This is a genomic window from Vibrio cortegadensis (assembly GCF_024347395.1).
GTDB classification, from domain to species: domain Bacteria; phylum Pseudomonadota; class Gammaproteobacteria; order Enterobacterales; family Vibrionaceae; genus Vibrio; species Vibrio cortegadensis.
In genome coordinates this window covers 2,644,997-2,702,667 of sequence record NZ_AP025472.1, presented here as the reverse complement: position 1 = coordinate 2,702,667, position 57,671 = coordinate 2,644,997, and the positions used below count along the sequence as shown (strand labels likewise).

Here is a 57,671-nt window from a genome sequence, read left to right as displayed (position 1 = left end):
TCTGCACGCAGTGGAGAGAAGTTTTCTAATCCTTTATGGATCTGGGCTGGACGAAGGTTACAAAACAGTTGGAAATGCTTACGTAAAGGCAGTAGAGCACCACGTTCCGGTTGATCGTTTGGTGGAAGGTGCTCCCACTTAGGACCACCAACAGAACCAAATAATACGGCATCAGATTCTTCACAGCCTTTCACAGTACTTTCAGGAAGTGGACAGCCGTGGTTATCAATCGCAATACCGCCAACATCATGTTGTTCGCGAGAGAATGAAATCGCGTGTTTTTTCTCAATGGCATCCAGTACTTTATGCGCTTGTTCCATCACCTCTGGGCCAATACCATCGCCCGGTAAAATGGCAATCTTGTATGTTTTATTCGTCATGTTAATCCTTTAATCTTTTTATTTAACTTGGTCAGTCAGGGGAGAGTTTACTTCCTCTGACTTAAAATTATTGTCTGCTTCTTCTAAACTGCGGCAATCTTCTTTTGTTTCATTTCAGCAATTTGATCGGCTCGGTGAATGCTATTGATTACATGCAGTAGTGCTTGGCCAGACGCTTCGATAATATCGGTCGCTAAGCCAGTACCGTGATATTTACGACCTTTATAGTTAGCAATGATATCGGCTTGGCCTAAACCATCCTCACCCTCACCTTTCGCGGTTAGGTGGAACTTGTCCAATACGATTTCGTAACCCGTTAATTTGTAAATACACTGGTAAAGAGCATCAACGGGACCATTTCCGACAGCGGCTTCGCATTTTTCTTCATCACCACATAATAACTTGATGCTGGTGGTCGCCATTACACTGCCTGATTGCACACTTAGATAGTTCAGCTTATAGAAATCATCTTCATCACGAAGGTTAGCGAAATGCATCAATGCTTCTAAATCATAATCAAAGACTTGGCCTTTACGGTCGGCCAGTTTCACGAAATCAGCGTAAAGCGTATCGAGGTTATACTCTTCTTCTTTGTAACCCATCCCATCCATGTGGCTCTTAACAGCTGCACGGCCAGAACGACTGGTTAGGTTCAACGCTTGGTTTTTCAGACCAATCGACTCTGGAGTCATGATCTCATAAGTATTTTTATTCTTAAGCATGCCATCTTGGTGGATACCAGAAGAGTGGCTAAAAGCGTTCGCCCCAACAATGGCTTTATTGCTTTGAATGGGCATATTGCACAGTTGACTGACTAGCTTGCTGGTGCGGTGGATTTCATCATTTTTAAGTCCTGTGCGAACCCCTAAAAACTCTGAACGGGTTTGAAGGATCATTGCAATCTCTTCTAATGAACAGTTACCCGCACGCTCGCCAATACCATTGATGGTGCCTTCTACTTGGCGAGCCCCGGCTTGAACCGCCGCAATAGAGTTAGCAACCGACATGCCTAAATCATCATGGCAGTGAACCGAAATGATGGCTTTATCGATGTTCGGTACGCGGTTGAATAGCTGCTGGATAATGCCACCAAACTCATTAGGAACCGTGTAGCCAACCGTATCTGGAATGTTGATGGTGTTAGCGCCAGCATTAATCGCCGCTTCAACCATGCGGCAAAGGTTATCGATCGGTGTACGACCAGCATCTTCGCAAGAAAATTCCACATCATCCGTATAGTTACGAGCGTGTTTCACCGCCTTGACGCCCATTTCGACAACGTCATCATAGCTACGACGAAGCTTATCTTGAACATGAACCGTCGAGGTTGAAATAAAGGTGTGAATACGGAACGCTTCTGCCACTTTTAACGCTTCGGCAGCTGCATCAATATCTTTGGCGACAGCACGAGACAAACCACAAATACGGCTGTTTTTGATATTTCTTGCGATAGTTTGGACGGATTCAAAATCGCCAGGTGAAGACACTGGGAAACCGGCTTCGATTACATCGACACCCAGTCGTTCAAGCGCATAGGCAATTTGCAGTTTTTCTTTCACTGTCAAACTGGCGGAGAGTGCTTGTTCGCCATCACGTAATGTGGTGTCGAAAATGATGACTTGATCGTTCATGAGTGCTTCCTTCTTCCGATGTAGACCGTTTACTTCCATAGAATAATTTTAAGGTAATCGTTGGTTTTATATGCGTAGCACGCTTAAATTTTTACCGTTATAAAAAAACCCGCATCAAGTGCGGGTTTCTAGAAATTGTGTACATATTCGCCGTTCACAACCTACCCGCGTGCATTGCTCACGATCAGGAGGAGGTTCAGTAGAAGTGGCGAAGTTAACATCATTACACAAGTATCCTTAAAATTTGTTAACCACATATTTACCGTAAATTTCATTAAGCGTCAAACAAGAAAATCTATTATCCTCCTCACACTTAGAATGGAATCTTTGCAATTAACTCTTGTGGGTGCTTTATTTGGTGTTTTATGCTGATTATTCCAATATCTTCCTGCTGATGATGTCACGTGATTTTATATATGCAGGTTAATATTTTATATGTAGAGTTGGTTTATTGTTAACAAGAGAAAGAAAGGAAAATAGACGATAGGCGTGTTGAGTTAATGACCACTAAATTAACATTTACGTTTCTACGAGCTTGGTTCGATTAATTAATCATTTGATTGATTAGTGTTGAATTAATCTCCTGCTTATTTGATTCATTTCTACCTATAATTAATCGCATGATTAATTGAGTAGAGAAGGGCGGCCGTGACAACGAGAAAAGCAGGGAGACCTCAGCAAGATGTGGATGTTAGAGCGCTGTTGATTCAGCATGCTCGTGATCTGTTTGTGGTTCAGCCTTATGACAAGGTATCAACTCGCCTCATTGCAGAACGCGCGGGCGTCAACATCGCAATGATCCGGTATTATTTTGGTAATAAGGCGGGGTTGTTCGAAACCATGTTGCGAGAAACATTACGCCCGATGCAGCTACAGATGAATAAGTTAGTTCAAGATAGCAACCAAGAGAACTTTCTAGACTTGATGCGAACTTATTATAAAGAGATGGTTAAGGTACCGAAGTTTCCCCGTTTGATTGCCCAAGTGATGAATATGCCGCCTTCTGAAATGCAAAGGGAGTTACTAGAAAAAGTATTCCTTGATGTGACGAAACCGGCTCAAGATGTCATTTTTGACAAGCTTGTTGAACGTGGTGTACTGAAACCCGGAATGGATCCCAAGTTATGTCGGGTCTCTTATATAAGCTTAATGGTTTTTCCCTTTATCGCTCCTCCCCCTCTACTTGCTTTTCATGGCATCGAAATCAATGAAGAATTTCTAAATCGATTACTCGAACATAACATCAAATTGATGACTCATGGTTTTATCCAAAAAGATAATATTCAAGGACCAGAATAATGAAAGTGAACCGCAAATTTCTTTTCTTCCCTGCGTTAGCGGTAGGTGTTGTCGTTTTAGTACTGGCGATTAATTTACGCCCTGATTTACCGACAAACCCTGCCACCGATAGAGCCCGACTCGTGGATACGATGCCGTTAGAACTTAAATCCATGGCTCCTGTCGCTATTGGTTATGGCAAAGTGACGCCTAAATTTGAATGGAAAGCGATCGCAGAAGTCACAGGGAAGGTGGTGTATCGTCACCCCAATTTAGAGAAAGGTCAGGTACTTCCGAAAGATACTGAAATTATTAGAATTGATCCCCTAGATTACGAATTAAAGTTGACCCAAGCTCAAGCGGATCTGAAGTCAAGCCAGACTCAATTAGCGAAACTGTCGTTAGAAGAGCGAAACTTACAACAAACGCTTGGAATCGAACAAAACCGTTTGTCATTGAGTAAACAAGAATTAGGACGTATCGAAAATTTGCGTAAGAAGGGTCTCTCTTCTCAGTCTGATGTGGATCAACAGACGCAAAGCTATTTATCCCAGCAAAAACTCGTCCAAGATATGAAGAATCAACTACAGCTTTTTCCTGACGAGCAGAAAGTTGCGCAAGCTGTTGTTAGAGTGAATCAATCGAAGGTCCAAGAAGCCCAGCGTTCATTAGATAAAACATCGATCCGCTTACCTCGTTCTTTACGAATCGCCAGTGTGGATATCGAGATAAACCAAGTGGTGAACTTACAGCAAACGATGGTGGTAGGGCATGGAATGGATGTAATGGAAGTGGAAGCACAACTTTCGATTCATGATATGCATACCCTTGCTTCAAGTGTTGGTTCGTTTACTCGCGATGATGCAGGTATTCCTAAACCGGATATGGCGTTCATTAACGCAGAAATTGAATTGAACAGTGGTAATTTAAAAGCCATTTGGCCTGCGAAAGTTGCACGTATCAGTGAAACGGTTGATGTGAATCAAGCGACTGCTGGTGTCATTTTAGAAGCGACGCAAAATTACGCCGATCTGACGCCGGAAAGTTTACCGCCTTTAGTCAATGGGATGTTTGTGCAAGCGACCATTGAAGGTCAGCAGCAACCAAGTTGGGTTATTCCTGAAAGAGCATTGCATGGCAATCGCATCTACCTTATGAGCCCTGAATCTCGATTGGAAATCCGAACGATTGAAGTGTTGTACCGCAGAGATAACCAAGTCGTTATCAATGGGGATATCGAACAAGGAGAACGCTTGGTTCTGAATGATCTTCTTCCTGCGATTGATGGAATGATGCTACGCGAAGCGACGGTGAACTCAGTCAATAGTACAGGAGCGAATCAAGTAGGAGACGAGTCATGATCCGTTTTTTCTCTCGCCATCCAACGGCCGCAAACTTATTGATGCTGGGTTTGCTCGTACTTGGTATCACATCTTTATCGACGATCAAACGTGAAACCTTTCCAGAGTTTGATCCTCCATACATCATGGCGAGTGTGATCTATCCCGGAGCCTCCCCTCAAGAAGTTGAGGAGAGCTTATGTGTACGTATGGAAGATTCGGTGGATGGCTTAGCTAATATTGAAGAGACTCAGTGTGAAGCGGTTGAAGGTTCGGCTCGGTTGATCTTAAAGTTGAATGAGAAAGCAGACATCGGGCGAATGCTGGTGGATGTCCAAACTCAGATCAACTCAATCAATGATTTTCCCACTGAGATCGAATCACCAATGGTTCAAGAGCTTGACTGGAATGAGCCCGTTGTTGATGTTGCGATCACAGCCGATACCAGTTGGCCAGAGTTAAAGGCTTATGCTGAAGATCTTAAACGCACCATGAAGCTTGATTATGGCGTCTCTCTGGTGTCGGTTAGTGGCTTTTCAGATCACCAGTATCGTGTAGAGCTCGATACTCAAGCTATTCGTCAATTAGGGTTAAGCGTCGGTGATATCGCGGAACAGATCGGGCGTCAGAACGTTAAATTACCGAGTGGTAGCATTGAAACTCGAGATAAAAACTTTTTAATCCGTTTTGATGAACGTCGAGTGACGCCAGAAGAGTTGGAATCGATCGTCGTAGCATCGGGCGCAAATGGGTCCTTGATCCGTTTACGAGATATCGCCACGATCACCGATCGTTTTGAGTTGGATGAACAGAAAGTATTGTTTGATGGTAAGCCATCTGCGTTACTGAAGATCAGTAAAAACAAAGAAGATGACGCGCTGAGAATCAAAGATCAAGTCACGCGATTTGTGGAAGACCAACGTAAAATTGCACCGGATGGCGTAACGCTACAATTGACCAATGATCTCTCATCTGTATTGTGGGATCGTCTGACCATGATGGTCAAGAACGGATGGCAAGGGATCATTCTTGTGTTTGCTACCATGTGGCTATTTTTTAGCTTCCGCTACTCTTTTTGGGTGGCGGCAGGTTTACCCGTCGCATTTTTGGGCGGTCTATTCTTGATGGCTAATATCGGCTTATCGATCAACATCATGTCACTGGTTGGTTTGCTAATGGCAATAGGGATCATGATGGATGATGCGATTGTGATTGCTGAATCGATCGCGTCCCACTTAGACAGAGGGCAGAATATTGACGATGCGGTCTATAATGGCGTTCGAAAAGTATTCCCTGGCGTGCTCTCCTCATTTTTAACCACAGTATGTATTTTTGGTAGCTTGCTCTTTTTAGAGGGTGAAATGGGGGCCGTGTTAAAAGCGGTGCCGCAAGTACTGATTTTAGTCTTATCATTAAGCCTAATCGAAGCGTTTCTAATTCTACCCAACCACCTTGCTCATTCATTGCATAAAGAGAAGAAAGAGAAGGCTCCGCTAAAATTCAAACGTGTTTTGCTAGATAGATTTGAGCAATTTCGTAATACCACGTTGGTTAATGCCGTTGGAAAAGTGGTTCAGTTTCGTTATGCCTTCTTGGGTGGTGTAGTTGCGCTGATGCTGATATCCATCTCTTTAATCGTAGGTGGTGGGGTGAAATTTGTTCCGTTCCCTGATCTTGATGGTGATACTGCTGAGGTTCGCATCATCCTGCCTCCCGGCACATCACTGATGCACACTGAAAAAGTCGTTGAGCAGGTGGTCTCATCAGCGAAGCGACTTAATGAAGCGTGGTCTAAAGAGGTTGAGAATGGGATCCCACTCGTAGAGCATATTACCAGTAAGTTTAATGTTAATGCGGATGCCAATGAATCTGGACCACATCTGGCGACGGTGCGTTTGGATCTCCTTGGGGCAGAGAGCCGTAACACTCGAATCGATGATTTTGTTGATGCATGGCGCGAAGATGTCGGAGATCTTGCGGAACCGATCTCCATGGTCTTCAAGCAACCAACTATGGGGCCTGGTGGCCGAGCTATTGAGATCCGAGTAAAGCATGATGACTTGGATGAACTAAAACAGGCATCCATTGATATTCAAACCTATTTGAACACATTCGATGGTGTGACGGGTGTGCTTGATGACATGCGAATGGGTAAAGAGGAGATTCTCGTTAAGCTCAGACCCGGTGCGGAAACGTATGGCGTGAATGGGCAGATGATCGCGGCACAGCTAAGGGCTGCATTTTTTGGTCAAAGTGCCGATGAAATACAGCTTGGTGTTGAGAATATTTCGATTGAAGTGCGTTTAAATAAAACGGAAGCGGGTGATCTTCAACGCTTGTCTAACTTCCCCATTATTACACCAGATGGAAGTCAAATCCCACTGGCCACACTGGCAACATTAGATTTCCAGCGTAACTATGTACGAATTCAACGTATTGATGGTTTAAGAACGATCAGCGTATATGGTGACATAGATAATAAGAAGGCCAGTTCGACTGAAATTGTTCGCCAGTTTCAAAGTGATGAAATGCCGAAATTGTTAGATAAGTACTCAGGACTTCGATTTGATTTTGAAGGCGAAGCAAAAGACTCCGCGAAAACGGGAGCCTCAATGGGGAAAGGTTTCTTACTTGGATTGTTTGGTGTATTTATTATCTTAAGTTTCCAGTTCCGTAGTTACTTAGAACCTTTTGTCGTGATGCTTGCGATCCCATTGGCTTTCATTGGTGTTGTGTGGGGGCATTGGCTATTAGGACACTCTTTAAGTATGCCGAGCATCATGGGGTTTGTATCGTTAGCGGGGATAGTGGTCAATGACTCTATTCTATTAGTGCAGTACATTCGTCACCATGTGGATGAAGGTGATAATGTCCATGATTCAGTCGTAAAAGCGAGTCGAGAAAGATTCCGCGCAGTGTTTTTAACTTCGATGACAACCGCCGCTGGGTTATTACCACTGCTAATGGAAACGAGCCTTCAAGCGCAGGTGATTCAACCTCTAGTCATCTCCATCGTCTTCGGGATTTTTGCTTCTACATTATTGGTGTTGTTCATGATACCAGCCGCTTATGCGGTGTTGGCTGACTTTGGCTTAATTCATAAACATGAGCCAATTGATATGGAAGCCTAATCTTCGTTCGTTTGATTCTGTGATACAAAAAATAGGCCCTGAATGCTTGATGCGTTCAGGGCTTTTTAGTCTCAATGTTTCTCAACTACCCGGAGTTTGATTTGTGCACAACAGCTAAATATCAATGTTATCTATTTTAAGGCTGACCCATTTACGCTGTTTTTAGGTTTGGGTTGTTACTCATTCATAGCGGGAATGAAATGTAACAAATGTAACAAAACCCATAACTCACCATGATGTTTAATGTAAAAGTGATAAAAAGGTGGTTTTTATAGTTTTTTATAAAACTGTAATAGTCTGTTTTAAAAGATAAATTATATAAATAGGGTAAAATTAGCTGATTCTTTCTCAATCTTGTTGGTGTCGCTAGATTGATTGGTTAATAGTTGTGTTGTTCCTAGATATATCTGAGTCGTCAATATGACAATTTCTGGTTATCTATTACGACTAACTTTAAGCAAATACTATTGACTACCAGTAAGAGGCGTCCCCTATGTTAGATAAGAAAAATGCAATGAGTGCCATTGCAAGCTACCGAATGGAAAGTACTTTACGTGGAGTTGATTTGAACCTTCTGACAGTGTTTGATGCTGTTATGCAGGAGCAAAATATTACCCGTGCAGCGCACAATTTAGGGATGTCTCAACCAGCAGTCAGCAATGCTGTTGCTCGGTTAAAAGTTATGTTCAATGATGAACTCTTCATGCGTCAAGGCCGTGGTATTCAACCCACTCAACGAGCTCGTCAACTATTCGGACCGATGCGCCAAGCGTTGCAATTAATTCGTAATGAACTGCCAAGTTCTGTATTTAATCCTGAGTCTTCAACTCGACTGTTCAAGCTGGCGATTTGTAGCCCTTGCGACATGCGTTTTGCACCGAAAATCATGACCAATATCCATGAACAAGCACCCGATGTTCAACTTCATATGGATGCGGAATTTGACCGTAAGCTATCTGAGCGTATGCGTTACCAAGAGATCGACTTTGTGATTGATTACGCCCGTTTTGATGAACAAGGCTTCTCTAGTACTGAAATATTCCAAGATGAGTTAGTTGTTGTTACTTCAAGTTCTCACCCACGAATTCAAGGTGATGTGACGGCAAATCAGCTGCTGAATGAGAAACATGCCAAGCTCTCTAAAATTCACGGTCAGCGTAGTTTCTCTGAGCAAGCGTATCGAGACTTAGATTGTCCTGCTTACTATGAAGGGACGAGTTTAAGTAATGTATTGTACGTTGTGGGGCAGTCAGAATTAGTGACCATCGCACCACGCTGGATGGTTGAAAATGCGGCAAATAAGGATCAACTGAATATCATCCAGTTCCCATTTGATAATGCATCTATTTGCGGCTACTTGAGCTGGCATGAGTCGAGCGAAAAAGACAAAGGCCATATCTGGTTACGAGATCAGCTGATGATGATCTGCGGTGAAGTTGTTGCAGTGAAATAACGGTCCGATAGCTCTGTTGCTTTAACCCTAAACCGTGAATCACTGTTTAGGGTTTTTTTATGGTTTTAAGACGAGGTATTATTTTAGGGTATAGCAAACTATTAGTGATAACTTTGACACTCGTCAGTTGCCTTTTTTTACATCGAAGGTACACTTGTGCGCTCAAACGCTTACAGGTGTAAGCCAAAGGTAAGAGACATGGCCAACTTAGATTTTCACATCGTAAAAAAAATCCGTGAGCAAGTAGCAAAAGGCGGAGACCGTGCAGCCCTAAAGCATAAAAAAAATAATGCTTGGCAAGATATTAGCTGGAAACAGTTTGGTCAGCAGATAGACACACTTTCTTTAGCTTTACTCTCTCGAGGTTTAAAAGTTCAGGATAAAATTGGTATCTTTTCGAACAACATGCCTGAATGGAGTTTCGCCGATTTTGGTTCGCTTCAGGTTCGTGTTGTCACGGTTCCTATTTATCCGACCAACACACCAGCACAATCGTCATACATTATTCAAAATGCAGATGTTAAAGTTCTGTTTGTTGGAGAGCAGGCTCAATTTGATGCTGCTGTTACTCTTTATGAAGAGTGTGAGCAATTAGAGTTAATTGTTGCAATGTCGGCAACGGTCGATCTTCAAGGTCATGAGTTTGCGATGTCATGGGCTGATTTCATGGCAACGGCGGATGAGGCTCATCAACCAGAACTGGATAAACGTATTGCTGATGCCAATATGGATGACTTGCTGACGTTAATCTACACTTCTGGTACCACAGGGCAGCCTAAAGGTGTGATGCTTGATTACATGAATATCGGCTCTCAGCTTAAAGCACATGATGAGCGATTAAGCTTAACGCCTGATGATGTCTCTCTTGCATTCTTACCACTATCACATGTATTTGAACGTGCATGGAGCTTCTACGTATTGTACAACGGTGCGACTAACTGTTACCTGCAAGATACGATGCAAGTTCGTGATGCGCTAACTGAATTACGCCCAACCGTGATGTCAGCTGTACCGCGTTTTTATGAAAAAATATTCTCAGCTATTCATGAAAAAGTGTCTAAAGCCCCGTTTATCCGTAAAGTGCTCTTTACTTGGGCGGTGAACATGGGTGCGAAAATGTCGGTGTGTCACCAAGAAGGTCGTACTCCGTCATTTATGTTACAGAGAAGCCATCGCTTGGCGGATAAATTAGTTCTGTCTAAGTTACGAGCACTGCTTGGTGGTCGAATCAACTTCATGCCATGTGGTGGTGCGAAGCTAGATGAAACGATAGGCCGTTTTTTCCATGCTATCGGTATTAACGTCAAGCTTGGCTACGGCATGACAGAAACAACAGCAACGGTATCTTGCTGGGATGATAAATGCTTCAACCCAGATTCTATTGGTATGTCGATGCCTGGCGCACAAGTTAAAATTGGTGCGAATAATGAGATTCTTGTTCGTGGTCCTATGGTGATGCGCGGCTACTACAAGATGCCAGAAGAGACCGAAAAAACGTTTGATGAACACGGTTTTTTGAAAACAGGAGATGCTGGTCATTTTGATGAGAATGGCAATTTATTCATTACCGACCGAATCAAAGAGCTGATGAAAACATCAGGTGGTAAATACATAGCACCGCAAGTGATTGAAGGTGCGATCGGTAAAGATCACTACGTTGAACAGATTGCGATTATTGCCGATACGCGAAAATTTGTGTCTGCATTGATTGTTCCTTGTTTCGATACGCTAGAAGAGTACGCGAAAGAGCTTAATATTAAGTATCACGATCGCTTAGAACTGATTAAGCATAATGAAGTGGTTGAGATGTTTGAAAAGCGAGTGAATGGCTTACAGACTGAGCTAGCGAAATTCGAGCAAGTGAAGAAATTTAAGTTGCTACCGAAAGCTTTTTCGATGGATAAAGGTGAGTTGACACCAACTCAGAAATTGCGTCGTAAAGTCATTAACGATAGGTATCAGGACGAAATTGAAGAAATGTACACAGAAAAGAAGAAAGATAAGTAATTTTCTGTGAGATAAATTTTCAGTTGCTTAAAAATCCCCCATTTTAATATTGAATTATTAGTGGGGGATTTTTGTTGCAGCTTATAAATTGAAGCCTGTTTTATCACACACTTTTATTTCGTATTTTGATGACGATTTAGCACTTTCTATTAAAATATTATCCTCTTTTATTTGCCCAGTATGAAAGTTAAGCCTAATCTGGGCTTACTAGTTGGCATCTTCATCTTTTATTTTCACTAACGATAGAATATTTATAAAAACCTTTCAAAACCCCCATTAGACCCAATGATAATAAAGGGTTACAGTTGTTGCGTACCCTCTCTTTTTGTTATGACAAAAGGAAGGCATAGCCGAAAAGTGGAAGTATTTCGATTTAGGCTAAAAATAAGACCTAGACTATGGAAAACCAGAGCCAACCGTATTACCAATACAGATGGTTTCAGGTAAGGAGAATATAGATGGAAATGTTATCTGGCTCAGAGATGATCGTACAGTCTTTGATTGATGAAGGTGTTGAGCAAATTTTCGGTTATCCGGGTGGCTCAGTGCTTGATATATACGATGCTTTGCACGCAAAAACGGACGATATACAGCATGTTCTTGTTCGTCATGAACAAGCAGCGACACACATGGCGGACGGCTATGCGAGAGCATCGGGTAAACCGGGTGTGGTGCTTGTCTGTTCTGGACCTGGAGCGACGAATACAATTACGGGTATTGCGACTGCTTATATGGACTCCATTCCTATGGTTGTGCTATCAGGAAACGTGCCTAATAACCTTATCGGTAATGATGCCTTCCAAGAGTGTGACATGGTGGGGGTTTCGCGCCCTGTCGTGAAACATAGCTTTTTGGTTAAGAAAGCAGAAGACATTCCAGAGACCATAAAGAAAGCCTTCTATATTGCATCAACGGGCAGACCTGGACCTGTGGTGGTCGATTTGCCAAAAGATGTCATGAATCCACAAATAAAATTCCCTTACCATTATCCTGAGTCGATTAAGTTGCGTTCATACAACCCAACAACGACAGGCCATAAAGGACAGATAAAGAAAGCCTTGAAAGCGCTTTTAGAAGCTAAGAAACCCGTACTTTATGTTGGGGGAGGTGCCATAATTTCGGAAGCGGATCGTCAAATTATGCAGCTATCTGAAAGCTTAAATCTTCCAGTGGTAAGCACCTTAATGGGTCTTGGCGCTTTTCCTGGCACCCACAAAAATGCGTTAGGCATGCTAGGTATGCACGGCACCTACGAAGCCAATATGACCATGCATAATGCGGATCTTATTTTCGGTATTGGTGTTCGTTTTGATGATCGTACGACCAATAACCTTGAGAAGTATTGCCCCGATGCAAAAGTAATTCATATCGATATTGATCCGTCATCGATCTCTAAAAACGTACATGTTGATCTTCCCATTGTTGGTTCTGCTGAAGTTGTACTTGATTCAATGTTGACACTGCTTATCGAGCAAGGTGGATCGAATGATGAAACCGCGATAGAAAGCTGGTGGAAAGATATTAATCAATGGCAGTCACGTAACTGCTTGAGTTATGACAAGTCGAGTGAGCGGATTAAGCCTCAACAAGTCATCGAAACTTTACACAAACTAACAGGTGGTGATGCCTTTGTTGCGTCAGATGTTGGCCAGCACCAAATGTTTGCCGCTCTCTATTATCCGTTTAACAAACCACGTCGCTGGATCAATTCTGGTGGCCTCGGCACTATGGGGTTCGGTTTTCCTGCCGCTTTAGGCGTTAAATTTACTCATCCAACGGAAGAGGTGGTATGTGTGACGGGGGATGGCAGTATTCAAATGAATATTCAAGAGCTGTCTACGGCAATGCAATACGATATACCCGTGAAAATAATCAATTTGAATAACCGTTTTCTCGGTATGGTGAAACAGTGGCAAGATATTATTTATCAAGGTCGTCACTCTAACTCTTACATGGATTCTGTCCCAGATTTTGCGGCCATTGCAGAAGCGTACGGCCACGTTGGTATTCGAATTAACACACCTGATGAGCTTGAAGCAGGATTGAAAAAAGCATTGGATATGAAGGACCGTTTGGTTTTTGTAGATATTAATGTAGATGAAAATGAACACGTTTACCCTATGCAAATAAAAGGCGAGGGCATGGATAATATGTGGTTAAGCAAGACGGAGAGAACCTAATATGAGACATATTCTTTCACTATTATTAGAGAACCAACCGGGTTCATTATCTCGTGTTGTAGGGCTATTTTCGCAGCGTGGTTATAACATTGAATCACTGACGGTTTCACCAACCGATGACGAGACACTCTCTCGCCTCAACATTACCACTGAATCTGATTCATTAGAGCTTGAACAAATTCAGAAGCAACTGCATAAACTGATAGATGTACTTAAAGTTCAAGAAATATCTGAATTTGAGCACATTGAACGTGAATTGATGATGGTGAAGGTAAAGGCGGGTGGTTTTGCTCGCGCGGAAGTTAAGCGCACCGCTGATATTTTCCGAGGGCAGATTGTTGATGTCACAGCGTCCCAATATACCGTGCAGCTAGCTGGTACAAGTGAAAAGCTTGATGCATTCATTCAAGCCATTTCTGAGGTTACCGACGTAATCGAAGTCGCTCGAAGTGGCGTAGTAGGAATTGCTCGTGGAGAGCGTGCCTTAAAAGCCTAACTATTGATCGCGGTAATTAATTGACCACTTATTGATTTGAGCCACTTATTTGAAGTGGCTTTATTGTTTTTTAAAGTATGATGGGTGGTATAATGTTTTTTCATTAATTAGTGCCGTGAAGTGTAGGAATGGTAGTGAGATATAAAAAAGAAGCGGCTGTTATTCTAGCCGTGAGTTTGTTCTTGGGATCATTACTTTCGCTTTACTATCACCAACGGGCTGATTCAATTTATACAGACACGGCAAGGCAGATCGCCAATCAAACACTTGACCAGTTAGAGTTTACTGCACGCGAATCTGAACATCTGCGTTATCAAATGAAATCAGTGGTGAGTTTACTTAGCCACAGTACTGTTTTACTGGACTATACATCCTCTCCTGAGCCTGATAAGAAGAAATTTCTCGAAGATAATTGGAAATCCATAGCGTCGAAACAGAAGTGGTTCACACAGATCCGCTTTTTGGATCTTAATGGTATGGAACAAGTCCGAGTTAACTATGATGTCAAAAATGATCTTGCGAGTACTGCCGCAGAGCTGCAAGATAAATCTCAAAGAGATTATTTTAAGTTATCTCAAAATATAGAAAGTGATGAAATCTTAACAACTAAGATAGGTCTTGAAGTTGAACACGGGAAACTTGTCCAGCCTTATATCCCTACATTGCGTTTAAGCACACCGGTGAGCAGTAGCTCCGGTAGAATTGGCTTTTTGATCACTAACTTAGATCTCTGGTATATCGCGGACCGATTGAGCTACTCGACAGATAAAAATCTTAACTTAGAAATTTTAGATGAGAGTGGTTTCTTTCTTTCCAGCGATGACAAAGACAAATTATTCGGTTCGGTTTTATCTCAGCGCAGTCAGTTTAATCTCCCTTATCAACATCCTAATATATGGCAATTGATGCAAAAGAAAAAAAGTGGTTATACCTACGAAGATAACAACTTATTTGTCTTTAACCGGGTTGAATTAAGAGGTGAAGAGACTCTATATTTATTGGTAAAAATTGAACCTCATCGAATACAACATTATGCATTGCCACAAATTAAATCGTTAGAAAAACAGGTCTCTTTTGTTTTAGGGCTCGTGCTGCTTTTTTCGATACCATCTCTATTTTTTAGTCTGTACTCACGACGAAGAAGTATGGAAAGTAAACTCGCTCAAGCAGCGCTAAGTGGCATGTCTGCTGTCATGATCACCGATCTCTCGTATCGAGTCTTAATGGTGAATCAGGAGTTCGAAAATATAACCGGTTATAGCTCGGGGTCAATTGAAGGGAGAGGGATCCTTCGACTTCTTTTTCGTAATAAAGCTTCAGATGAAGCCTTCTCTATATGGTCAAGCTTGGCTAAAGACCGCCGATGGGAAGGGGAGGTAGAATGTCTCACACAGATGGGCTCTCCTTTTATCGGATTGATTCGAATTCATGGTGTATTGGATCATTCAGATAAAGTCAGTTATTACATAGTATCGATTGTGGATATTACTGAGCGAAAAGAGTTAGAAGATAAATTCCGAAACTTAAGTGAAAGAGATGCATTAACTCAGTTATGGAATCGTCGTAAATTTGATGAAACGATAGATCATCATACGGCTCTTTTGCCGCCTGGTTCTGAAAGCAGTCAAACTTGTTTAGCCTTGATTGATATTGACCATTTTAAGCTGATTAATGATAACTCAGGACATGATGAAGGCGATCGAGTGATAAAAGTGGTGGCCTCTTTATTGGCAGAGAATGTCAGAGACTCGGACTTTGTCGCGAGAGTTGGCGGAGAGGAGTTCGCTATCATTATGCCTTGTATAGGCCTTGATAATGCGGAGTTGTTGCTAAACCGATTACGACGATTGATTGAGGGCTCTATGGAGGCACCTGTGACGATAAGTATCGGATATAGCAACATTACTTTAGATAGCAGTGAAACTTATAAGAAGTCAGATATTGCACTTTATGAATCAAAAGCATTGGGTCGTAACAGAGTGACATCGGCTTAATGTAGGCTTTCTAAGCAATATTTGCTAAGTAAGACTTCCTAAGCAATACTTTGCCATTTAGCGGTGATTGGTGGTTAGACTAAAGTCTAATGCTTAACCAATTTTAGGCTAAACTTGGTAGAAGGTAAGTGGATATATTTTTGAATTGACCATGCTTCATTCAAAAATTCTTATCTTTTTGAGAAAGGATTCGTGCAGTAAAGCAAAAAATAATAAGGGAATCATACAGTCTAGTTACAGAGGCATCGTATGTTAAGCCATTTTCTAGTGAGGCTCACGATAGGTATTTTGGTGGTATTGGGTATTCAATTAAGTGCTCTCTACTTTTTACCTATGGTTTTGTTACTCAACACACACCATAAAGAATTTTTTGGATGGTGAACATTGAAGACATTAAGCAATGTTAGTAGCACTATTCATATTATTCTAAATAGCAAAAAATCGGGATTTAACCCGATTTTTTGTTTTCAGCATGGCCGCTCTTTAGCGTGTAACCGCCATCAAATTAAGCGGCGTTAATGATGGTCTCAATTTCTTTCATTGAACCAGCAAGGTGCTTATCAAGTAAATCAAGCGCTTGATCGGTGTTCTTTGCTAAAACAAGCTTCATGATCATTTCGTGTTCATCAATGTTGAATAGCTCGCTTGAGCTATCTGGGTTCGATGTCATGGCTAAGTAGCGATAGCGTTTAACTTGATTGATTAAGTCGCTGAAGAATTCAAACATATTCTTTGAGTCAGCCCCTTCTAATAGAGCGACATGAAATTGGTGATGTCTCTCTTCCCATTCCGTATAGTCAAAATGGTCTTGATTATTCTTCACACGTGAAAGCTTATGGTAAGACGTTAATACATCAAGCTCCCAGTTTTCATCTCCGGAGTTAATCGCTTTCTTCAGTAAAACAGAAGAGACGACACGTAGGCTTTCATACAAGTCATGAAGTTCGACGACGGATACAGGTGCAACCCAACAGCCTTTTTGTGGTGCTAACTTCACGTATTTGCTCCACGACAATTGAACCAGCGCTTCACGAATTGGAGATGCTCCAACATTATATTTGTCTTTTAATTCAGCAACGACCAATTTTTGGCTAGGAAGTAGCTCACCGTTAAGAATATCTTGGCGAATCATTTGGCAAACTTTATCTGTCAGAGTTGGGCTAGACACGTTGGAACCTCATTTAATAGTCGTGTGGAGTCGAGACACGATGATAATTAATTTAACGGTACGAAGTACCAATGAGATCGATAATACAGCGTACTGATTAATTGGGCAAGTAAGATTCATAAAAAAAGAGAGCCGAAGCTCTCTTTTATATTTTTTTGATAAATACGTTGTTCTTATAGAACTTGTACAGATACTGTGTTTGTGCAAGAAGATACTAATGCACCAGATACCATTACAACGATATCGCCTTTATTACCTAAACCAGACTCAAGAGCAAGTTTCTTACCGTTGATGTAGAAGTCATCAGTGCTGTCTAGAGAATCAACAACAACAGGAGTTACACCTTTAGTAAGAACAAGCTGAGCTGCTGTTTTAGTGTTGTTTGTTAGTGCGATGATGTTTGCTGTTGGGAAGTACTTACGTACTGAACGAGCAGATTTACCACCTTCAGTTGAAACAACGATTAGCGGAGCTGCTAGTTTCTCAGCTGTATCTACAGCACTTTTACATACTGCTTCAGTGATACGTAGACGTGGGCTATCTAGACGAGAGCTTAGCTCTGCTTTTAGAGCGCCATCTGTACGGTTACAGATTTGAGCCATGATAGTTACTGCTTCAACAGGGTATTTACCTTTAGCTGTTTCGCCAGAAAGCATTACCGCGTCAGTACCATCCATAACCGCGTTTGCAACGTCGCCAGCTTCAGCACGAGTTGGACGTGGGTTGCTGATCATAGAATCAAGCATTTGAGTTGCAGTGATAACCATCTTACGAGCACGGTTACACTTCTCGATCATCATTTTTTGAGCGAAGATTACTTCTTCAGCTGGGATTTCAACACCTAGATCGCCACGAGCAACCATGATGCCGTCAGAAGCTTCAAGAATAGAATCGAAGTTATCAACACCTTCTTGGTTCTCAATTTTAGAGATGATGTGGATGTTTTCGCCGCCGTTAGCGTTTAGAAGCTCACGGATTTCTTTAACGTCTTCTTCTTTACGGATGAAAGAAGCAGCAACGAAATCTACGCCTTGCTCACAACCAAACTTAAGGTCAGCTTTGTCTTTCTCAGAAAGAGCAGGAAGTTGAACAGAAACGCCAGGAAGGTTAACACCTTTGTTTTCGCCTAGAGCACCGTTGTTAAGAACTTTACACTTAACTTCAGTTTCTGTTGTTGCGATAACTTCCATTTCGATTAGGCCGTCATCAACAAGAATAGTGTTACCTGCTGTTAGGTCTTTAGCGAAACCTAGGTAAGTTACTGCTACTACGTCTTTGTTACCAACAACTGTTGCGTCAGTTGTGAAAGTGAACTCTTGACCAGCTACTAGATCTACGTCGTTACCATCTTCAAGTTTGATAGTACGGATTTCTGGACCTTTAGTATCTAAAAGGATAGCAAGTTGCTGACCTTTTGCTTCCATAACAGAACGGAAGTTCGCGATGCGAGTGCCATGTTCAGCGAAGTCACCGTGAGAGAAGTTTAGACGCATAACGTTCATGCCTGCATCTACAAGTTCAGTTAGTTTCTCTACAGATTCTGTTTTAGGGCCAATCGTACATACGATTTTGGTCTTTTTCATGGAAGGTGCTCTCCGGTAAATATAATTTAAATTGAAATTTTTGTATTGGTATCTGAAGGCTACTCGTTCAATCACTTTTCATATCAGCAATCGTCTCATCTTGAGCAGTCTTTAAAGCCATCAGATCTGAAAGTCTTTCATCAACTTTAGTCATTTTATGACCAGGTGGTCTGTCTGTTTTGGCTGTTTTTTGTGACTTACTCGACTATATCGGGAGAAAGTGGCAAAAAAATGACAGCTAATTTTGTAATTTATTTTCTTTTCGGAGGCGGATTCTACCATTGAATTGATCTTATTTCACTGGTTAAGAATTGTCTTAGGACAAGGTTTTTGCGCTATTTATTAATTTTTTAGGTCGAAATAAATAGACCTTATTGTTTCGACTTGATTATAATAAGTTCTGAAACGAAACTTTGTTTAAGAGTATTAAATGTCGAAACGAAACACTCAGTTAAGAAGGCACACAATAGCCAATCTGGTAACAGAGAAAGGTGAAGTGAGTGTTGATGAGTTATCTATCAAATTTGGAACATCGGAAGTCACCATTAGAAAGGATCTTGCTTCTTTAGAGAAGAATGGTCAGCTCCTGCGTCGTTATGGTGGCGCGATTGCTTTACCAAAAGAGGTAGTGAATGATGAGTTGAGTCAAAATGTTTCGGATCGAAAGATAGCACTTGCGAGTGCCGCAGCTGAACTGATCAGAGACCATAACCGGATCGTGATAGACAGTGGTAGTACGACTGGGGCATTAATTCAGCAGCTTAATCATAAGCGCGGCCTCGTGGTTATGACTAATTCATTGAATGTTGCGAGTGCTCTCAATGAATTAGAAAGTGAACCTACACTTTTAATGACAGGCGGAACTTGGGACATGCATTCGGAATCTTTCCAAGGGCAAGTCGCTGAGTCTGTATTAAGAGCTTACGATTTTGACCAACTATTTATTGGTGCTGATGGAATCGATTTAGAGCGTGGCACGACGACATTTAATGAGTTAGTTGGGTTAAGTAAAGTCATGGCAGAAGTGTCACGTGAAGTGATTGTCATGGTGGAATCTGAAAAAGTAGGGCGAAAAATCCCGAATCTAGAGCTGTCATGGGAAAGCATTGATGTATTAATTACCGATGCTGAGCTCTCTGAAGCCGATTTACAAACAATAGAATCAAATAATGTTCGAGTAATTCGAGCATAAACAAAATGCAATTAATTTCTTATCACTATACTGAATAGATTCAGTACCAGTGGGTTTGCTTGCCGCCGATAAGAAATAATCAAAAAATTAATAATATTGGAGACGTTTTATGTGTGGGATTGTTGGTGCAGTAGCACAGCGTGATGTAGCAGAAATTTTAGTTGAAGGTCTACGTAGGCTTGAGTACCGTGGATATGACTCTGCGGGTGTTGCTGTTGTCGATCAAGATTCAAAACTAACTCGAGTTCGTCGCTTAGGTAAAGTGAAAGAACTTGCTGCGGCAGTGGAAGAGCAAGAAGTAATTGGCGGCACTGGTATTGCACACACTCGCTGGGCAACGCACGGTGAACCTTCAGAAGTGAATGCACATCCACATGTTTCTGGTGATATTTCATTAGTACATAACGGTATTATTGAAAACCATGAAGAGTTACGTTCTCTGCTTAAAAGTCGCGGCTACGAATTCCAATCTCAAACAGATACTGAAGTTATTGCTCATTTAGTAGAGTGGGAACTGCGTACTTCTGAGACTCTTGTTGAGGCACTACAAAAGACAGCTAAGCAGTTAGATGGCGCATATGGCACCGTAGCCTTTGATCGTAAAGATCCTAGTCGTGTTGTGGTTGCTCGCTCTGGTAGCCCTATTGTTATCGGTTTTGGTGTTGGTGAAAACTTCCTTGCATCTGACCAACTTGCTCTTTTAAGTGTGACACGCCGCTTTATGTACCTAGAAGAAGGTGATGTTGCTGAAGTTACTCGTCGTGACGTAACCGTTTATGATCAGCAAGGTGAACAGGTTGAGCGCGAGATTGTTGAGTCTAATATCGAACAAGATGCTGGAGATAAAGGAAAGTTCCGCCACTTCATGCAGAAAGAGATTTTTGAGCAACCAAAAGCTCTTATTAATACGATGGAAGGACGAATCACTGATAAAGCCGTGATCACAGAAAGCATAGGTGTGAATGCGGTTGAGATCTTAAACAAAGTTGAACACGTACAGATCATCGCTTGCGGTACTTCTTACAATGCAGGTATGACGGCGCGTTACTGGTTTGAATCTCTTGCGGGTGTGAGTTGTGATGTTGAGATCGCATCAGAATTCCGTTATCGCAAATTTGTCACTCGTCCAAATAGCTTATTGATTACGCTTTCTCAGTCAGGCGAAACCGCAGACACGCTAGCCGCGCTTCGATTAGCGAAAGAGAAAGGCTACATGGGAGCTATGACGGTTTGTAACGTTGCTGGTTCATCATTAGTTCGTGAATCTGATTTTGCCTTCATGACTCGTGCTGGTGCAGAAATTGGCGTTGCATCGACCAAAGCATTCACGACTCAATTATCAGCTCTACTTATGCTTGTGACAGCCTTAGGTAAGCAAAAGAACCTGATCTGTACTGAAAAAGAAGAAGAGATTGTAAAAGCGCTGCATGAATTACCTGCTCAAATTGAAACGGCACTTTCATTCGATAAAGAAATTGAAGCGTTAGCACCAGACTTTGCCGATAAACACCACACGTTATTCTTAGGACGTGGAGAGTTTTACCCAATCGCGGTTGAAGCATCACTTAAGTTGAAAGAAATTTCTTACATTCACGCTGAAGCTTACGCTGCGGGTGAATTGAAACATGGTCCACTGGCTCTGATTGATGCGGACATGCCTGTTGTTGTTGTTGCTCCAAGTAATGAATTACTAGAGAAATTAAAATCGAATGTAGAAGAAGTGCGTGCTCGTGGCGGCCTACTGTATGTATTTGCTGATGAAGAGGCTGGTTTTGAAGCTGATGAAGGAATGAAAATCATCACAATGCCGCACGTTAGTGAGATCACCGCACCAATCTATTACACAGTGCCAATGCAACTGCTGTCGTATCACGTTGCACTGATTAAAGGTACGGATGTCGATCAACCTCGTAACTTAGCTAAAGCTGTGACGGTAGAGTAATAAACGTCATTACTTAGCATTAAATGTGTGAGAAGAGCAAAAATTCATACTAAGTATTAAAGTGTCATACTAAAATGGCAGCGTTCATATAGGTACGCTGCCATTTCTAAATCGTTTATGCCCCATTATCATTCAGCGAGATTTTGAGACGATAAACTCAGTCCCCAATTTATTGCACCGTTTCAAGGAACAGATGCCACAAAGCGCTGAAAAGAAACGCCCATTTCTTTTCAAAATCGTCAATTCTGATCAAAAATCGGTTATTGCATGACTATTCAACAATCGCTTCTTCTCGATAAGGCAAATATTAAGCCCTCATCCGTTTGGTTGAGCCTAACTCCAAACGGACAAGGGACCGTTTTCTTATACTGGGAGCACTTCTGCAATCCCATTGTCCAGTAGTTCCAATACACCTGCGTAGCTGAACCCTGGCCTCCACATCAGTTCTTTCTGAGCGAGAGATGAATCGTAAACTCGGTCAAGTTTATCTGGTAATTTCCAGCCTCTAAAGCTGAACTCATCAGCAAGTTCAGGTACACGTTTTTTAATCGTTTCAGAAGCACAGCGTAATAGTGGTTCACAATCATCAGGGCTAAAGGGTGAGCTACCCGAAATGATGAATCGGGTAAAACCAGCAGGACGGATTTGGATTGCACATGCATGAGCTGAAGCAACATCTCTGGCGTCAATTCCGCGAGTCAATCTATAGACGGCCATAATGTCAGCAGGTTCAGGAAAACAACGAGATATTTGCAACACCGTTATTGGTAAAGAATTATCAACCGAAATTCTTTGGAGCAAGTTTTCAGCCTGAATCTTGCTCTTATGATAAATGGTCTTCGGGAACGGTATAACTTCTTCTGTAATCCAACCAGCTTGTTCATCAGGAGTAGATGCAAAACCATAAAGTGCCGTTGTACTGGTGAATACGAAGTGGGAGACACCCTGCTCAATTGCTGTTGTTGCCAGTCGTTTCGTGGCTTTTACGTTTATATCAATAAACTCTTCATCTGAGAAAATGCCAACATGTGGGGCATGCAGTGCGGCAGCATGGATTACAACATCGACGCCACTGAGAGCAGATCTTATCAACTCTGGGTCTCTGATATCTCCGATATAATCAACCGTTGAACATGGTGTAAGATCTAAACCTACGACTTCATGCATACGCATTAAATGAATATAGATATTACGACCGATACGACCTGCTGAGCCTGTTACCAAGATTTTCATAAGCTACCCAATTTGAACACAGGTCATAGGTTTATCGAATAACCAGATAAGCACCAGCAAACAACAGAGCAAGACCTATCATTCTGTTTATTTCGAGACCTCGTGGAATGGTGTCAAAAGCACCCAAATAATCAATAACTACCCCAGCCAAAAGTTGGCCTACTATGATTAATGTTATAGCCGATACCGCTCCCAACTTTGGAATGGTATGACTAACGGTTAGAAACAGCACCAGACCAAACCCGCCGCAACACAACATGTACCACGGCAACTCTCGCCATTGGGTGATATCTTCTCCTCGTCTGGAAACCAGAAGAATAAGCGACGCAACTAATCCACCAAAATGTACAATAACACTACTAGCAGCCCCGCCAACTCGCTGAGACATTGCACCAGCGATAGGTGTCTGTGTACCAACAGCAACCCCACCAAGGAGGCCAATTGCTATCGTTATTAGCATCTCAATCATAATGACACTCCTCATCAATCGATACGTTTGTAACTGAGAGAAAGGTTAAAATAATCGATTTATGAATTGAAATGGTTTAAATTCATTATATCTATTCCATGAAAGAATACATAAACAGAAGCAGCTTATGTCTTTAGAAAAACTAGCCCGCCTCGACTTAAATCTACTGGTTTGCCTGCATGTTCTACTGGAACACAACAGTGTTAGTAAAGCCGCTGAACATCTCAACCTGAGTCAATCTGCCGTCAGCAAAAGTTTGGCCAGACTGAGGGATCTATTTGATGATCCTCTACTTGAGCGGTCAGGCTATGGGATGGAGCCAACAACAAGGGCTAAACAAATTCATCCAGATTTAGTTAACCTACTATTTGATATAGAAAAGCTTACTGCCCCAAATATGTTTGAACCACAGCATAGCTCCAGATGTTTTAAAGTGGCGGTGGTTGAGAGTATTTATCCGCTCATGTTTCCTCGGTTCATCGGTGAAGCGCTTTCTCAAGCTCCGAAAATAACGATCGATACCTGCAACTGGGATTCTGGCACATTCGAACAACTATTGAAGGGGGAATTAGACTTCGCTATTACTGGTAAACAACTGCACCCTAGAGATGCAGAGAGAACTCTGCAACCACCAAAGGGTATTGCTACTTACGAACTCTTTCAGGATCAGCTCTGCTGCATAGTGAACCCGAAGCACTTTAGTTCAGAGGATAAATGGGAGTTAGAAACCTATCTGTCACACAGGCATATAGTAACCAAATACTATAAGAATGAACGTTGGCTGCTGGATGTTAAGTTAGCCGAGATGGAACTTAAACGAGACGTTGCTATCTACGTACCTGACTTTAACAGCGCAGCAGAATTATGTTGTCATACAAACCTGATACTCACAGTCCCAAGTCTTTATGCTAAACATATAGCGAGGAAATTTGATCTGAAGGTTGTGCCGTTACCTTTTAGTATTGCCCCCTTATCTTATACGCTGTTCTATCATGAAAACAGGGAGAATGATCTGGCACATCAGTGGTTGAAGCAACTGATAATATCCCGCTGTTCAGAGTTAAAGCTATTCTAACCGCCAGCCTTGCCGATGACCGTTTTCTCCCAAAAGTGTGCAAAAACGTCTTTCTTAAGGGGAAGTTTTTAACGGCATCACTATGCAAGTTGATTAAAAAGGGATTGTTGCAAATAATCAGATAAGGCAGATCTAGCCAGACATTGGCTTAAAATTACGAGTAAATCACCTCAACATTGAATAAACGATTAGTAAAGGCGGAGCTCTCCCGCACAATGGTTTTATGTGCATCATTGCGTAACCAGAAATCAAACTGACCTTTGTTCAACATCCGTAATGATTCGAACCCCTGGATGGTTGACCAAGCTCGCTTTCGTATTTTGAAACCGCCGGTGGCTACAACGAGCTTCTTGGTGGGGAATAAAGGGTTCTGAGCCGTGGTTAAATTTTTTGCAACAGACCCCTACTGAAAGGCTACGATTGGTTTATCGTTGGTATCCAATGACGCGGAAGATAAAAAAACCACTTTTGATATAAAGTGGTTTAAGTCGTTATTAAGTGAACGGTAACTTATAGATCTTGAATGTTCTCAGCTTCTAGATCTTGGAAATATTTAAGCGTTTTCACTTTTAGTTCTTGCTGTGCGGGTTCGTCAGCAACGATAACGGCTTTTGGATGCATTTGAAGCGCAGTAACCGTCCACATGTGGTTCACAGAGCCTTCGATAGCCATTTGAAGCGCTTGAGCCTTGTTATGACCTTGCGAGAGGATCATGACTTCTTCAGCGTCGAGTAGTGTTGCTACACCAATGGTTAATGCAAATTTTGGTACCTGATTCATATCATTATCGAAGAAGCGTGAGTTCGCGATACGAGTATCTGGCGTTAGAGTTTTGATACGAGTGCGAGAAGATAGAGAAGAACCAGGTTCATTGAATGCGATATGACCGTCGATACCAACACCACCCATGAATAGGTTGATTTTACCGTAAGAACGAATCTTTTCTTCATACTCGGCGCAGTGTGCATCCACATCTTTCGCTAGGCCGTTAAGTAGGTTGATGTTCTTTTCTTGGATGTCAACGTGATTGAAAAAGTTGTCATACATGAAAGAGCGGTAAGATTCAGGATGGTTTGGATCGATACCAACATACTCATCCATGTTGAAAGTCACAACATTTTTGAAGCTAACATCGCCAGCTTTACAAAGGGCAATTAGCTCTTTATATGTCGCAAGAGGTGTACCACCTGTTGGTAAACCAAGAACAAATGGACAGTCTGCTGTTGGGTTGAATGCGTTGATTTTGCTTGCAATGTGACGAGCTGCCCATTTACCAACTTGTGCAGCATTATTTAGAGGAATTAGTCTCATTTGTCTTTTCCTATAGAAATAGTATTGGATGCGATTCTTAATTTTTATTATAAAATAAGATTGAAATATTGGCTAGTTTTTTCGCGATTCAAGCAATAGTTTAACGATAGTAAGATTTACATTAATGCCATCATTGTGAATTTAGATAAAAATGCACCTCGTTTTTTAGCTTGGTTAAAAAAGAATGAGAGACCCGTTTGATTACGAACTATTGGCTTGTAAGCTCGCTAGGGAATCTCATCTCTTAAGATATAAGTAGGGTTCTTGTTACTGAGGGCGAACTATTGGGAAAATCTTGCAATCGTGAATGTGGTATTAAGTCGGCAGTTCTTGGATAGAGATGTTTTTAGAAGTAAGAGCCCATCAGTATCGGGCTCTTCTGAAAATACTAACTTGGAAAACTAGACATTATCGCTATTTAAGAAAAATGTAAGATATGGCCTATCAGTCGTACTTAGAATTGTTCATTCTTACTTTTGTTTAATTGGTATTCTTGAACAGCCACAATCAATTCTGGGCGATTGATAAACTTCCAAATGAAATACGGTGGAATAAGGAAGGCTATGAAATACAAAGATTCATGGAAGAAGGTACTCGCGATGATATCTTCATGACTGAAATATGCGATGCCTCCCATGATATCGAGTAGGAAACTCAATACAGCAAACGCAGTTGAAACGATTAGAGCCAAGCCCAGCAAGTCCCTTAGAAAATTTTTAGACGCTGTCATATATATTCTCCTCAATATGAACGCCAGTAAAAATACGCCTCTCATCGCTATCTTTATTTGATCTCCATCACTATTTTTTTGTAAGTAATAAGAATAGATTTTATATGCCTGTATTTACATATTGGATGGAAATTACTGCATTGAATAACATGATTTTTTAACAAAGTAGCCCACTAAAATCATAGTGGGCTAATTTGCGGTTTTAAGGGTTTAAGGGTTTAAGTATCTAATTGTTATTCAAATATGCCTTTGTTGAGATATCTGTCCACCCACGGACTTTTTGTAGGTAGTTTGCCTGTGATTCGATGATTTTTCTGGCTAGAGGATCTTGGCTTGCTTGCTCTTCTAATAGTTGCTCTGTCGCTAAACGCATGGTACTCAAAACTTCAGGCGGAAAATCTCTAACTTTAATAGCAGGATATTCAGCAAGCATCGAACTCCAGCTATTTGCATTTGCATCTATGGCTTGTACGTACATATCAAATGCCGCAACGCGGAAAGCGGTTTCTAAAATTATCTGTAAATCTGCTGGTAATTTATCCCACGTTTTCTTATTCACTAGGAACTGGGTTTCTGAACCTGGTTCATGCCACGCAGTATAATAGAAAGGAGCAATTTTCTGAAAGCCCATACGAAGATCAAAAGCGGGCCCAACCCACTCTAAGGCATCTATTGTTCCACGTTCAAGAGAGGTAAAGAGTTCTCCTGGTGCAATGTTGGTTGGCTTTGCTCCTACCTTTGCGAATACCTCGCCAGCAAAACCTGGAATGCGCATTTTAAGCCCTTGTAGGTCGTCGATAGATTTAATCTCTTTCTTAAACCAACCTCCCATTTGGATATCAGAGTTACCTCCAGGGAAGGAGAGTAAGTTATGCGGTGCGTACACCTCTTGCATTAGCTCCATGCCCCCACCACGATAAAACCACGCATACTGCTCTGTTGTCATCATTCCGAATGGCATTGATGAGAAGTATAGGGTGTTTGGAACCTTGCCTTTCCAATAGTAAGAGCTTGAGTGGCCTAGATCGTATTGCCCTGATTTCACCATGTCGAAAATACCCAACGGCGCTTTGTGCTTGTTTGCGGAATCAATGCGGATCTGTAAGCGGCCGTTAGACATTTCATTGGCAAGCTTCGCCATATTTTTAGTCGCATCGCCAAGGATAGGGGTATTTGGTCCCCAGGTTTCAGCGAGTTTTAATCTATAGGTTTTCTCTGCGGCATGTAGTGACAAAGAGAGTGTGGCAATCGCTGCCATAGCCATTGTTTTTAAAAGTAATAGGACTTTATTGTTAGTTTTCATTCATTCCTCTTTTCTAGCTTTAATTATTATTGGCAAAGCTAGATTCACGGGGTATGTGTGTTAGGTCAAATGAGTTATAGGTAATCTTGGGAGATAAAACTGATCGTATATTCTAGAGGTAGGAGAGAGGTGATTGGTTATATGTTGGTTTATTCATATATGGATAGTTGTTAATTCTTTCTTGCTTAGTGTAGATGGTGGTTTATCGTTATTGTTTAATTGATGCTCTTATCACGTAGTTAGCTGTGATCATGCATTCGAATGTAGGAATCGCTAATGGTTCGATGCTGAATTGTGATTTGTCTGAAGATAGTCGTTAATACCCAGAAAGCAGAAAACAAAAAGCCAGAGCAGCGTAAACTGTTCTGGCTTTTCTAATTTGGTGGCCCCTCCCAGATTTGAACTGGGGACCGAACGATTATGAGTCGTGCGCTCTAACCACTGAGCTAAGGGGCCGAATAGGGGATAGATTATAGGGGATGCTGCCTAATGTGTCTAGATGCTAAATAGGGCATTTGCGCTTAGTTTTTATCCACTTAGACTAGTAGATATAAAAAAAGGTGAGCCAACGCTCACCTTTTTCAAATGTTGCTTATAAATCGTTCTATCTGCCGATTACTTTACTAACGATTACTCGTCTAAGAAGCTACGCAGTGTTTCTGAACGACTTGGGTGACGTAGTTTACGAAGTGCTTTTGCCTCGATCTGACGGATACGCTCACGAGTCACGTCAAACTGCTTACCTACTTCTTCCAAAGTATGGTCAGTGTTCATATCGATACCAAAACGCATACGCAGTACTTTAGCTTCACGAGGAGTTAAGCCAGCAAGAACGTCTTTAGTTGCGCCACGTAGGCTTGTCGCCGTCGCAGAGTCTAAAGGTAGCTCTAGAGTTGTATCCTCGATGAAATCACCTAGATGCGAATCTTCGTCGTCACCGATAGGTGTCTCCATAGAGATTGGCTCTTTAGCGATTTTCAGTACTTTACGGATCTTGTCTTCAGGCATCTGCATGCGTTCAGCAAGCTCTTCCGGTAACGGTTCACGGCCCATCTCTTGTAGCATTTGACGCGAGATACGGTTTAGTTTGTTGATCGTTTCGATCATGTGAACCGGAATACGAATAGTACGAGCTTGGTCGGCAATCGAACGAGTGATAGCTTGACGGATCCACCACGTTGCATAAGTCGAGAACTTATAACCACGACGGTATTCAAACTTATCAACCGCTTTCATCAGACCGATGTTACCTTCTTGGATTAGATCCAAGAATTGTAGACCACGGTTGGTGTACTTCTTAGCAATTGAGATTACTAGACGTAAGTTTGCCTCAACCATCTCTTTCTTCGCACGACGGGCTTTAGCTTCACCGATAGACATGCGACGGCTGATATCTTTAATGCTTTGAACCGTTAACGAAGTTTCACGCTCAATAATGTTCAATTTTTGAATCGAACGGCGGATTTCGTATTCGTTACGTTTCACTTTTTCTGCGTATGGTTTGCCAGAAGCAAGTACTTCATCTAACCATGCTTCACTAGATTCGTTACCAGTGAATAGCGCAACAAAAGATTTCTTCGGCATTTTTCCGTATTCAACCGTTTGACGAATAATCAAACGCTCTTGAGTACGAACACGATCCATAGACGTGCGAAGTTCTTTTACTAGGTAATCAAACTTTTTAGGCGTCAGACGGAATTCGCGGAAAACGTCTTGCATCAACTCAGTAGCTTTAGCGGCTTTCGCGCTGTCAGCACCATGTTCATTGATAGCAAGTTGACGATTCTGGTAGCTATTTCGAAGATCGGTAAATTTCTCTAGAGCAAGCTCTGGATCAATACCTGTATCTTCTTCTTCCTCATCCTCTTCGTCTTCTTCTTTATCTTCGCCTTCTTTATCTGCGTCTGCTAAATCTGTTTCAGCTAATTCAGAACCGATGTGAGTCGCGGTTGGAGCCGCAGTGCCATCGTCATTTGGATCAACGAAACCAGAGATAATATCGGTAAGACGAAGTTCTTCAGCAAGGACTTTATCAAACTGTTCAAGAATGTATGGAATAGTACCTGGGTATTCAGCCACAGAGGATTGAACTTGGTAAATACCATCTTCAATACGTTTTGCAATATCGATCTCGCCTTCACGAGTCAATAGCTCAACAGTACCCATTTCACGCATATACATGCGGACTGGATCAGTTGTACGGCCAATTTCGCTCTCTACACTAGATAGTGCAGCAGCGGCAGCTTCAGCTGCATCTTCATCTGTGACAGATTCGTCATCATTCAATGCAAGATCATCAGCATCAGGAGCAGTTTCAACTACCTTGATACCCATGTCATTGATCATTTGAATAATGTCTTCTACCTGCTCTGAATCAACGATCTCTTCAGGTAGGTGGTCATTTACTTCGGCGTAGGTCAGATAGCCTTGTTCTTTGCCTTTAATGACAAGTAATTTTAGCTGTGACTGCGGACTTTGATCCATAGACGATATCCAACTTCAAGTTCTGGTGGCGGAATTAGTATGCGAAATGCAAACCACTAATATTAACAAATTTATTCACTGCTGACTAATCAATCTGGGTTACGCTTTTAAATCTAGCATTAGTGCTAGCAGCTCCCGTTTCTCTTCGGCTGATAAACCGATACTTCTTGCTTTAGCCTGCAAGTTTTCAATTTGTTTTTCTACGCATTGGGCAAGAATTTTGTCCAATGAGTCTAAGAATAGGTCTTCTTGGTTGTCTTCATCGAGTGGGATTTCCCAACTCGCAAGACGAGACAGAAGTGCCTCATGTTTGTTATTGCGCCAATGTTCTAATAATTGACCCGTGCTGATATGGGGATTCCCTCGACATTTATCAAGGACTTCTATTAATAAACTTAATCCCGGTAGTGTTAATTCAACGACACTTGATAAATCCGGTACCATATCAGCATAGCTTGGATTTTGAATAAGCAAAGCAATAACTTCGCGCATAGGAGTTCGCTTGATCTCTTTATGCGGTTGAGCTGTAGGCCGATTCTGCGGTTTTTTATGGGCCTTGTTTTCCATAAAAACGCCGGTGCGTTCGCCTAGAATTTTAAACAACTGAGCTTGAAGAAAATTATCAGGAACTTTTTCTATCAATGGGGTTGCTAATGCCGCTAATGCCGCTTTTCCTTCATTACTCCCAACTTTGACCTGGCTGGTTAAGTTAGTAAATAGATATTCAGAAAGTGGCGTCGCATTTTGTACTTCTTTTTCAAATGCTTCTTTACCAAATTGACGAATATAGCTATCTGGGTCTTCGCCATCTGGTAAAAACAGGAACTTTAAAACATTGCCGCTTTTAAGATAGCTTAGCGCATTCTCTAGTGCTCGCCATGCGGCTTCTCGGCCTGCTCTGTCACCATCGTAGCAACATACCACAGTGCTCGTTTGTCTAAACAGCATTTGAAGATGATCACCTGTGGTCGATGTGCCAAGTGATGCGACGGAATAATCAACCCCGTATTGCGCTAAGGCGACCACATCCATGTAACCTTCCACAACAAGAACTTGTGGTGGTTCTCGGTAGGCTTGAAGCACTTCATAAAGGCCATAGAGTTCTTTACCTTTATGGAATATCGGCGTTTCTGGTGAGTTAAGGTATTTCGGTGTTCCATCTCCAATGACTCTGCCACCAAATCCAATTACGCGCCCACGGCGATCTCTAATTGGAAACATCACGCGGCCTCGGAAGCGGTCGTAGCGATTACCGTTGTCATTTTCGATTAACATGCCACCAGTCACGAGCATCTCTTGTGCGTCTTTCTGTTGGCCGAAGTTTTTCCTTACTGCATCCCATTCATCAGCGACAAAACCGATACCAAACTTTTGTACAATCTCACCGGATAGACCGCGATCTTTAAGATACTCAATCGCATGTTTGTTTGCTGATTGTTTTAATTGAGAGCGATAAAATTGGCTAATGCTGCCCATTAAATCGTATAAATTGCGCTTTTGCTCTGTGTTGGCTCTTGGCCCCGATGAAACACTGCCATTACGCTCTTCCCTTGGAACATCAAGGCTCAAGTAAGAGGCTAGCTCTTCAATCGCTTCAACAAACTCTAAGCGTTCGAACTCCATAATGAAATCAATGGCGTTGCCATGAACACCGCAACCAAAGCAGTGATAGAACTGTTTTTCTTGGCTAACACTGAAAGAGGGGGTCTTTTCATTATGGAAAGGGCAACATGCCCCGTAGTTCTTGCCTTTTTTCTTAAGTTTTACGCGTGCATCGACGATATCGACAATATCGAGGCGAGCGAGGAGGTCATCAATGAAACTACGCGGGATGTGTCCTGACATAAAACCTAAAATAAATAAGTGATGAAAGAAGAATTAAATCATTATTTGTAAACGAAAGATGAGAGCTTGCTCGGTTTAAAAATAAAGACTTCAGATACAAACAAGCCGTGCCTTCCAATGGATAGCACGGCTTGTTGCAATATAGCGCTGGATATTAAGCGAGTTTAGAACGAACTAAACCACTTACTTTACCCATGTCTGCACGCCCTTGAATTTGTGGTTTCAAGATAGCCATCACTTTACCCATGTCTTGCATGCCCGCAGGTGTAGATTCTGCAATTGCGCTTTCAACAAGAGCAACAACTTCATCTTCAGTTAGCGGTTGAGGCATAAAGCCTTCAAGTACAGTAATTTCTACTTGTTCCACGTCAGCAAGATCTTGACGACCCGCTGATTCATATTGAGCAACAGAATCGCGACGTTGTTTAACCATTTTTACCAGCACAGCAAGAATGTCTTCGTCGGTCAGAGTGATCTGCTCGTCGACTTCACGTTGCTTAATTGCTGAAAGGGCTAAACGAATAGTGCCAAGGCGCGGTTTGTCCTTGGCTTTCATCGCTAAAATTTGCTCTTTTTTGAGTTGTTCAATCAGAGCCATAACTCAGTCCTTATGGATTAAGTTATTAGTACAGGCGAACGCGACGTGCGTTTTCGCGAGCTAGCTTCTTAGCGTGACGCTTTTGAGCTGCTGCTTTAGCGCGTTTGCGAACTGTAGTTGGTTTTTCGTAATGCTCACGACGACGCACTTCAGAAAGGATACCTGCTTTTTCACAAGAGCGCTTGAAACGACGTAGTGCAACGTCGAACGGTTCGTTTTCACGTACTTTAACTATTGGCATATGCCTTTCACCTCAGGGGTTATTCATTATCGCTGGTTACTCATTTCCAAATCAGAGAAGTTGCCCATTAAGCTAACTCTCTATGTTGTTTGGTCTCTAACCAGCTTGATCAAAAATGGTGCGGAATTTTAATCCGATCACAGTGGCTTTGTAAAGCACTTTGTCGATTATAGTCTGTGCAAAATTTGTTTGAGAAGCCTCAACAAGGTAATATTGCGCTAATTTCCGATTTAAGACAAAGCGTGCTGAGAAAAATATGCGAATTATTGGTATCGAAACCTCTTGTGATGAAACAGGTATCGCTATTTATGACGATGAGAAAGGGCTGCTTTCTCACCAATTATATAGCCAAGTAAAGCTGCATGCTGATTATGGCGGTGTCGTACCTGAGCTAGCTTCTAGAGACCATGTAAAGAAGACCATCCCACTGATTAAAGCGGCGCTTGCTGAAGCTAATTTAACTAAAGATGATATCGATGGCGTTGCGTATACCGCAGGGCCTGGTTTAGTTGGTGCTTTATTGGTTGGTGCGACAATCGGTCGTAGCATGGCGTATGCGTGGGATGTTCCGGCTATTCCTGTTCATCATATGGAAGGGCACCTGCTTGCACCAATGCTAGAAGATACCCCACCACCGTTTCCTTTTGTTGCGTTGCTCGTTTCAGGCGGTCACACAATGATTGTTGAAGTGAAAGGGATTGGTGAATATAAAATTCTTGGTGAATCGATTGATGATGCGGCGGGTGAAGCGTTTGATAAAACCGCGAAACTCATGGGATTAGATTACCCAGGCGGTCCTCTGCTTTCTCGATTAGCTGAGAAAGGGACGCCGGGTCGTTTTAAATTCCCACGTCCAATGACGGATCGACCAGGACTGGATATGAGCTTTTCTGGTTTGAAGACATTTGCGGCAAACACGATTCGAGCAAATGACGACGATGACCAAACCCGCGCTGATATTGCATACGCCTTTCAGGAAGCGGTATGTGCGACCTTAGCAATAAAATGCAAGCGAGCTTTGATTGAAACGGGTATGAAGCGCATTGTCATTGCCGGTGGTGTGAGTGCGAATAAACAGCTAAGAGCAGAGTTAGAAGCACTGGCGAAAAAAATGGGCGGGGCGGTGTACTACCCTCGTACGGAATTTTGTACCGATAATGGTGCCATGATCGCTTATGCAGGTATGCAGCGTTTGAAAAATGGTGAAGTAGCCGATTTAGCCGTTCAGGCAACTCCTCGCTGGCCAATCGATCAACTTGAACCTGTAAAATAAGTGTTACTCTATTCATGAGTCATTACACGGTCGCTTTATCGCGGCCGTTTTATTTAGTGCTCAGGACTGTTTTATTTGGTGCTCAGAGAGGTTTCCGTAAAATATGAACGGGCTCCTTGAATACATGAGCTGATTCTCGTCAAACAGATGATAGTATTAACGTTTATAAAATAATAACAATGGATGAAATGATGAAAACATTTGCTGTAGATGGCCGCACCATGACCTACCAAGATGAAGGGCAAGGACCGGTGCTTCTTATGGGACATAGTTACTTATGGGATAGCAAAATGTGGGCACCTCAAGTTGAGGCTTTGAGCCAATCTTATCGTTGCATTGTGCCGGATTTTTGGGCGCATGGCGGGTCTGAATTTGCCCCTCAATCTACACGTAACTTAACGGATTACGCGAAGCAAATGTTAGCGCTAATGGATCACCTCGAAATAGATGAGTTCTCTGTTGTTGGGTTATCCGTAGGCGGAATGTGGGGCGCTGAATTAACGGCTCTGGCCCCATCACGAGTAAAATCGCTAGTGATGATGGATACCTTTGTCGGGTTAGAGCCTGAGGTGACGCATAAAAAATATTTCACAATGTTAGATGCGATTACTCAGTTGAAACTGGTTCCTCAGCCAGTATTAGACTTAGTGGTACCGATGTTCTTCTCTAAGAACGTAAAACAGACCTCTCCAGCTTTAGTTGAAAATTTTTCGACTTATCTGCAATCTTTAAAAGGTGAGCAGGCAGAAGAAGTATCACGGATGGGGCGAATGATTTTTGGTCGCAGGGATTTGATTGAAGAGGTGGAAACTTTTGCTCTACCAACACTGATTGCGGTTGGTGCGGAAGATTCCCCAAGAACGCCTTTGGAATCTTACTTGATGAATGATGTGATTACTGGCAGTGAATTGGTCGTGATCCCCGCCGCTGGGCATATCAGTAATTTGGAACAACCTGGCTTTGTGACCGATATGCTGAAAACATTTTTGGCGAAAGTTCACCAATAGTAAGGTTTACCTACAGTAAATTTATTGCCGATTGAATTGATATTGCCAATTGAGTCAATATCAATTCAAGTTACTTAAAGGTCTCAGTGAACTTAATGGTGATTGCACTATTGAGCGACAGAGGCCTTTTTTATTGATTAGACGATATTTTCTTCTCGCCAAACTTAGGTTCATTACCTTCAAGTAAACGACGAATGTTTTGATGGTGTCGTAACACAATCAAGCAGCAGAGCATGGCAACGGGTAGGGTGTAGTGAGGCTTTACGAGCCAAGTATAAAAAGGCGCTAACAGAACGGTAATGATGGCAGCTAAAGAAGAGTAGCGAAATAGAAAAGCGATCACTAACCATGTCAGCATGATCATGCCAGTAAGATCCAGTCCTATTGGCGCAATGGCACCTAATGCGGTCGCGACCCCTTTACCACCTTGAAAGTGAAAAAAGATGGGATACATGTGACCTAAACAGGCGGCAATCGCGACGACCCCTAATAATATAGGGTCAATGTTTAAGAAATACCCACCCCATACCGGGATCGTTCCTTTAAGCATATCGCAAATTAATACGGCAAATGCAGCGCCTTTGCCTCCAATTCTTAAAACATTGGTCGCCCCTGGGTTATTTGAGCCGACTCCCCTTGGATCCGGTAATCGTAAAAGACGGCAGATCAGCACGGCACTCGATATCGAGCCTAACAGATAGGCGGCAATAATCATGATGAGAGCCAAAGAAGTCATAGTGGTCCTTAAGGAGGGGAAATTAATGCTCAATCAAAGAGTAATTGATATCATATCCTGAATGGCAATAATAATACGATTTTTTACCCGCTTAGGGTATCCGACCTCTAAAGGGACAGTAAATGACATTGGATAAAATTTTTATCGAGCAATTAGAAGTAATCACAACTATCGGTGTTTATGATTGGGAACAAGAAATAAAACAGAAGCTAGTTCTTGATATTGAAATGGCTCACGACAACCGCCCTGCGGGTAAAAGTGATGATGTAGTTGATGCTCTGGACTATTCAAAAGTGAGTACCGCAGTGTTGGAGCATATAGAAGGTGGGCGTTTTCTACTGGTTGAACGCGTTGCAGAAGAGATTGCGGAATTAATTATGTCTCGCTTTTCAGTGCCTTGGGTTAAAATCCGTTTAGCGAAACCTGGAGCTGTACCACAAGCGAAATCTGTTGGTGTTGTGATAGAGCGAGGCGCGGCATGAACACCGTGTATGTTGGTGTCGGAACCAACATAGATCGAGATAAGCATGCCCAAGCGGCATGGGATGAGCTTGCTCTTCTAGGGGAACAACTACGCTCATCGCCAGTATATGAGTGCGAACCTGTTGGTTTTGATAGCCACGCTTTTTACAACTTTGTCATTGAGCTAAAAACGGATCGCTCTTTAACTGAATTCTCACTTTTGCTTCGTCAAATCGAGCTAAAATGGGGGCGTTTAGAGAATGCTCATAAATATCAAGATCGTAATTTAGATCTTGATATCGTGTTGTTTGGTGATGTGATTTCTCAATCTTCACCAGAGTTGCCGCGCAGTGATATTTTTAAATATCCATTCGTTACTCAGCCGCTTTATGATTTATGCCCAGAGAAGATCATCCCTTCTGACGGGCGAAGCGTGGCACAAATCTATCAACAGATGGATAACCTCGATTCATTGCAAGCTGTAAGTCTATGTTTTAACCAAGACTTCAAATAAAACCAAAGGTCTAAGGCCTAATAATAAGAGTAAAAAATGAGTTATATAGAAGCGTTTATTTTGGCACTCATTCAGGGCTTAACTGAATTCTTACCGATCTCTAGTTCAGCCCACTTGATTTTACCATCGGCCATTTTGGGTTGGGAAGATCAAGGTTTAGCGTTCGATGTTGCTGTTCATGTGGGAACTCTAGCGGCCGTAGTGATCTACTTTAGAAAAGAGGTCGTGACACTGTTTGGTGCACTATTTGGATCCATCTTCAAAGGCGATCGCAGTAAAGAGGCGAAACTGGCTTGGATGATCGTACTTGCGACGATCCCTGCTTGTGTCTTTGGTTTATTGATGAAAGACATTGTTGAACTTTACTTACGCAGTGCGTGGGTAATTGCGACTACCACGATTATTTTTGGCTTATTATTGTGGTGGGTTGATAAGAACTCATCGCTTGCTGATGATGAATACCAAGCTGGTTGGAAAAAAGCCTTGTTTATTGGTATTGCTCAAGCAATGGCGATCATTCCTGGAACGTCTCGCTCAGGTGCGACCATCACCGCCGCGCTGTATTTAGGTTTTACTCGTGAGGCTGCCGCGCGTTTCTCATTCTTAATGTCGATTCCAATCATCGCTCTTGCTGGTGGCTATCTAGGGCTTAAGCTTGTCATTAGTGGCGATCCGGTTCATGTCGGTTTCTTGTTGACGGGGATTGTCACGTCATTCATTAGTGCCTATATCTGTATTCATTTCTTCCTAAAGCTCATTTCACGCATGGGTATGATGCCGTTCGTTATCTACCGCTTACTACTTGGTGGTGGTTTGATAGCATTTTTGCTGATGAACTAGAGAGCTACTCAAGCATCTAGAAAAGGCTCACGATTAATCGTGAGCCTTTTTTATAGTCAGACGATTGAGGCGATGGTTTCTACTCTTCTTTTTTCCATCTCATCTCTGATCTGTTTACCTTGAAAGCCGTCAGCGATGATTGATTGCACTTGAACGGTGAGGGCTTGGCGATAAGCCTTTTCAAAACGATCTCGTTGAGGGTATGGATTCTCTTCACACCCTTTCCGACCTGCGTGATCCGCTTGGCAACAGATGAGAATATCATTGAGTCTTTCAGGTTTACGCCAGACATCAAACTTATTAAGGATCTTCAATATCGTTGCTGGCTTAAGCTCCATCGCGCGGTGAATATTGGTATGTTGTTCGCATACTAGAAGGGCAAGATCTTTAAATTCATTAGGAATTCGAACCCGGTCTGACAGCGATTGGATGAGCTTGATACCCGTATGACAATGCATTTTGTGGCTCGGCCATTCGCTTTCAGGCGTCACGCCTTTGCCTAAATCGTGCAGTTGAGCGGCGAGGCGTACGGGTAACGACGGGCTGAGTATAGCGGCCTGTTGTGCGACCATTAAAGTATGAATGCCAGTGTCTATTTCTGGGTGCCACTTCTCAGGCTGGGGAACGCCAAATAAAGCGTCAATTTCAGGCAATACCGCTGCCAATGCACCGCATTCTCTTAGAGTCGAAAGAAAGACTTCAGGGTTCTGAGTGCTGAGTGATTTATGCCACTCTTGCCAAACTCTTTCTGGTGTCAAGTGTGCAAGCTCACCAGAACGGACAATATCTCGCATTAAGTTGAGGGTCTCATCGGCAACTCGAAAACCAAGGTGAGCCAGTTTTGCCGCAAAGCGTGCGACTCTTAATACTCTGAGAGGATCTTCAACGAAAGCGTGAGATACATGGCGAAGAATGCGGTTGTTGAGATCATCTTGACCGCCGTAAGGATCGATAAGATCACCATTTTGGGCTTGAGCTATCGCATTGATTGTCAGATCGCGGCGTTGTAGATCGTCCTCTAAAGAGACATCTGGTGAAAAGTGGCATTCGAATCCAGTATATCCAGCTGATGTTTTTCTTTCCGTTCGAGCAAGAGCATGTTCCTGCTTAGTTTTGGGATGCAAAAAGACAGGGAAATCTTTACCTACGGGTGTATAACCTTGTTTGATCATCTCTTCTGGGCTCGAACCAACCACCACCCAATCTTGATCATAAACGTCAATATTCAACAATCGATCGCGAACTGCGCCGCCAACTAAGTAAACTTGCACGTATTACCTCTAATTTTTTCAGATGCTGTTGGACATTGTAGCAAGCAATGGTACTTTCCTTTAACCATGATTGTAGAGACGAGAGTATGTATAAGGATTTTTTTGGATTTAATGAGGCACCATTTTCGATTGTGCCAAACTCTCGTTATCTTTTCTTAAGCCAACGTCACCAAGAAGCGATGCAGCATTTACAAGCCGGACTGGGTGATGGCGGTGGTTTTGCCATGCTTACTGGTGAAGTGGGGACGGGGAAAACAACGGTTGCTCGTGCAATGCTGGCTAATTTAGATAGCAGTACGAAAGCGGGTTTGATTTTAAATCCCACCTTCTCAAGCTCTGACTTGCTTGAAGCCATTTGTGATGAATTTTCACTAAAGTATCCAGAGCAAGCGAGCCTTAAACAACTTAGTCAAACGATCAGTCATTACTTGATTGAAAACCATGGTAAAAATATCCAAACCCTGCTGGTGATTGATGAAGCCCAACACCTAGCAGCTGAAGTGCTAGAACAACTACGTTTATTAACCAACCTTGAGACAGACCAACGTAAGCTGTTAAAAGTACTGTTGGTTGGCCAACCTGAGTTACAACAACAACTGCAAACGACTCAGCTTCGTCAACTTGCCCAGCGCATCACAGGGCGTTATCACTTGCTTCCTTTAAACGTAAGTGAGACCGGGCAATATATCGATTTTAGAATCAAAATGGCGGGTGGTTCTCGTGACATCTTCCAAGCGAGTTCAATAAAGGTTATCGCGCAAGCAACGCAGGGCATTCCAAGGTTAATTAACTTAGTGTGTGATAAATCTTTGCAATACGCCCATCATCATGGGGAGCCTAACTTGAGTGTGCAGACGGTGAAGCGAGCATGTCATGATGTCATGCAGTATCAAGTTTCTCCGCATGGCAGTGATATCAATCATTCGAAAAAGTCATCTCGTCAAGCACTCAGCACTCAGCCTGTATGGAAATATTTAAGTGCACTCTCGCTTGGGTCTGTATTAGCGGTTGCAAGCTATAACGTGGTTTTGCCATACATTGATGTCATAGGGAAAGAAGCTCAACAAGGTACAATTTCAACCGTTCAGATGACGGCTCAACAACAAAATATTGACTCAAAAGACGATGGCGATGCTGGTTTAAATGCTACGACTGCTGATGATAATGAGATTTCCATCCCCGCTGAACTTGTGAATGTCTTGCAAAAAGGCGCAAGCCAAGTAGAAGCAATACAAGAGCTGTATAAGTTATGGGGCTATCAGGCATCCGTACGAGACGGATTATGTACTGAAAACCTACAAAGCCTGTTTATCTGTGATACGAAGAAAGGGCGCTTAGTGGACTTAATCAAACAACAAACCCCAGTTGTTTTACTGTTGAGTTATAACCATGAAGAGTTGTATGCCGTGCTTTATGCCGCATCAAAGGATCAGGTTGAAATTTTGATTGGGCAGCAACGAGTACAGATGTCATCATCTATGCTTCAAAGCTTATGGAGTAGTGAATATTACGCCATTTGGAAGAGTGAATTGCGCGAAACGTTAAAAAAATCTCAACGCAGTGAGAAGGTTCGAATACTCGAACGCAAGCTTTCTCTCGTACTTGGAGAGCCATCACTCGATAGTCCATATTTTGATAGCAATGTTGAACAGAAAGTGAAAACGTTCCAACGTTGGCAAAACATGTCGGTCGATGGTATTGCGGGCAAGCAGACGTTGCAACGTTTAGAGCAGTTAGCTCAACCCGATGCGCCTAAACTACGCACGATTGAACCGGAGGTGGCGTAAATGTCACAAGTCATGAGTGCATTACAGGATTCAGAACAAAGCAGACAGGCAATGTTGACTCCTTATCAAAACCTTTCTAACGGGCGAAATGAAGAGCACAGGCCTCAGCTCAAATTGTCTTATATGCTGATGCTTGGGGTACTTCCTATCGTTGCGGTGGCGAGTTATTTAGGGCTCGAAGCTTATCGTGCTAACGAGGTGCGTCTGATTAGCGAGCAGCACCCGATAGTCAATGCCGCTGCTATTCAAGCGGATACTCCAATTCGGATTCAGGCTCAAAGCCAAGCTCAAGAGCAAGGCCAAAATGCAGTCAAAACGGTGAGCGCCTCAGTAGAGGAAAAATCGGAGTTCAAATTACTGAGCTATCCAACTTATTCTCAACTTGAGCTTACCCCTCAGTTAGTTGATATTGAGAGTCTCGATGATACTTCGCTCTCTTCCGCAATAGTGCCTGTAGCCGATTCTAAGAGTGTTGAACCATCTGATGAGGATTTAACGAAGTTAGACCGACTAACAGCACCAGAGCCCACATCTCCACCTTTTAAGGATAATCCGGACGCGCCTCTTTCAATAGATCAAAATATGGGATTAGAGGAGCTAGACTTAAGCTCCCTATCACCAGAGTTAGCCTTGAAGTTTCAGTCGGCTTTACAGGCAACGGCAGACTCAGGTTCATTCAGCGCCAATGAGAAGCTATTTAATCGTGAAACCATTGATATAGACAAGACTGGCTATCAATATCAAGGCCGCTTGCCTGCGCTGAACTTGCAGACTCATATGTACTCGAGTGACAGCCAGAGACGCTGGGTAAAAATTAATGATCATGAATATAGCGAAGGGGATTGGATCGAGAATCAAATTCAGCTATTGAAAATCAAACCACAATCGGTGATCGTTGAATTTGAAGATCAATTACTTGAACTTCCTGCTTTGTATGAATGGCAAGGTTAAGCGCTGATATTGGCGTTTGTGTCTACGCCTGAAGTGATGCATGACAAATGTTTAAGCGATCAAAAAAGGTCACTCCAGTTAGGGTGACCTTTTATCTTTTTACTACCGCAATACGATTAGAGTATTGTTATTATGCCCAGCCGTTTGGTGCTTTTTTACGGCGAGGGATAATGTGAGGAAGTAGTAAACCAAGAAGCAAACCAATACCTGCAACACCACCACCGTAAGTGAAGTATTTCAGTAGCAAATCATCTTTCTGAGTATCAAGCTTGGCACGTAACTCTCGATTCTCTGTTTGAGAAGAGGTGAGCTTTTGGCTGATATCGCTGTAGCTCTGTTCTAAATCTGAAATCTGTTTATTACGAGTCGCAAGTGAGTCCGCAAGACCTGCTTTTTCATTGTCCGCATTTTTACGTGCGTTAGCTAAAAGTGCCTTAACATCGGTGAGCTCTTTTTCTAACTTAGGCAAACGGATCGCCATGCTTTCTTTGCGAGTGATGAACTTGCTTTCAACCCAGCCTTTGCGACCTTTAGCATCAACGATTTCGCTAAAGCCAGTCTGTTTGTTTGTTTTGATGAACTTTACTTTATCACCAGCGTCAACACTGCCGATAATGCGGAAAGTGTTATTTGGGCCAGAATGTAGGTAAGTAAAGAGCTTGTCAGCAATATAACGGTCTTGAGCAAAGGCTGCAGGGGCAGCGAGAACAGCAAACAAAACCATACAGATCAGTTTTTTCACAGTAAATCCCTTAACAATTCAAATTGGGAGGCCATTGTCTTAATTCTAGCCTTCATATTTTCTTAGCGAATAGTATGAACTTTCTTATTCTCGTGCAACAAAGAAGGGAGGCAAAGCCTCCCTTTCTGTGCGATTGAGTCAATAATGACATAGTATTTACATAGAAATACTATATTGGACTCATTTCTAATATGGCTTAAGCGGCGAAAGCGGCTTGGATAGCATAGAAGAAGATAACCGCAAGCAAAGCCCCTGCTGGTAGCGTCACAATCCAAGATGCCACGATATTTCGTACCACACCTAAGTTAAGTGCTGCAATACCACGAGCAAAGCCTACACCCAACACCGCACCAACAAGTGTCTGTGTGGTTGAGATTGGAAGGCCAGTACCAGATGCCAAAACAACAGTACATGCAGTTGCTAGTTGAGCAGCAAAGCCACGGCTAGGTGTTAGTTCTGTAATACCAGTACCAACAGTCGCCATTACTTTATGACCCATGGTTGCAAGACCAACTACAATACCGATACCACCTAGAGGTAGAATCCACCAAGCAATGTTACTTTTAGCAGTAAGCTCGCCCATGTTTTCAACCGTAGAAACGACAGCAGATAGAGGACCGATTGCGTTTGCCACATCGTTAGAACCGTGAGCAAATGCCATAGCACATGCCGTGATAACCATTAACACGCTGAAAATACCTTCAACGCCCGAAAACCCGTGGTCTTCTTCGCGGTTAGCAAATTTGTGTTTGATGTATAAGAAACCACCAACCATGACTAGAGTGGAGAAAGCCGCAGCCCAAACCCACGCTTCAGTATTGCTTAGGTGAAGACCAACGTGTTTAAGACCTTTCTTAATCGTCACTAATGCAATCACCATTGTAGTGATGAACATGTATACAGGGACGAATCGTTTAGCATTAAACAGAGGGTTTTCAGTATCAAATATCAGTCGCTGGGCGCTGACAAAGATGACATAAGCGAAGAAACCGGAAATAACAGGAGTAATAATCCAACTTCCGACAATACCTTGAACTGAATCCCAGTCAACCGCTTCAGTACCCACTGAAACACATGCAAAACCAATGATTGCACCGATAATAGAGTGAGTCGTTGAAACAGGCCAGCCCATGTAAGAAGCGAGTAATAGCCATGTACCTGCAGCTAAAAGCGCAGACATCATGCCATAGACAAGCACATCAGGCTGATCAGCAAATAGAGATGTTTCGATAACACCTTTACGGATTGTGTCTGTAACTTCACCACCGGCAAGATAAGCGCCAGCAAATTCAAAGATCATTGCAATAATGATCGCTTGTTTAACGGTTAATGCTTTAGAGCCAACAGATGTACCCATCGCATTGGCAACATCGTTTGCACCAATACCAATAGCCATCAAGAAACCGAAAGCGGCTGCAACAATAATCAGGACAGTGCCGTAATTCGCAAGGATATCCATCGCGTAATACCTAGTTGTTTGATAACAAGCGGAACAAATTTAGACGCAAAAAAACACTCAGCGAGGAAATGACCATCGCATAAGTAAATTGGGTTAAAAAATGCTCTTCGTTATATGGTTAACTTATGATTTAAGATCGAGAAAGCATAACTTCAAGACGAGCGCCTACGCGCTGAGCTTGATCTGCAATGCCGCCGACCCATTCAAGAATTTTATACAGGAACATGATGTCGATAGGATTGTGGTCTGCTTCTATTGCCATTAATTGTTGGCGAAGAACAATCTGTATCGCGTCCGTATCATCTTCAATCACATCCAGTTGATTGATCATTTCAGCTACAAGTGTGACTTCGCGGCCTTTGAATCCTGTTTCCAATAACTCATCGAGCTCATTAATTACTTTCTGAGCTTGATTTGCTGCGTCTAAGCAACGCTTGACGTAAGCAATGAAGTTTTCTTGCATCACTTCAGGAATGACAAGTTGACGGCCATATACACGACCAGAAATGTCTTTCGCGAGGTTGGCGAGTTTATCTTGCTGAGTTAATAGCTCCAACATATCGGTGCGATCAACGGGCATGAATAAACCACGAGGAAGTTTAAGACGAATTTCGCGCTTGAGTACGTCAGCTTCTTTCTCTAGGTGAGAAATTTGAGCGCGAATTTCTGCTGCTTTTTCCCAGTCACCTTTTGAACTGACTTCAAAAAAATTGACTAGGTGAGAGCAACATTCATTTACGCACACAACGTGGCGCTGCAAAGGCTTAAGAGGGGACTTTGCAAATAACCCCATAATTGTATTTACTGGCATGGTCATCCAACCTAATAAATAATAACCTTAAAAAAACATACACCATATTCAGGTGAAATGTTGAGCGATGGCTACAAAGTCGCGCATGTTAACCCAATCAATCACGCATTAAAACTGTTTTAGATCATCAATCGGTCGAAATTTCTGACTTGCCCACATTTCAAATAGGCAATATCCTATTCTTATCTTCATTGAAAGGCATCACTATGGAAACCGAGATAGAACTGAAGTTTTTTGTTTCTCCAGATTTTTCAGAGACTTTACAGCGTAAAATCTCTGATACCAAAGTACTTCAGCAAAGTTGTCGTAATTTAGGCAACACTTATTTTGATACTCCAGATAACTGGTTACGTAAGCATGATACGGGTTTGCGTATTCGACGTTTTGATGACGTTTTTGTGCAAACCGTAAAAACTGCGGGTCGCGTTGTTGCGGGTTTGCATCAGAGACCTGAGTATAATGCTGAGCACGATAGCAATACTCCGAAGCTCTCTCTTCACCCTCAAGATATCTGGCCAAAAGATAAAGATATCGACACATTACAATCTGAACTTTTCCCTCTCTTTTCGACCAACTTCACTCGTGAACAGTGGTTGGTGAGCATGCCTGATGGTAGCCAAGTGGAAGTGGCTTTTGATCAAGGGGAAGTCGTCGCAAACGAGAAGCAAGATCCCATTTGCGAAGTTGAACTAGAGCTTAAATCGGGGCAAACCGATGCACTCTTTACTTTAGCTCGCCTGTTTAGTGATGAAGGTGGCATGCGTCTGGGGAACTTGAGCAAAGCCGCTAAAGGTTACCGACTTGCACAAGGCTATGCAGGCGATGAAGTGAAAGCATTAACTTTGGTGAATACCGATCAAAATGACACGGTTGAATCCTGCTTTATTCAATCGTTAGAACATGCCCTTTCACATTGGCATTATCACGAGCAGATTTACACTGAGCGTGAGTCCATAAAAGCACTGCATGAAATCAGCCATTCCATTAGCTTTATTCGTCAAACACTGACGATTTATGGTGGTATTGTTCCACGTAGAGCGAGTGCGATTATTCGTCAAGAGCTCAAGTGGCTTGAAGAAGAGCTGTCTTGGCTAAAAATGTACGATTATTTAGATGACTTGCTTGAAGATAAAGGGCATGTCTTACGGAAACTTGATGCACGTAAATTTTTAGTCGCTGAACTGCAAGAGCAACAAGTTCAACTACCAGATAGAGAGAGCATACTGACGTTACTCAGCTCCGCTCGTTATACTGGTTTGTTGCTTGATCTTAGCCGTTGGATCTTAACTCGTGGCTGGCAGCCGTTTTTAGATGATAAAGCTCGTGAGCAGATGTCGGGAAATATCAAGCCTTTCTCTGTACAGCAGCTTGATCGCACATGGGCTGAACTGATGGAAGCCTTTCCGCCAGAATGTACCTTAACCAGTCAAGACTATGTAGAGCAGCAATATCGCTTGATGCGTAATTTATACACAGGTGTCGGTTTTGCTAGCTTATATGATGTAGAAGAGCGCAATACCTTCCGATTACCGTGGGCTGATTTGATCCAAGGGATCGATGACCTGTTAATGCTTAAACCATTAGAGCAGTGTATTAACTTATTGCAAGGTGATGAGAAAGAGCAGTTAGAGCGTTGGTTGGCAAGGCAAGAGGTTTCAATCTTGCATGCCATGGAACAAACTCGCCAAATTAGTGTTGAAGTTGAGCCGTATTGGCAAGACTGATAAAGACCAGCTTACTGCTTTGCCATTCATTAAAATAGAAATAAGGAACTCCGGTTCCTTATTTTTTTTCGTCTGAATTTTTCTGCTCTATCTTTTCAAGCCGTTGCAAAATTTGTTGCTGTTGAGCAACTATCTGTTCAAGTAGCTTCTCTTTATTTTCAGAACGTTGATTTTGAGTATGGCTTGGAGAGGTGATAAGCGAAGTAATCAAACCAGAAATCATACCAAAAATCCCCACACCACAGATGATGATCCCAGAGGCTAATAACTTTCCTTCTAGCGTGATCGGGTAGTGATCGCCATATCCAACTGTTGAGATGGTAACAAAAGCCCACCACAAGGCATCACTTGCCGTTTGAATGTTGGAGCCTGGATTCTGTCCCTCTATCGCTAACATCATTCCAGAGCCAACGGTGAGCAGAATAACAAGCAAAAGGATTATTGAGGCGAGAGTGGTTTCTCTTTTATTTGCTAATAGCTGCTTGAGAACGGTTCTTCCGGAGCGAATCACTAAGATTATGCGCAAAATATGGAATAAGCGGGCGAATCGTAAAGGCTCAACCATTGGAATACTCGCGATAAAATCAATCCAGTGGTGCTTAAGATATAGCTTTCGATTATTTGAGCGGATGAGATCAATGGTGAGTTGCAAAATAAAAACACTGCAAATTATAAAATCTAAACCGATAAATATATGTCGAGTCTCGCTCTCGATTGGCATAAACAATAAGGCTGAGATCACAAATAACGCTAAGAAAGATAAAATTAGTGACAATAAGCTCATAGGCTTGGTGTCGTCTTTGGTACTATATGTTTTCATACGAAGCTCGAAATAAATCGTAAATAGATGATTAAAAATCTTTTTAACGAAAATAAATATTCAGCACATAACATTAAACTTAGCGGAGAACTGATAATGGAAAAACCGACATTCAAGCCTTGGGAAAGGTTAATTTCAGATGTTCGCTTAGTTCCTAAAATGATGATGCTAATGGTATTTAGTACTATTTTAATCATCACCAAACAGTTATGGGATGCTTCTAGTTTCTATAATGCTCTTATTGCGGCGACCAACGACATTCAAGTTGCCCAGAAACATTATGATGCCTACTTAATTGAGGTAGTGTGGCAGACAGGGATCATGATTGCTGTTTTTGTGGCTCTGCTTATGGCGGCTGCACGAGTCATGTTACGCCAAACTGAATATTTAAGCGAATCGATTAAACTGATGGCAAGTAAAGACCTGTCGGTGCCCATCGTCATGGATTGTAAAGATGAATATGGTGATGTTGCGCGAGAATTAGAGAAAACTCGTAGGCAGCTTCATGATGTGATTAAAACTCAAATCAATGCTTCAGATGAACTATTCACTTTGACCGAAGTGATGACAATTAGTATGTCTGAAACGAAAGAGTCCTCACAAGAAGAGTTTGCTGAAATTGATTTACTGGCAACCGCAATGAGTGAAATGACATCAACGGTACAAACCGTAGCAGACCACGCTCAAAACGCATCAGCATTAACGGAAGAGACGTCTGGCCAGGCTCAAACCGGGCGAGATTTTGTTCGAGATACCGTGGCTAAAATGAGTGAACTCTCTTCAGATATTGCTGCGTCTGCGGGAGCCGTTAATCAGGTAGAAGAACGAGTTGGTTCGATTGGTAGCGTAGTAGGAACCATTCAAGGCATTTCAGAGCAAACCAATCTATTGGCACTGAACGCAGCAATTGAAGCGGCGCGAGCGGGTGAAGCTGGGCGCGGATTCGCCGTTGTTGCTGATGAAGTTCGTAACCTTGCACAACGCACTCAACAAGCAACGGTTGAAATTCAAGAGATGATTTCACAACTACAAAGCAGTGCTAACTCTGCCGTTGAATTGATGGAGAAAAGTGTTGTTGAAGCGGCGGATGGCGTTGAACTGGTTGCCAATGCGGGTTCTGAGCTTGACGGCATTGTTGAGCAGGTGAATCAGATTAACGACATGAACTTCCAAATCGCAACCGCTGCGGGTCAACAAAGTAGCGTGGCGGATGAGATGAATCAGAACTTAACGAATGTGAGAGAGCTTGTCGAAGCTTCCGTTGTCGTGGTGAGTGAGTTGCTAGAGACCTCTGAAATGATGGAGAGCAATGCTCAAGACTTAGATTCGAAGATTAAGTCATTTAAAGTGTAAATGAATCGCTCGTCATTAGACGAAATCAAACGCCTATTTACCTGTCTTAACAAAACAGAGTATGTAGGCGTTTTTTATTGCGTTAAGTTTGATATAAATAGAGAACAGCTCTTGAATTGAATGAGTGCCGAGTGAACTTATACCGATGAAACTCAGCTTAAAACGGACTTTACTCGTTCGCCATATGTCGTCAAATACCATTAAATATCGCAAGGAAGATCTATGCTACTGCCTGATAGCCTTACCTCTGATTCATTATCAGCCTATTCACAATTATTAGAACAGCAAGCGGATGGATTAAGCCATTGGAGTGATGAGTCTATTGAGTCATTAAAATATGTCTTAGGTTTAAGTCAATTTGTAGCAGAAAATTTTCAACGAGATACTCAACTTTGCACTGATTTTCCAAGTATGTTGCAGTGCTCATCTCGTTCTGATTCTTATCGTCAGCGCCTCGCTGAAATGTTAGCGACATGCGATAGCGAAATGAGTGGTCATCGAATTCTGCGTCAATTCCGTAATCGTGAAATGACCTATATCGCTTGGCGAGATTTTACCTCTTCTTGGCGTTTGGAAGAGAGCTTGGCTCACCTGTCAGAACTTGCCGAAGCGATGATCTTTGAAACCTACCAATGGCAATACGATCTCTGTTGTCAGGAGTGGGGCACGCCATGCGATGAGTCTGGGGCTGCACAGCCGATGTTGATCATTGGAATGGGTAAACTCGGTGGGGGAGAACTGAACTTTTCATCAGATATCGATCTCATCTTTACCTATCCTGAAAACGGTGAAACCCAAGGAGCTAGGCGCAGTATCGCGAATGCGCAGTTCTTTACTCGTCTTGGGCAAAGGATCATTAAGGCGCTTGATCAACAAACTTTCGATGGTTTCTGTTATCGCGTCGATATGCGACTACGTCCGTTTGGAGAGAGTGGCCCATTAGTGATGAGTTACGCCGCATTGGAAGATTACTATCAAGAGCAGGGGCGAGACTGGGAACGCTATGCCATGATCAAAGCGAGGGTCATGGGGAGTGAAATGTATCCACAATACCAAGAGCTTCGCCAAATGCTCCGCCCATTTGTGTTCCGTCGCTACATCGATTTCAGTGCCATTCAATCATTGCGCCGAATGAAATCAATGATCAGCAGTGAAGTTCGACGCCGAGGATTGAGCAATAATATTAAATTAGGCGCGGGTGGCATTCGTGAAATTGAGTTTATCGCTCAGGTTTTCCAACTGGTTAGAGGTGGCCGAGAGCCGAGCTTACGAGGTCGCGGTTTACTTGAAACATTGACAGCCGTTCAAGAGTTGGGGTTATTAGAAATTCATGAAGTAGAAGACTTACGTAGTGCATACCTTTACTTAAGGCGTTTAGAGAACCTACTGCAAGCAATGGCAGACAAGCAGACTCAAACGCTACCTGAAAAAGAGAGCGATCAGTTAAAATTGGCGGTTGCTATGCAGCATGCTGGTTGGGACGAATTGATGGAGCAAACTCAGCAACATATGCAAAGTGTTCATGCGGTATTCGAGAACTTGATTGGGGGGGAAGAGGAAGAAACCCTCAGCGTCGACAAGCATTTTCATGAGCTATGGGATATGGCACATAAGCCGGATGTGATTGAACATATCTTAGTGAATGATGTTGCGGTGGCTGAACCATCTGAAATGGCATCGACTATCATTCAATTTAAAGCGGACTTAGCGAAAAAAACGCTCGGCCCGCGTGGACGAGAAGTGCTCAACCGCTTGATGCCGAAAATATTTCAAGCGATTTACCATCATAAAGATGCGCAGTTTGGCTTACCACGAGTGCTACACCTGCTGCACAAAATTGTCACTAGAACCACCTATTTAGAATTGTTGGATGAGCACCCTGCAGCACTGACTCAGTTAGTTCGCCTATGTACGGCGAGCCCTATGATTTCGGAGCAGTTAGGTCGCTATCCGATCTTATTGGATGAACTGATTGACCCACAACAGCTATATAACCCGATCCCTTTGTCTGCTTATAAGACAGAGCTGCGGGACTTTCTTGCCAGAATTCCAGAAGATGATATGGAGCAACAGCTCGAGGGGTTACGCCAATTTAAGCAGATTTGTATTTTACGGATTGCAGCGGCTGATATTGCAGAAGTGCTGCCAGTGATGAAAGTGAGTGATCATTTAACTTACTTGGCTGAAGCGATTGTAGAAGCAGGAGTGAATCAAGCGTGGTTACAAGTGGTGGCTAAGTTTGGTGAGCCGACCCATCTCAAAGATCGAGAAGGGAAAGGATTTGGTGTTGTGGGGTATGGAAAGGTCGGAGGATGGGAACTTGGTTATAACTCCGACCTCGATATGGTGTTCATGCATGATTGCCCTGTAAATGTATATACCGATGGTAAAAAAGAGATTGATGGTCGTCAGTTCTACTTGCGGTTAGCGCAGCGAATCATTCATATTTTCTCAATTAGAACGGCATCGGGGATCCTCTATGAAGTGGACATGCGATTGAGACCGTCGGGCGCATCAGGGCTATTAGTGTCACCGACCGATGCTTTTGAAGAGTACCAGTTAAAAGATGCGTGGACATGGGAGCATCAAGCATTAGTACGCGCACGTATGATTTATGGCGATGATGCCCTACAAGAAGCATTTGTTCGAACTCGACACAAAGTGCTTTGTCTTGAGCGTAATGAGGACGATTTGAAAAAGTCAGTCTCCGAGATGCGAGTGAAAATGCGTGATCACTTAGGCGGAAAGAAATCGGGTCGATTTATGCTTAAACAAGATCCCGGAGGGATCACTGATGTTGAGTTTTTAGCGCAGTACTTGGTGCTACGCTTTAGCCACGAAAAGCCTAAGCTAACGCGCTGGTGCGATAATGTTCGCGTGTTTGAATCTATGTTGCAGCAAGGCATTATGAGCGAAGAACAGGCTCAAGCGCTAACACACGCCTACACGAGGATCCGTGACGAGGTGCATCACCGTAATCTGTTAAACCTTGATGCGGATGTTGACGAGGGTAAATTTGCAGCGGACAGGGCACAAGTTGTCAAATTATGGGATCTGTGGCTTGACTAAGGTGGTGGCTGAATCATATTTTTGTAGACGACTGTTGTAGAAGCGTTTTGGTAGTTTAGTCGCCATAAGTGCTGTGCTAAACTCCGCTTAGATAAGAATTTTGGAGATCCATAATGAAACCTATTCTACCTGACTACAGCCAATCTGGCGTGTTGATCATTGGTGATGTGATGCTTGACCGCTACTGGTATGGGCCAACGGGGCGAATCTCACCAGAAGCGCCAGTTCCAGTAGTAAAAGTAGAAAAGAATGAAGAGCGCCCAGGTGGAGCGGCTAACGTTGCAATGAATATTGCGTCACTTGGCGGTCATGCTCATATTATTGGTTTAACAGGTAAAGATGAACCTGCTCAAGTGCTTACTGATACCTTAAATTCGTTGAAAGTGAAATGTGATTTCGTTGAATTAGCGGATTATCCGACAATTACCAAATTGCGTGTCATGAGCCGTGGCCAGCAGCTTATTCGTTTAGATTTTGAAGAAAAATTTGAAAATACGGATCCTGAACCTGTGCTCTTACGCATGGAGAAAGTGCTACCAACAGTAAAAACCGTTATTTTATCGGATTATGCGAAGGGCGCTTTAGAGCACGTACAGCAATTTATTCAAAAGGCACGCGCAGCCAATGTGTCAGTTTTTATTGATCCAAAAGGGGCGGATTTTGAACGCTACCGTGGAGCAACATTGTTAACCCCTAATATGGCTGAATTTGAACTGGTTGCAGGCAAAGTCAAATCAGAAGAAGACCTGATTGAGAAAGGTTTATCATTGATCGAAGAGTTCGACTTTGAAGCATTACTTGTGACTCGTAGTGAGCACGGAATGACATTACTACGTAAAGGCCAAGAGCCGCTTCAATTGCCAACGCTTGCAAAAGAAGTGTATGACGTGACAGGGGCCGGCGATACAGTAATCTCTGTACTTGCGGCATCTGTGGCTGCAGGCAAACCACTTGATGAAGCTTGTGCATTAGCCAATGCTGCCGCTGGTGTGGTCGTGGGTAAACTGGGTACATCAACGCTATCTATTATTGAGTTAGCGGAAGCTATTCATGGTAGCCAAGATACAGACTATGGTGTGATCACTGAATCTGCACTTGTCGAAGCGGTAAAACGCGCGCGTGCAAAAGGTGAGAAGGTTGTCATGACGAATGGTTGTTTTGATATTCTTCATGCAGGACATGTTTCTTATATGAATCATGCCGCGGAGCTTGGGGATCGTTTGATCGTTGCCGTGAATACTGATGAATCCGTGAAACGCTTAAAAGGCCCAAGTCGCCCTATCAACCCAACGGATCGCCGCATGGCTGTTTTAGCTGGGTTAGGTGCCGTTGATTGGGTGGTTCCATTCTCTGAAGATACCCCGCAACGTCTTATCTCTGAAGTGCTACCAAGTATTTTAGTGAAAGGTGGCGACTATAAACCAGAAGAGATTGCTGGTGGTGAAGAGGTGATTGCCGCTGGTGGTGAAGTGAAAGTCCTTAACTTTGAAGATGGCTGTTCCACCACTGAAATCATCAACGCGATCCAAGGCGGAAAAGCTTAACTCCTTGAGGATCAAGCACTGTTTGAACAAAAGCCGACATCATTATGTCGGCTTCATTTTTTACACTCTATTTTTAGCCCTGTACTGTTTTCAGTCCAGCGTTCACATCGATAATATCTTGTTCACTCAATGTACCAACAGCTTGACGAAGTTGCAGAACACTGATGATGTAATCATAGCGAGCATTAGCTAGGTTACGGTTCGCATCGTACAGACGACGAGTCGAATCTAGTACATCAACAATGGTACGAGTACCAACATCGAAGCCGGCTTCAGTTGCTTCTAAAGCGGATTGAGCTGAGACAACAGACTGTTCGTAGGCGCGTAAAGCACCAATAGAAGCGCTGATGTTATTGTTAAAGGCACGAACATCTTTAACAACGCTGCGGTAAGTCGCTTCTAAATCTTCACTTGCTGCAACGTAATTGTATTCAGCTTGTTTCGTTTTAGAAGTAATGTTGCCACCAGTGTAAAGAGGCACCACTAGGTTTAGACCAACATTAAAATCGTTGTAATCACCTTTAGATGCACTATTGCTATTGCTTTCATCACCGTAGTTATACCCACCATCCAAAGTCAGTGAAGGTAGGTGCCCAGAACTCTCTAAAGAGATGTTGTCTTTTGCGATGTCTTGAGAAATGCGAGATGCAAGTAAGCTAAGGTTTTTCTGTTGGGCTTCTTCAATAAGAGCGACGGCAGAAGCCTGAGTTTTGCTTGCTGAGAAAGTTTCGGTATCTAGAATGCTAAGGTTAGTATGCTCGTTACCTGTGATTTCACGCAGCGCTTCATAGCTATTTACTAAGCTATTTTCTGCTAATACTTCATTCGCTAGTACCGTATCGTATTGAGCTTGAGCATCATGTACATCGGTAATTGCAGATAGACCCACTTCGAAACGTTGGTTCGTTTGCTCAAGTTGACGAGCTACCGCTGCTTTTTCTGCACGAACGAATTCAAGTTTATCTTGTGCGCGAAGCACTTCGAAGTAGGCTTGAGCAACGCGTAAAATAAGACCTTGTTGAACGGCCGCGAAAGAAGAGTCCGCTTGTCGTGCAGTTTTTTCTGCCGTATCTAAGGTGATCCAGCTAGAGCGTTTGTATAGCTCTTGAGATACGCTCACACCAGCCGTCAATTTATCACTTTCACGTTGGTCAATGTCACTACGGTTGATGTTGTAACCCGCTGTAAGGTTGATTTGTGGCAGTAATGCACTTCTGCTCGATGTAATCGCTTCAAATGCCGCATCGCGTTTAGCCGCTGAACGTAGCAATTGAGGATCATTTTGCTTTGCTTGATCGTATATTTCAGTCAGGGTATCGGCCCATGCTGTGGTACTCAGGCTACCTATTGCAGCACTGATAAAAAGAGGAAGCAGTTTTTTCATTTTTCCATTCCGCCTAAATCGAAAGAGGGTACTTATCAAGAGTTTAACTTAAATTGGTGGTAATTCACTCGAAACTTTGCACTTTTTTACACTTAATTGTCCGACTGTGCAATATAAATATTGTTTTATGTAAATATAAATGCAATTTTTATAATAAAAGTTGAGCCATGCCTTGGCAGTTGTTGTCTACAATGAGTAGACTATAAGATTCACATGCGAGGTGACTAATGCAAGAGTCTGACAATCAACCACATGACTTTACTCCCCAGGATGTAAAAATTATTTCAAAAGAGCCTCTTTTTAGCGGTTTTTTTAAAATGGTGAAATACCGTTTTACTCACCGATTATTTGAAGGTGGGTGGAGCGAGCCTGTCGAACGGGAAATGTTTGAACGTGGTCATGCTGCGGCATTATTACCTTACGATCCTATTCGTGATGAAGTGGTTATTATTGAACAGATTCGTGTCGGGGCATTGGAACATCCTAATCCATGGCAACTTGAAATCGTTGCTGGGATCATTGATACCGATGAAAGTGCAGAGGATGTCGTTCGTCGAGAGGCAATGGAAGAGGCTGGGATTGAAGTTAATCGAGTCTCGCCAATTACCTCATTTTACCCATCATCAGGTGGCTGTTCAGAAAAATTAGACGTGTTCGTCGGTGAGGTGGATGCTTCTACCGCTCAAGGTGTGCATGGTTTAGAGTATGAAAATGAGGACATTCGGGTTCAAGTAATGAGTCGAAAACAGGCTTATCAGCTGGTTAAAAGTGGAAAAATCGAGAATGGTGCCTCAATTTTAGCGTTGCAATGGCTAGAGCTAAACCACTTAGAGTTAAAGTCACAATGGTTGAAAAGCTAGATGACACATGTAGCCATTGGTAAGCCGTACCATGTTGATCTTGCAGAACTTATGCGAGTGTATGAGACTAATTACGCAAAATTAAATGCTCTACTTCCATTTCAAGCAGAAGTGGGGGATGTTCGCTGCTATCAAGTGATTAATATGACCTACCAATTGAAGGTGCATGAGGTCACAAAATACACCACTTTAATCGACATATGTCAGAGTGATGAACAACCAGTATTTCCTTTGCCTAAAATGTCTGTCAGGCTATATCACGATGCTCGAGTAGCAGAAGTATGTGCGAGCGAACAGATATCACGCGTGAAAGCTCGTTATGATTACCCAAACAAAAAAATGATGCAGAAAGATGAAAAATCCCAGTTGAATAAATTTCTTGGTGATTGGCTCACTTTTTGTTTAAAAAATGGCATTAGCCGAACGCCAATGGCATTTGAATAACAATATTGAATTATTAAAGAGAAAGTATTTAGGTTTTCCATTTTGAAATTATCATCCAGTTCAGAATCTGCTTTAGGCAGCATTAAGCTTTTACAGATCACAGATACGCATCTGTTTGCTCCGGCAGATGGAAGTTTGCTGAGCGTGAATACTTTTGATAGCTTCCAAGCGGTAGTCCGTGACATTCAAGCAAAAGCATTTAAATTTGATGCAATTTTGGCGACAGGTGATATCTCACAAGACCACAGCCAAGAGTCTTATCAGAAGTTTGAATCCGGCATTGAGTGCTTACAGAAACCTTGTTTTTGGCTGCCAGGTAATCATGACTACAAGCCTAATATGAGTAGCGTACTACCTTCGCCTCAAATTCAGTGTGTTGAGCATGTTTTGCTAGGAGATAGATGGCAAATGATCATGCTTGATTCACAAGTTGTCGGTGTACCACACGGACGACTGAGCGATCAACAACTTGCCCTGCTTGATGAGCAATTAACACTTCATTCCGACCGCCATACATTGGTTTTACTGCATCATCATCCAATATTGGTGGGCAGTGAATGGCTTGATCAACACACCTTGAAAGACGCTGAACAGTTTTGGAATGTGGTTGACCAACACCAAAACGTACGTGGCGTATTATGCGGGCATGTGCATCAAGATATGAATCGTGATCATCATGGCGTCCAAGTGATGGCAACCCCTTCTACCTGTGTTCAATTTAAACCAAACTCAAATGATTTTGCTTTAGATTCCCAATCCCCAGGTTGGCGTGAGTTGGAGCTTCACCTCGACGGTAGCATCGAGACGCAAGTGAACCGCTTATCTGATGGTCGCTTTCTTCCAGATTTTAATTCAGATGGGTACTAAGAATGGCAGATAAACCATCGTTACTGCTTTACATTCACGGATTCAATAGTTCACCTTTATCTCATAAAGCGAATGTAATGCAGAGCTATTGTGAACAGTTTCGTCCGGATATCAAACTAGTCACTCCTCAATTACCATGTTTTCCAAAAGCAGCAAGTGAATGTTTGTTAGCCATTGTTGAGCAGTATAAAGATAGCCATCATATTGGTTTAGTCGGTAGCTCTCTTGGAGGGTATTTATCAACATGGTTAAACGATCATTATGGTTTTCGCGCGGTGCTGATTAACCCTGCTGTTAAGCCGTATGAGCTATTAGCGGACTTCTTAGGTGTTCAAATTAACCCCTATACGAACGAAACATACACACTTGAAAGTGTACATATTGACGAACTGAAAGCGCTTGAGGTAAAACCTCTCCGAAATGCTAAAGATTTTTGGTTATTGCAACAAACAGAAGATGAAGTGTTGAATTATCGACAAGCCGTAGAAAAGTACTCGGGTTCAAAACAAAATGTTGAACTTGGTGGGGATCATAGTTTCGTCGATTTTGAACGTTACCCTGAACTCATTATCTCCTTTCTTGAGCTTTAACCTCTTTCATTGAGGGAAGAGTCAAAATTTGACGCGCCACTTGATGATGTAACTTGACATCAAGTGACGGGTTCCAGACTATATTCCACCAATACTTTC

Annotated in this window: 46 protein-coding genes, 1 tRNA gene and 1 pseudogene (1 of these 48 cut by a window edge); 26 read left to right on the top strand and 22 right to left on the bottom strand. The window is 42.6% G+C overall.

Annotated elements, in window-relative coordinates; genetic code table 11:
• Both leuB and leuA read right to left on the bottom strand, forming a co-directional pair.
• Positions 1–380: the start of a 3-isopropylmalate dehydrogenase gene (gene leuB / locus OCV39_RS12590; RefSeq protein ID WP_113799557.1), read on the bottom strand. It extends 712 nt beyond the left edge of the window; 380 of the gene's 1,092 nt are visible here — the first part of the coding sequence; its start codon is at positions 378–380; its stop codon lies off the left edge, out of view.
• An 83-nt stretch (positions 381–463) separates the two neighbouring features.
• On the bottom strand, positions 464–2,011 hold the full coding sequence (gene leuA, locus OCV39_RS12585) for a 2-isopropylmalate synthase (RefSeq protein ID WP_113799555.1): 1,548 nt from the start codon (positions 2,009–2,011) through the stop codon (positions 464–466).
• Between the two features lie 648 nt (positions 2,012–2,659).
• Here leuA and OCV39_RS12580 point away from each other — a divergent pair.
• The 8 genes from OCV39_RS12580 (at position 2,660) to OCV39_RS12545 (ending at position 15,890) form a co-directional block, all read left to right on the top strand.
• Complete coding sequence (locus tag OCV39_RS12580; RefSeq protein ID WP_017051138.1) at positions 2,660–3,310, top strand: TetR/AcrR family transcriptional regulator; 651 nt, start codon at positions 2,660–2,662, stop codon at positions 3,308–3,310.
• Positions 3,310–4,650, top strand: a complete 1,341-nt coding sequence (locus OCV39_RS12575) for an efflux RND transporter periplasmic adaptor subunit (RefSeq protein ID WP_136994192.1) — start codon at positions 3,310–3,312, stop codon at positions 4,648–4,650. The genes OCV39_RS12580 and OCV39_RS12575 overlap by 1 nt, the downstream gene beginning before the upstream one ends.
• A complete protein-coding gene (locus OCV39_RS12570; RefSeq protein WP_261888569.1) occupies positions 4,647–7,760 on the top strand; it encodes an efflux RND transporter permease subunit in 3,114 nt (1,037 codons plus the stop codon). The genes OCV39_RS12575 and OCV39_RS12570 overlap by 4 nt, the downstream gene beginning before the upstream one ends.
• Before the next feature lie 493 nt (positions 7,761–8,253).
• Positions 8,254–9,213, top strand: coding sequence for a transcriptional regulator LeuO (leuO, locus tag OCV39_RS12565; RefSeq protein WP_017051135.1), 960 nt, complete (start codon positions 8,254–8,256; stop codon positions 9,211–9,213).
• 198 nt (positions 9,214–9,411) lie between these two features.
• Positions 9,412–11,220, top strand: a complete 1,809-nt coding sequence (locus OCV39_RS12560; protein WP_113799549.1) for an AMP-dependent synthetase/ligase — start codon at positions 9,412–9,414, stop codon at positions 11,218–11,220.
• Positions 11,221–11,678: 458 nt separating this feature from the next.
• Positions 11,679–13,400, top strand: coding sequence for an acetolactate synthase 3 large subunit (locus OCV39_RS12555; RefSeq protein ID WP_017051133.1), 1,722 nt, complete (start codon positions 11,679–11,681; stop codon positions 13,398–13,400).
• Between the two features lies 1 nt (position 13,401).
• Positions 13,402–13,896, top strand: coding sequence for an acetolactate synthase small subunit (gene ilvN / locus OCV39_RS12550; RefSeq protein WP_017051132.1), 495 nt, complete (start codon positions 13,402–13,404; stop codon positions 13,894–13,896).
• Between the two features lie 134 nt (positions 13,897–14,030).
• Positions 14,031–15,890 (top strand): sensor domain-containing diguanylate cyclase, encoded by a 1,860-nt coding sequence (locus OCV39_RS12545; protein ID WP_261888568.1) that lies wholly within the window; start codon positions 14,031–14,033, stop codon positions 15,888–15,890.
• Positions 15,891–16,395: 505 nt separating this feature from the next.
• On the opposite strand, the gene OCV39_RS12540 is transcribed toward OCV39_RS12545, so the two are convergent.
• Together OCV39_RS12540 and pykF are read right to left on the bottom strand one after the other, a co-directional pair.
• Complete coding sequence (locus tag OCV39_RS12540) at positions 16,396–17,058, bottom strand: GntR family transcriptional regulator (protein WP_017051130.1); 663 nt, start codon at positions 17,056–17,058, stop codon at positions 16,396–16,398.
• 173 nt (positions 17,059–17,231) lie between these two features.
• The gene (gene pykF, locus OCV39_RS12535) at positions 17,232–18,641 is read right to left on the bottom strand and encodes a pyruvate kinase PykF (RefSeq protein ID WP_017051129.1); all 1,410 of its coding nucleotides are present in this window, start codon (positions 18,639–18,641) and stop codon (positions 17,232–17,234) included.
• A 430-nt stretch (positions 18,642–19,071) separates the two neighbouring features.
• On the opposite strand from pykF, the gene OCV39_RS12530 reads away from it, so the two are divergent.
• Both OCV39_RS12530 and glmS read left to right on the top strand, forming a co-directional pair.
• Complete coding sequence (locus OCV39_RS12530; protein ID WP_017051128.1) at positions 19,072–19,833, top strand: DeoR/GlpR family DNA-binding transcription regulator; 762 nt, start codon at positions 19,072–19,074, stop codon at positions 19,831–19,833.
• A gap of 109 nt (positions 19,834–19,942) precedes the next feature.
• Positions 19,943–21,775 (top strand): glutamine--fructose-6-phosphate transaminase (isomerizing), encoded by a 1,833-nt coding sequence (gene glmS / locus OCV39_RS12525; RefSeq protein WP_261888567.1) that lies wholly within the window; start codon positions 19,943–19,945, stop codon positions 21,773–21,775.
• Between the two features lie 363 nt (positions 21,776–22,138).
• On the opposite strand, the gene OCV39_RS12520 is transcribed toward glmS, so the two are convergent.
• Together OCV39_RS12520 and OCV39_RS12515 are read right to left on the bottom strand one after the other, a co-directional pair.
• Positions 22,139–23,008, bottom strand: coding sequence for an NAD-dependent epimerase/dehydratase family protein (locus tag OCV39_RS12520; protein WP_261888566.1), 870 nt, complete (start codon positions 23,006–23,008; stop codon positions 22,139–22,141).
• Between the two features lie 31 nt (positions 23,009–23,039).
• A complete protein-coding gene (locus OCV39_RS12515; RefSeq protein ID WP_261888565.1) occupies positions 23,040–23,477 on the bottom strand; it encodes a DMT family transporter in 438 nt (145 codons plus the stop codon).
• A 127-nt stretch (positions 23,478–23,604) separates the two neighbouring features.
• Here OCV39_RS12515 and OCV39_RS12510 point away from each other — a divergent pair, with 127 nt between their 5' ends.
• Positions 23,605–24,552 (top strand): LysR substrate-binding domain-containing protein, encoded by a 948-nt coding sequence (locus tag OCV39_RS12510; protein ID WP_261888564.1) that lies wholly within the window; start codon positions 23,605–23,607, stop codon positions 24,550–24,552.
• A 154-nt stretch (positions 24,553–24,706) separates the two neighbouring features.
• Here the strand turns inward: OCV39_RS12510 and OCV39_RS12505 are convergent.
• From OCV39_RS12505 to rpsU, 9 genes and pseudogenes are all read right to left on the bottom strand, one after another.
• A pseudogene (locus OCV39_RS12505) lies at positions 24,707–24,910 on the bottom strand (IS6 family transposase); the annotation flags it as partial.
• Positions 24,911–25,062: 152 nt separating this feature from the next.
• A complete protein-coding gene (nagB, locus tag OCV39_RS12500; protein ID WP_261888563.1) occupies positions 25,063–25,863 on the bottom strand; it encodes a glucosamine-6-phosphate deaminase in 801 nt (266 codons plus the stop codon).
• A gap of 454 nt (positions 25,864–26,317) precedes the next feature.
• Complete coding sequence (locus OCV39_RS12495) at positions 26,318–26,593, bottom strand: hypothetical protein (protein ID WP_017051125.1); 276 nt, start codon at positions 26,591–26,593, stop codon at positions 26,318–26,320.
• A 226-nt stretch (positions 26,594–26,819) separates the two neighbouring features.
• Entirely contained in the window at positions 26,820–27,857 is a 1,038-nt protein-coding gene (locus OCV39_RS12490; RefSeq protein WP_390903251.1) for a TRAP transporter substrate-binding protein, read from the bottom strand.
• A gap of 419 nt (positions 27,858–28,276) precedes the next feature.
• Positions 28,277–28,352 (bottom strand) — tRNA-Ile (locus tag OCV39_RS12485).
• 174 nt (positions 28,353–28,526) lie between these two features.
• On the bottom strand, positions 28,527–30,380 hold the full coding sequence (gene rpoD / locus OCV39_RS12480) for an RNA polymerase sigma factor RpoD (RefSeq protein ID WP_261888561.1): 1,854 nt from the start codon (positions 30,378–30,380) through the stop codon (positions 28,527–28,529).
• A 99-nt stretch (positions 30,381–30,479) separates the two neighbouring features.
• A complete protein-coding gene (gene dnaG, locus OCV39_RS12475) occupies positions 30,480–32,225 on the bottom strand; it encodes a DNA primase (RefSeq protein WP_261888560.1) in 1,746 nt (581 codons plus the stop codon).
• A gap of 154 nt (positions 32,226–32,379) precedes the next feature.
• Positions 32,380–32,823 carry a GatB/YqeY domain-containing protein gene (locus OCV39_RS12470; RefSeq protein ID WP_017051121.1) on the bottom strand — a complete coding sequence of 148 codons (444 nt, stop codon included), beginning with the start codon at positions 32,821–32,823 and terminating at the stop codon, positions 32,380–32,382.
• Between the two features lie 25 nt (positions 32,824–32,848).
• Positions 32,849–33,064, bottom strand: coding sequence for a 30S ribosomal protein S21 (rpsU, locus tag OCV39_RS12465; RefSeq protein ID WP_004396009.1), 216 nt, complete (start codon positions 33,062–33,064; stop codon positions 32,849–32,851).
• A gap of 256 nt (positions 33,065–33,320) precedes the next feature.
• On the opposite strand from rpsU, the gene tsaD reads away from it, so the two are divergent.
• Both tsaD and OCV39_RS12455 read left to right on the top strand, forming a co-directional pair.
• Positions 33,321–34,337, top strand: coding sequence for a tRNA (adenosine(37)-N6)-threonylcarbamoyltransferase complex transferase subunit TsaD (tsaD, locus tag OCV39_RS12460; RefSeq protein ID WP_136994185.1), 1,017 nt, complete (start codon positions 33,321–33,323; stop codon positions 34,335–34,337).
• A gap of 191 nt (positions 34,338–34,528) precedes the next feature.
• Positions 34,529–35,344 carry an alpha/beta fold hydrolase gene (locus tag OCV39_RS12455; RefSeq protein ID WP_017051119.1) on the top strand — a complete coding sequence of 272 codons (816 nt, stop codon included), beginning with the start codon at positions 34,529–34,531 and terminating at the stop codon, positions 35,342–35,344.
• Positions 35,345–35,474: 130 nt separating this feature from the next.
• Here OCV39_RS12455 and plsY read toward each other — a convergent pair whose 3' ends face one another.
• Complete coding sequence (gene plsY / locus OCV39_RS12450; RefSeq protein ID WP_113799506.1) at positions 35,475–36,080, bottom strand: glycerol-3-phosphate 1-O-acyltransferase PlsY; 606 nt, start codon at positions 36,078–36,080, stop codon at positions 35,475–35,477.
• Between the two features lie 122 nt (positions 36,081–36,202).
• Between plsY and folB the strand changes: the two genes are divergently transcribed.
• Genes folB through OCV39_RS12435 form a run of 3 tightly spaced genes read left to right on the top strand, consistent with a single transcriptional unit; the run spans position 36,203 to position 37,896 of the window.
• A complete protein-coding gene (gene folB / locus OCV39_RS12445) occupies positions 36,203–36,562 on the top strand; it encodes a dihydroneopterin aldolase (RefSeq protein ID WP_261888559.1) in 360 nt (119 codons plus the stop codon).
• Entirely contained in the window at positions 36,559–37,056 is a 498-nt protein-coding gene (gene folK, locus OCV39_RS12440) for a 2-amino-4-hydroxy-6-hydroxymethyldihydropteridine diphosphokinase (protein ID WP_261888558.1), read from the top strand. Before folB ends, folK begins: the two co-directional genes overlap by 4 nt.
• Before the next feature lie 36 nt (positions 37,057–37,092).
• Positions 37,093–37,896, top strand: a complete 804-nt coding sequence (locus OCV39_RS12435) for an undecaprenyl-diphosphate phosphatase (protein ID WP_017051115.1) — start codon at positions 37,093–37,095, stop codon at positions 37,894–37,896.
• Between the two features lie 56 nt (positions 37,897–37,952).
• On the opposite strand, the gene OCV39_RS12430 is transcribed toward OCV39_RS12435, so the two are convergent.
• Positions 37,953–39,167 (bottom strand): multifunctional CCA addition/repair protein, encoded by a 1,215-nt coding sequence (locus tag OCV39_RS12430; RefSeq protein WP_261888557.1) that lies wholly within the window; start codon positions 39,165–39,167, stop codon positions 37,953–37,955.
• An 86-nt stretch (positions 39,168–39,253) separates the two neighbouring features.
• Here OCV39_RS12430 and OCV39_RS12425 point away from each other — a divergent pair, with 86 nt between their 5' ends.
• Together OCV39_RS12425 and OCV39_RS12420 are read left to right on the top strand one after the other, a co-directional pair.
• On the top strand, positions 39,254–40,954 hold the full coding sequence (locus OCV39_RS12425) for an AAA family ATPase (protein WP_261888556.1): 1,701 nt from the start codon (positions 39,254–39,256) through the stop codon (positions 40,952–40,954).
• Positions 40,955–41,905 carry a general secretion pathway protein GspB gene (locus tag OCV39_RS12420; RefSeq protein ID WP_261888555.1) on the top strand — a complete coding sequence of 317 codons (951 nt, stop codon included), beginning with the start codon at positions 40,955–40,957 and terminating at the stop codon, positions 41,903–41,905.
• 130 nt (positions 41,906–42,035) lie between these two features.
• Here OCV39_RS12420 and OCV39_RS12415 read toward each other — a convergent pair whose 3' ends face one another.
• From OCV39_RS12415 to OCV39_RS12405, 3 genes are all read right to left on the bottom strand, one after another.
• Positions 42,036–42,647 carry a TIGR04211 family SH3 domain-containing protein gene (locus OCV39_RS12415; protein WP_017051111.1) on the bottom strand — a complete coding sequence of 204 codons (612 nt, stop codon included), beginning with the start codon at positions 42,645–42,647 and terminating at the stop codon, positions 42,036–42,038.
• Positions 42,648–42,843: 196 nt separating this feature from the next.
• Positions 42,844–44,106 carry an inorganic phosphate transporter gene (locus OCV39_RS12410; protein ID WP_113799494.1) on the bottom strand — a complete coding sequence of 421 codons (1,263 nt, stop codon included), beginning with the start codon at positions 44,104–44,106 and terminating at the stop codon, positions 42,844–42,846.
• 130 nt (positions 44,107–44,236) lie between these two features.
• Positions 44,237–44,917: a TIGR00153 family protein gene (locus OCV39_RS12405; RefSeq protein WP_017051109.1), complete on the bottom strand. Its 681-nt coding sequence runs from the start codon at positions 44,915–44,917 to the stop codon at positions 44,237–44,239.
• 206 nt (positions 44,918–45,123) lie between these two features.
• Here OCV39_RS12405 and OCV39_RS12400 point away from each other — a divergent pair, with 206 nt between their 5' ends.
• Positions 45,124–46,641 carry a CYTH and CHAD domain-containing protein gene (locus OCV39_RS12400; RefSeq protein ID WP_171756221.1) on the top strand — a complete coding sequence of 506 codons (1,518 nt, stop codon included), beginning with the start codon at positions 45,124–45,126 and terminating at the stop codon, positions 46,639–46,641.
• Positions 46,642–46,699: 58 nt separating this feature from the next.
• Here OCV39_RS12400 and OCV39_RS12395 read toward each other — a convergent pair whose 3' ends face one another.
• Entirely contained in the window at positions 46,700–47,461 is a 762-nt protein-coding gene (locus tag OCV39_RS12395) for a potassium channel family protein (protein WP_261888554.1), read from the bottom strand.
• Positions 47,462–47,557: 96 nt separating this feature from the next.
• Between OCV39_RS12395 and OCV39_RS12390 the strand changes: the two genes are divergently transcribed.
• The 3 genes from OCV39_RS12390 (at position 47,558) to hldE (ending at position 53,427) form a co-directional block, all read left to right on the top strand.
• On the top strand, positions 47,558–48,814 hold the full coding sequence (locus tag OCV39_RS12390) for a methyl-accepting chemotaxis protein (RefSeq protein WP_171756219.1): 1,257 nt from the start codon (positions 47,558–47,560) through the stop codon (positions 48,812–48,814).
• Positions 48,815–49,036: 222 nt separating this feature from the next.
• On the top strand, positions 49,037–51,883 hold the full coding sequence (glnE, locus tag OCV39_RS12385; protein WP_261888553.1) for a bifunctional [glutamate--ammonia ligase]-adenylyl-L-tyrosine phosphorylase/[glutamate--ammonia-ligase] adenylyltransferase: 2,847 nt from the start codon (positions 49,037–49,039) through the stop codon (positions 51,881–51,883).
• A 113-nt stretch (positions 51,884–51,996) separates the two neighbouring features.
• Positions 51,997–53,427 carry a bifunctional D-glycero-beta-D-manno-heptose-7-phosphate kinase/D-glycero-beta-D-manno-heptose 1-phosphate adenylyltransferase HldE gene (hldE, locus tag OCV39_RS12380; RefSeq protein ID WP_261888552.1) on the top strand — a complete coding sequence of 477 codons (1,431 nt, stop codon included), beginning with the start codon at positions 51,997–51,999 and terminating at the stop codon, positions 53,425–53,427.
• Between the two features lie 73 nt (positions 53,428–53,500).
• On the opposite strand, the gene tolC is transcribed toward hldE, so the two are convergent.
• Positions 53,501–54,811, bottom strand: coding sequence for an outer membrane channel protein TolC (gene tolC / locus OCV39_RS12375; RefSeq protein WP_261888551.1), 1,311 nt, complete (start codon positions 54,809–54,811; stop codon positions 53,501–53,503).
• A 227-nt stretch (positions 54,812–55,038) separates the two neighbouring features.
• Between tolC and nudF the strand changes: the two genes are divergently transcribed.
• Genes nudF through yqiA form a run of 4 tightly spaced genes read left to right on the top strand, consistent with a single transcriptional unit; the run spans position 55,039 to position 57,572 of the window.
• Positions 55,039–55,671 (top strand): ADP-ribose diphosphatase, encoded by a 633-nt coding sequence (nudF, locus tag OCV39_RS12370; protein WP_261888550.1) that lies wholly within the window; start codon positions 55,039–55,041, stop codon positions 55,669–55,671.
• The gene (locus OCV39_RS12365; RefSeq protein WP_113799476.1) at positions 55,672–56,115 is read left to right on the top strand and encodes a DUF1249 family protein; all 444 of its coding nucleotides are present in this window, start codon (positions 55,672–55,674) and stop codon (positions 56,113–56,115) included.
• 42 nt (positions 56,116–56,157) lie between these two features.
• A complete protein-coding gene (gene cpdA, locus OCV39_RS12360; protein ID WP_171756216.1) occupies positions 56,158–56,982 on the top strand; it encodes a 3',5'-cyclic-AMP phosphodiesterase in 825 nt (274 codons plus the stop codon).
• A 2-nt stretch (positions 56,983–56,984) separates the two neighbouring features.
• Positions 56,985–57,572 carry an esterase YqiA gene (yqiA, locus tag OCV39_RS12355; protein WP_261888549.1) on the top strand — a complete coding sequence of 196 codons (588 nt, stop codon included), beginning with the start codon at positions 56,985–56,987 and terminating at the stop codon, positions 57,570–57,572.
• Positions 57,573–57,671: the final 99 nt, after the last annotated feature.

Coding starts and splice junctions, on each gene's coding strand:
- OCV39_RS12575 (WP_136994192.1), top strand. CDS start 3,310: ATGAAAGTGAACCGCAAATTTCTTTTCTTCCCTGCGTTAGCGGTAGGT.
- OCV39_RS12425 (WP_261888556.1), top strand. CDS start 39,254: ATGTATAAGGATTTTTTTGGATTTAATGAGGCACCATTTTCGATTGTG.
- dnaG (WP_261888560.1), bottom strand. CDS start 32,225: ATGTCAGGACACATCCCGCGTAGTTTCATTGATGACCTCCTCGCTCGC.
- OCV39_RS12400 (WP_171756221.1), top strand. CDS start 45,124: ATGGAAACCGAGATAGAACTGAAGTTTTTTGTTTCTCCAGATTTTTCA.
- OCV39_RS12555 (WP_017051133.1), top strand. CDS start 11,679: ATGGAAATGTTATCTGGCTCAGAGATGATCGTACAGTCTTTGATTGAT.
- rpoD (WP_261888561.1), bottom strand. CDS start 30,380: ATGGATCAAAGTCCGCAGTCACAGCTAAAATTACTTGTCATTAAAGGC.
- OCV39_RS12495 (WP_017051125.1), bottom strand. CDS start 26,593: ATGACAGCGTCTAAAAATTTTCTAAGGGACTTGCTGGGCTTGGCTCTA.
- glnE (WP_261888553.1), top strand. CDS start 49,037: ATGCTACTGCCTGATAGCCTTACCTCTGATTCATTATCAGCCTATTCA.
- yqiA (WP_261888549.1), top strand. CDS start 56,985: ATGGCAGATAAACCATCGTTACTGCTTTACATTCACGGATTCAATAGT.
- OCV39_RS12470 (WP_017051121.1), bottom strand. CDS start 32,823: ATGGCTCTGATTGAACAACTCAAAAAAGAGCAAATTTTAGCGATGAAA.
- OCV39_RS12365 (WP_113799476.1), top strand. CDS start 55,672: ATGACACATGTAGCCATTGGTAAGCCGTACCATGTTGATCTTGCAGAA.
- plsY (WP_113799506.1), bottom strand. CDS start 36,080: ATGACTTCTTTGGCTCTCATCATGATTATTGCCGCCTATCTGTTAGGC.
- pykF (WP_017051129.1), bottom strand. CDS start 18,641: ATGAAAAAGACCAAAATCGTATGTACGATTGGCCCTAAAACAGAATCT.
- leuO (WP_017051135.1), top strand. CDS start 8,254: ATGTTAGATAAGAAAAATGCAATGAGTGCCATTGCAAGCTACCGAATG.
- OCV39_RS12390 (WP_171756219.1), top strand. CDS start 47,558: ATGGAAAAACCGACATTCAAGCCTTGGGAAAGGTTAATTTCAGATGTT.
- OCV39_RS12420 (WP_261888555.1), top strand. CDS start 40,955: ATGTCACAAGTCATGAGTGCATTACAGGATTCAGAACAAAGCAGACAG.
- OCV39_RS12520 (WP_261888566.1), bottom strand. CDS start 23,008: ATGAAAATCTTGGTAACAGGCTCAGCAGGTCGTATCGGTCGTAATATC.
- folK (WP_261888558.1), top strand. CDS start 36,559: ATGAACACCGTGTATGTTGGTGTCGGAACCAACATAGATCGAGATAAG.
- OCV39_RS12570 (WP_261888569.1), top strand. CDS start 4,647: ATGATCCGTTTTTTCTCTCGCCATCCAACGGCCGCAAACTTATTGATG.
- OCV39_RS12560 (WP_113799549.1), top strand. CDS start 9,412: ATGGCCAACTTAGATTTTCACATCGTAAAAAAAATCCGTGAGCAAGTA.
- leuA (WP_113799555.1), bottom strand. CDS start 2,011: ATGAACGATCAAGTCATCATTTTCGACACCACATTACGTGATGGCGAA.
- OCV39_RS12515 (WP_261888565.1), bottom strand. CDS start 23,477: ATGATTGAGATGCTAATAACGATAGCAATTGGCCTCCTTGGTGGGGTT.
- nudF (WP_261888550.1), top strand. CDS start 55,039: ATGCAAGAGTCTGACAATCAACCACATGACTTTACTCCCCAGGATGTA.
- OCV39_RS12395 (WP_261888554.1), bottom strand. CDS start 47,461: ATGAAAACATATAGTACCAAAGACGACACCAAGCCTATGAGCTTATTG.
- OCV39_RS12510 (WP_261888564.1), top strand. CDS start 23,605: ATGTCTTTAGAAAAACTAGCCCGCCTCGACTTAAATCTACTGGTTTGC.
- ilvN (WP_017051132.1), top strand. CDS start 13,402: ATGAGACATATTCTTTCACTATTATTAGAGAACCAACCGGGTTCATTA.
- rpsU (WP_004396009.1), bottom strand. CDS start 33,064: ATGCCAATAGTTAAAGTACGTGAAAACGAACCGTTCGACGTTGCACTA.
- hldE (WP_261888552.1), top strand. CDS start 51,997: ATGAAACCTATTCTACCTGACTACAGCCAATCTGGCGTGTTGATCATT.
- glmS (WP_261888567.1), top strand. CDS start 19,943: ATGTGTGGGATTGTTGGTGCAGTAGCACAGCGTGATGTAGCAGAAATT.
- folB (WP_261888559.1), top strand. CDS start 36,203: ATGACATTGGATAAAATTTTTATCGAGCAATTAGAAGTAATCACAACT.
- OCV39_RS12435 (WP_017051115.1), top strand. CDS start 37,093: ATGAGTTATATAGAAGCGTTTATTTTGGCACTCATTCAGGGCTTAACT.
- tsaD (WP_136994185.1), top strand. CDS start 33,321: ATGCGAATTATTGGTATCGAAACCTCTTGTGATGAAACAGGTATCGCT.
- OCV39_RS12530 (WP_017051128.1), top strand. CDS start 19,072: ATGTCGAAACGAAACACTCAGTTAAGAAGGCACACAATAGCCAATCTG.
- tolC (WP_261888551.1), bottom strand. CDS start 54,811: ATGAAAAAACTGCTTCCTCTTTTTATCAGTGCTGCAATAGGTAGCCTG.
- OCV39_RS12410 (WP_113799494.1), bottom strand. CDS start 44,106: ATGGATATCCTTGCGAATTACGGCACTGTCCTGATTATTGTTGCAGCC.
- OCV39_RS12490 (WP_390903251.1), bottom strand. CDS start 27,857: ATGGCTATGGCAGCGATTGCCACACTCTCTTTGTCACTACATGCCGCA.
- OCV39_RS12405 (WP_017051109.1), bottom strand. CDS start 44,917: ATGCCAGTAAATACAATTATGGGGTTATTTGCAAAGTCCCCTCTTAAG.
- OCV39_RS12455 (WP_017051119.1), top strand. CDS start 34,529: ATGAAAACATTTGCTGTAGATGGCCGCACCATGACCTACCAAGATGAA.
- nagB (WP_261888563.1), bottom strand. CDS start 25,863: ATGAGACTAATTCCTCTAAATAATGCTGCACAAGTTGGTAAATGGGCA.